A 54,181-nucleotide genomic window follows, 5' to 3' on the forward strand; every position below is an offset into this window, starting at 1 on the left:
AGGCGCTGTCGGCTATTGTCGACGCCAACGTGACCACCTTCATCACTGCCGTGATCCTGTTTGCCATGGGCAGCGGCCCGGTGCGCGGCTTTGCCATCACGCTGGGTCTGGGCATCCTGACCTCGGCCTTCACCGCGATCTTCGTGACGCGCCTGATGGTCGTCATGTGGTTCGAACGCCGCCGTCCGAAAACGATCGAGGTTTGACATGAGACTGAAACTCGTACCGCAAGAGACCTCGTTCGATTTCTTCAGCCGCTGGAAGCTGTGGCTGGGAATCTCGGCCCTGTTGATGTTGATCAGCTTCGGGTCCTTCCTGCTGCAGGGACTGAACTTCGGCATCGACTTCCGCGGCGGGACCACGATCCGCACGCAAAGCGTGCAAGAGATCGACGTAGGTGCCTATCGCGATGCCATCGCGCCGCTGGAGCTGGGTGATGTGACCATTACCGAAATTTTCGATCCGACTTTCGGGCCGGACGAGAACGTGGCAATGATCCGTATTCAGGCGCAGGACGATGCCGAGGCGGTGTCGGCCGCAACAGTCACCGCGGTGGAGCAAGCGCTGCAAACGGTGGTCCCGGAAATCCAGTTCGTCTCGGTCGAATCCGTGGGCCCTAAGGTCTCGGGCGAACTGATCCAGACCGCGGTTATCGCGGTCGCTTTGGCGATTGGCGCGGTGCTTGTGTACATCTGGCTGCGCTTTGAATGGCAATTCGCGTTGGGTGCCGTGGCGGCACTGGTGCATGACGTGATTCTGACCATCGGCATCTTCTCGGAACTGCAAATCCGCTTTGATCTGGCCATCATCGCGGCCCTGCTGACCATTGTCGGCTATTCGCTGAACGACACCGTGGTGGTCTTTGACCGGGTGCGCGAGAACCTGCGGAAGTACAAGAAGAAAGACCTCAAAGAAGTCCTGAACATCTCGATCAACGAAACGCTCAGCCGAACGGTCATGACCTCGGTCACCACCCTGCTGGCGCTGATCTCGCTCTATGTGCTGGGCGGAGACGTCATCCGAGGCTTCGTCTTCGCGATGATCTGGGGCGTGATCGTCGGGACCTATTCATCGGTCTTTGTGGCCTCGACCATTCTGTTGTGGCTGGGGGTCAAACGCGACTGGTCGAAGCCGTCGAATACGGCGGGCAACCAGTTTGCCAATATCGATGCCTGAATATTTCGGCCAGACCCCAACCGGTCTGGCCGTTATCCTTTCCGCCGCCCTGATCGGAGGGATCGTGCGCGGCTTTTCCGGGTTTGGCACCGCCCTGATCTTCCTGCCGCTCGCCAGTCCCTATCTGGGCCCATTCGGCGCGATTATCGCGCTGACCATCATGGATATCTTCGGGCCGCTGCCGAACCTGCGCCGCGCCTGGGGAGCAGTCGACAAGGCCGACCTGACACGCCTGGTACTGGGATGTGCAGTGATCCTGCCACTTGGCCTGTGGCTGCTCACCCGTTCCGAACCGGAACTGTTTCGTTACCTCGTCAGCCTGATCTCGCTGTCGATGCTGACTGTGCTCATCTTGGGCTTGCGATATCGCGGCCGGGTGGGGCGGGGCATGGTCGCAGGGATCGGGGGTGCTGCGGGGTTTCTCGGTGGTGTCGCGGGTCTTCCGGGCCCGGCAGTCATCCTGTTCTATATGTCGCGTCCGCTTCCAGTTGCCGTGATCCGCGCCACGATCCTGCTGTTCCTCTTCGCTTTCGATTTCCTGATCCTCGGCTATCTCACCGGAATGGCGCGGGTCACCTTTGCAACTGCGGGAATGGGATTGCTGCTCGCCCTTCCCAACATTGCAGGCAACTGGCTAGGCGGCTGGATGTTCCGGCCCGAGCGGGAAAAGCTCTATCGCATCACGGCCTATCTGGTGATCGCGTCCGCGGCCTTGTCCGGACTGCCGCTTTGGGGTTAAAACCCCGCCATGCGCCTGAATGAGATCACTTACACCAATGCCCTGCCTGTCGACGGCTACGGCCCCGGCTTTTTTCGCGTTGGCGGACAGGTGCATGAAGGCCCAATCCTGACTGGCCCCACAGGTACGGCGCCATGGGGCGGTTATGCGGACGAAGACACGCTTCTGGCCTTGTCCGACCAGATCGACGTCCTGTTCATCGGCACCGGCAAAGACCTGACCCACATACCTGCCAACCTGCGCAAGACGCTGGAAGAGGCCGGTATCGGCGTCGAAATCATGAATTCCCCAGCCGCCTGCCGCACCTATAACGTGCTTCTGTCCGAAGGCCGTCGTGTCGCGCTGGCGCTGATCCCGGTCTAGGGATCCGTTCTTCATCTGGCTGAAAATATCCCGGGGAGCGCGAGGGGCTGGCCCCTCGCTCCGAACTTGCCAGACAACATCCCCCATCCACTCTGCGGCAATTCCGACCTTTTGCCCGCGCCCGCAATCCGCTAAGCGGGCGACATGACACTGACAGTAACCGATCTGGCCATCGCCCGAGGCGGCGTTCCCGTGCTTGAAGGGCTCAGCTTTTCGCTCTCCGGGGGAAAGGCGCTGATCCTGCGAGGGCCAAATGGGATCGGCAAGACGACCCTGCTGCGCACACTTGCTGGCCTGCAACCGCCGCTGGCCGGTCACATCGAAGGGGCCGAGGATCAGATCGCCTATGCTTCGCATTCTGATGGCCTGAAACCAACGCTGACAGTGTTCGAAAACCTCAGCTTCTGGGCCTCGGTCTTCGGAACACGAGGGATCCAAAACGCACTCGACGCTTTCGCCCTGAACGATTTGGCGGACCGGCACGCCGGAAACCTGTCGGCAGGACAAAAACGCCGCCTCGGGCTGGCGCGGATGTTGGTCACCGGACGACCGATATGGATGCTGGACGAACCGACTGTGTCTTTGGATAAAAACGCGGTGCAGATGTTCGCCGATGCCGTTCGCGCGCATCTGGGGCAGGGAGGGTCCGCGCTGATCGCCACCCATATCGACCTCGGCCTGGACGGAGAGGTTCTGGATGTCGGCCCCAATAAGGCCAAGCCCAAACCCATCGACGATTTCGACGGAGGCTTCCTGTGATCGCTCTGCTGCTGCGCGACCTGAAACTGGCCTTCCGCGCGGGCGGAGGATTTGGCCTGGGTCTGGCTTTCTTCCTGATCGTGACCGTACTGGTGCCTTTCTCGGTCGGTCCGCAATCTTCGCTGCTGTCCACCATCGCGCCGGGGGTGCTGTGGCTTGGCGCTCTGCTTGCGTGCCTGCTGTCCCTCGACCGCTTGCTGGCATTGGATTGGGAGGACGGCTCGCTCGACCTGCTTGCCACCGCGCCGCTGCCATTGGAATCCGTGGTCACCATCAAGGCGCTGGCCCATTGGCTGACAACCGGCCTGCCGCTGGTTCTGGCGGCGCCGTTTCTGGGTGTGTTGCTGAACCTGCCTGTGCCCGGTTTCTTTTGGCTGGTCATCTCGCTGCTGATCGGCACTCCGGCCATGAGCGTCATCGGCACTTTCGGCGCGGCCCTGACCGTCGGCCTGAAGCGCGGAGGACTGCTGTTGTCGCTGCTCGTCCTGCCGCTTTACGTCCCAACGCTGATTTTCGGGGCCGAGGTCGCCCGACGCGGGGCCACCGGGATGGAGACACAAACCCCGCTGCTTATGCTGGCCGGGATCACCGCCGCCACGGTTGCACTGCTGCCCTTTGCCAGCGCCGCCGTCCTGCGTATCAATCTCAGATGACCGGAACGATGATTGACCGAGGTCAATTGAGAACCACACCGACTCGGACTAGATAGGGCACATGACAATCGCAGCCAAAGCCAACGCCCTGTGGGAATACGCCAATCCGCGCAAGTTTCTTGCCACCAGCGAGCGCGTCCTGCCATTCTTCTGGATCACCTCGGCTGTATGCCTGGTCGTCGGACTGGTCTGGGGCTTCTTCTTCACCCCTGATGATTACAAACAGGGCTCGACCGTCAAGATCATCTACCTGCATGTGCCCGCTGCGCTGATGGCGATCAATTGCTGGCTGATGATGTTGGCGACTTCGCTGGTCTGGCTGGTACGCCGCCACCATGTCAGTGCGCTGGCGGCGCGTGCCGCAGCGCCGATTGGTATCGTGATGACCCTGATCGCATTGGCCACAGGCGCAATCTGGGGACAACCCATGTGGGGGACCTGGTGGGCCTGGGATCCGCGCCTGACCTCGTTCCTGATCCTCTTCCTGTTTTATCTGGGCTATGTCGCCTTGTGGGAAGCGATCGAGGACCCCGATACGGCGGCGGATCTGACCTCGGTCCTGTGCCTTGTTGGATCGGTCTTTGCGCTGCTCAGCCGCTATGCGGTGAACTTCTGGAATCAGGGGCTGCATCAGGGGGCCTCGGTAATGCGGGCCGGGGCGATTACCGGAACGGATACCGAGGAGAAAGTCAGCAATATCTACTTCTATCCGCTGATGCTGTGTATCATCGGCTTTGTGCTGCTATTCATCGCGCTGGTCTTTTATCGCACGGGCACGGAAATCCGCGCCCGCCGGATCAAGGCTCTGCTGGCGCGGGAAAGGGTGAATGGATGATCCCTGATCTTGGAAAATATGCCGATACCGTGCTTTGGTCCTATGTGGTCTCCATCGGGCTTCTGGTCGCGCTGGTGGGTTTCAGCGTGATCCGGGGCCGCAAGGTGCGGGCCGAGATGGAGAAGGTTGAACAAAGGATGTCGCGCAATGGCTAAGATATCGCCGCTGATGATCGCGCCCCCGCTGATTTTCGGAGCCTTCGCCGTGCTGGCAGGTATCGGCATGTTCCGCGACGATCCCAACGCGCTGCCGTCCGCGCGCGAGGGCCAACCGGCGCCGCCCGTTGTTCTGACAGAATTCGCGGGCAAACCGGGCTTTGACGATGCGGCCCTGCGCGATGGTGAGGTCAAGCTGGTCAACTACTGGGCCAGCTGGTGCGCACCCTGCCGCGTCGAACACCCCAACCTGCAGGCGCTGTCGGACGAGGGTATTTCGGTCTATGGCATCAATTACAAAGACCAACTGGACAACGCCGAGGAGTTCCTGGCCGAATTGGGCGATCCCTATACCGGTATCGGGCGGGATGAACAGGGCCGCATGGGGCTGGACTGGGGTGTCTACGGTGTGCCCGAAACCTATGTGATCGACGGTGAGGGCACGATTATCCTGCGCTGGGCTGGGCCCATCACACAGCGGGTGATCGAAAACACAATCCGTCCCGCGCTGGAGAAGGCGGCAGGCGGTTAAAGTCTCTATTATAACAGGCTTCCGACCAAACGAGAACGGCGGCTCCTCGCTACTCGCGAATGAGAATCCAGATCATCGCCGCGATGAAGGCGAAGGTGACCAGATTCATCAGGGTATCAGTCAGATCACCGATCAGCATGATTTTGACCCTCCTCTCGCAATCCTCGGATCAGGCACACCATCAACAGCACCGATATGAACACAAAGGGTAACGCCCCCAGAGAGATCAGGATTTTCACCGAATCCACCGATCCTGACAGGATCATCGCGACGCTCAAAAGACCCAGCAGCGCCCCCCAGATCAGGCGCACGCGTGGGGGCGGGTTCTCATCCCCGCCTGTCGAGAATGTTCCCAACACAAACGCTGCGCTGACGACGCTTGTGACGATGAAAAGAAAGGCCGCAAGTACCGTGGCTAATGTGGTAATCAGGGATAGCGGCAGGCGGTCGAGCAGGGCAAAAGTCACACGCTCGATATTGGATTGTGTATAGGCCAGCAATTCGCCTGCGCCATTGAGCGCTTCAAACAGGCCAATGCCACCGAAAGCTCCGAACCAGAGAATCGAAAACAGCGTCGGCGCGAACAGTACGCCGATCACGAATTCCCGGATCGTCCTGCCGCGCGAGATGCGTGCAACAAATACACCCACGAACGGCCCCCACGCGATCCACCAGACCATATAGGTGAGGGTCCAGTCGCTGAACCATCGGGCTACGTCATCGCCAAAAAACGCAAAGGTTTGAAAGCCTCTTGGTATCACATTACGGACGTAGTCGCCGAAACCCTGAACCACGGTGTTCAAAAGGTATTCGGTGGGGCCAAGGACCACCGTGTAGGCCACCAGACTGATGGCAATCAACATCGCCGCATTTGACAGCCGCGCCATCCCTTGTCCCAGGTCGATCAGAAGTGCAGGTACATAGGCGGCCACCATTGCCACGAAAACCACGCCGATCAGGATCGCTCCGACCGTGTCGCTGTTTCCCATGACGGCGATGCCGTCCGCGACCTGAAACACACCCATCGCCATAGAGCCACCAACGCCGATCGCAATCGCGACGATGGCCATTAGGTCAGACAGCCAGCCAACGCACTCGGCCCAGCGTTGGCCCGGAAACAGGTTTTTGATCGGTGCGCTGACCATCATCCCGGTGCCGCGACGAAAGCTGAAATAGGCAATCGTAAGCGCGGTCGAGCCGTAAATGGCCCAGGCATGTAAACCCCAGTGAAAGTTCGTGGCCAACATGGCTTGCTGCGCTGCAATGAAGTCCGGCGCCATGCCCGAGATGAAACTAAAATGGGTCAACGGCTCTGCCACCGCCCAGAACAGCAACCCCACACCCATCCCTGCAGAAAAGAGCATGGAAATCCAGGTCGTGGTGGAAAACTCTGGCTTGTCATCATCCCGGCCAAGACGAATGTTGCCATAAGGGGAAAACGCCAGCACAAGGCAACCGATCAGCATTCCCGAGGCCGCCAGCATCACGAACCATCCGCGGCTGTGAAAGGTTTGCTGAACAATTGCATTCGCCCAACTCACCAAGCTTTCGATATCGATGACGCCCCATATCCCGATCACTGCTATGACGCTGAGCGAGCAGACCATCAGGGCATTGGGTTTTTTCATGGCTATTGGTTTCCGTGCGTCATCTTTTCCAAACAGTTTCAGATTTTGGAATAAATGACCAGAAAACAAAAAACCCCCGGCGATTGCCGGGGGTCTGAGTTTACGTTTCTACCTGCGCGTTACGATGCCTGGGCCAGGTTGCGCAGCACATAATGCAGCACACCACCGTTTTCGATGTATTCGATCTCGGGCGCGGTATCGATACGGCACTTCAATGTGATCGTCTTCTCGGTACCATCACCGTAAACGATGGTGCAGGGCACGTCCTGCAGCGGTTGGATCGTGTCCAGCCCATGGATCGAGACGGTCTCGTCCCCTGTCAGACCCAGCGTCTTGCGGTTGTCGCCGCCCGTGAATTCGAACGGGATCACACCCATGCCAACAAGGTTCGAACGGTGGATGCGTTCAAAGCTTTCGGCAATCACCGCCTTGACGCCCAGCAGCGCGGTGCCTTTGGCCGCCCAGTCGCGTGACGATCCCGCGCCGTATTGCTCGCCGCCGAACACCACCAGCGGCGTGCCCTGAGCCTGATAGGCCATCGATGCGTCATAGATCGAGGTCTGTTCGCCATCCGGCCCTTTGGTATAGCCGCCTTCGACACCCTCAAGCATCTCGTTTTTGATGCGGATATTGGCGAAAGTGCCGCGCATCATCACCTCGTGGTTGCCCCGGCGTGAGCCATACGAGTTGAACTCGCGCGGTTGCACCTGACGGTCGGTCAGATACTTGCCCGCAGGCGTCGTAGTGGCAAAAGACCCGGCGGGCGAGATATGGTCGGTGGTGACCATGTCGCCCAGAACAGCCAGCACCTTGGCCCCTTCGATGTTCGAAATGGTGCCCGGCTCGGGGCCCATGCCCTGGAAATAGGGTGGGTTCTGGATATAGGTCGAAGTGGGCGGCCAGTCATAGGTTTCCTGCTGCGGAACCTCGACCGCCTGCCACTTTTCGTCGCCCTTGAAGACATCGGCATATTTCGACTGGAACGCTTCGCGGGTCACTGTGGCCTCGACCAGATCGGCGATTTCCTTCTGCGACGGCCACAGGTCTTTCATGAAGACATCATTGCCGTCCTTATCCTGTCCAACAGGTTCCGAGGTCAGGTCGATATCCATCGTCCCGGCCAGCGCATAGACCACGACCAGCGGCGGTGACGCCAGATAGTTGGCGCGCACGTCGGGCGAGATCCGGCCCTCGAAGTTGCGGTTGCCCGACAGGACCGAGGTCGCGACCAGATCGCCCTCGGCAATGGCTTCGCTGATTTCCCTCTGGATCGGACCAGAGTTTCCGATACAGGTCGTGCAGCCATAGCCCACGAGGTTAAAACCGATGGCGTCCAGATCATCCTGCAGACCGGCGGCCTCAAGATAGGCCGAGACGACCTGTGAACCCGGTGCCAGCGAGGTTTTGACCCACGGTTTGCGGTTCAGGCCCAACGCGGCCGCCTTGCGCGCCACCAGACCCGCGCCGATCATCACATAGGGGTTCGAGGTGTTTGTGCAGGACGTGATCGAGGCAATTACAACCTTGCCCGATTCCATCGCGTAGTTTTCGCCTTTGACCAGAACCTCTTTGCCCATCGGGCGCTTGAAAGTTTCTTCCATTTCCTTGGTGAAGGCGGCCTTGGCGTCGGTCAGCGCAACATAGTCCTGCGGGCGTTTCGGACCCGAGATGGCGGGAACAATGGTGCCCATATCGAGGCTGAGCGTGTCAGTGTAGATCGGCGCATAATCCGCCCCCCGCCACAAGCCGTTTTCCTTGGCATAGGCCTCGACCAGCGCGATGCGGTCTTCGTCACGGCCCGTATTGCGCATATACCGCAGGGTTTCCCCGTCGATCGGGAAGAAGCCACAGGTCGCGCCGTATTCGGGGGCCATATTGGCAATGGTTGCGCGGTCGGCCAGCGGCAGGCGATCCAGACCTTCGCCGAAGAACTCGACGAATTTGCCCACAACGCCCTTTTCGCGCAGCATCTCGACGACTTTCAGAACCAGATCGGTGCCGGTGGTGCCTTCGACCATCGCACCGGTCAGTTCAAAGCCCACGACCTCAGGGATCAGCATCGAGATCGGCTGACCCAGCATCGCGGCCTCGGCCTCGATGCCGCCAACGCCCCAGCCCAGAACGGCCATGCCATTGACCATGGTGGTGTGGCTGTCAGTGCCGACCAGCGTGTCGGGATAGGCGACCTCATCGCCGTTCTGGTCGGTGTCGGTCCAGACGGTCTGGGCCAGATATTCCAGATTCACCTGATGGCAGATGCCGGTGCCGGGGGGCACGACGCGGAAGTTGTTGAAGGCGTTCTGACCCCATTTCAGGAACTGGTAGCGTTCCATGTTGCGTTCATATTCGCGATCGACATTCATCTGGAATGCGCGCGGGTTGCCGAATTCGTCGATCATGACTGAGTGGTCGATGACCAGATCGACCGGGTTCAGCGGGTTGATCTTCTGCGCGTCACCACCCAGCCCTTTGATCCCGTCGCGCATTGCGGCCAGGTCCACGACGGCGGGAACACCGGTGAAGTCCTGCATCAGCACGCGGGCCGGGCGATAAGCGATCTCGCGTGGGTTGTTGCCGCCATTTGCACCCCATTCGGCGAAGGCCTTTATGTCGTCAACCGAGACGGAAAAACCGGCGTCTTCGAACCGCAGCATGTTTTCCAGCACCACTTTCAGCGCGGCGGGCAGGTTCGAGAAATCACCCAGGCCGGCCTCTTGTGCGGCGGGGATCGAGTAATAGGAAATGGACTTGCCATTCACGCTCAGGCTGCGGCGTGTCTTGGCGGTATCCTGTCCGACTTTGATGGGCATCTACTGGCCTCCCTCTCAAATGCCTTGGAATATGGGATTCGCTAACGCTTATCTGTATCACGATTGTTGACGGTTCAAGGACCAACAAACCGTCTGCGGTGATTTTTGTATGCCATTGCACACATTTTGCGAAATTCTGCCGTCAAGCTCTCAAGAAACCTTGATTGGTGGTTTAAGGGAATTCGGTTTAGACATTTCCAAAGCCCAGCCATACCGAGAGAGTCATGATCAGATCAGCCGCCCTGACCGCGATAGCCTCATTCTTTCTGACCACCGCCGCCCACGCGGAAAGCGACCCGGTCGTGGTTGAGCTGTTCACGTCGCAGGGCTGCTCCTCTTGCCCGCCGGCGGATCGGATGATGGAAGAGCTTGCCAAGCGCGACGACGTGATCGGACTGGCGCTGCATGTGGATTATTGGGACTATATTGGCTGGAAAGATGAATATGCCCGCCCCGACCATACCGAGCGTCAACGTGCCTATGCGCGGGAAGGTGGGCGGACCATGATCTATACGCCGCAGATGGTCGTTAACGGGCAGCAGGATGTTGTAGGCGCCAAAGCGGGTGAGTTGAATCGTCTGATCAACGCCCACCTGACCGCCGCACCAGAGGCAGAGGTGCGCGCCACGCGCACGGGCAATGACGTGGTTGTGGATGTTGCCCCGGTCGAACTGCCCGCCGGTCAAACCTATGAGGTGCGCATCGTACAATACTCACCATTGCGCCACGCTTCGATCCGGCGCGGAGAGCTGGCGGGCCGTGAGCTGGACTATGCCAACGTGGTCGAAAACTGGCAGATCGCGGGGCACTGGGATGGGGTGGCGCCGCAGATCTTTACCGCATCATTGTCATCCGACCTGCCTGCCGTTGTGCTGGTACAGCGCACCGGGCACGGGCCGATTGTGGCGGCGACAAGGGTCAAGTAATCAGGGCATATCCTGTGGCTGAACGCCCAGTTTCTTCCAGGCTTTCCAACGGCGGTGAATCCAGAACCATTGCCCCATATGCTGCCGCACCATCGTCTCAAGGTCGTCATTGGTGAACTGGGTCATGGTCTTGGGATCGGTGTGGGGCACGGGTTCGTGCAGCACGATCTCAAAATCGATGCCATTGGGCTCGCGCACCGCATAGCATGGGATCAGCACAGCCTTGTATTTGATCGCCAGTTCGGCATTCAGCACCGAAGTGACGGCGGGCTTGCCGAAAAAGGTCAGCTCTTCGCCGCCATGGGCGTGCAGGTCTGACACAATCGCGATGATGCCCCCTTTCTTGAGCGAGCGAACCATCTCGACCATGCCGCGACGGCCTTGTTCGAACATGGGCGCGCCGGTCTGATAAAAGGCGTCCACATACATCTCGTTGAAATAGGGGTTGGCCATGCGGCGATAGAGGCAGCCGATGGGCTGGCCGCTGCGGGCCTGCAGCGCGACGCGAGCCGCCAGATAATGGCCGAAATGCGCAGTGATCATCATCACCGGCTTGCCTTCGGCAACAGCCTTGTCAAAGGCTTCAACGCCCGAGCCCGTCACCTTGGCTTTGCTTTGCCGGTCGATGAAACCATCGGCCGAGAAATGCTCCATAATCGCGCGCCCGGCATTGTCGGGCACCGCCCGGCAGATACGATTGACCTCATCCTCGGGCAGATCGGGACAGGTCAGTTTCAGGTTGCGCCGGACCCGCGTGCGGAATCCGACCACGGGCGCAAGCCAGCGGGTCAAAGCGCCCATCGCACCAATGCGCCGCTCGTATGGCAGCAGACGCATGCCGCCGATCACACCTTTCATAAACAGGTTGGTGACATAGTATTTTCCAAGCTCAAATCGGCTCAGTTCCGACTTTTCGACGGGCATGGGGAAGGACACCTGGGTGTTGTGATTTGCGCGAACAGACATACAGGCCCCGTTCTTTTATCACAAGTGGGGCTAGGCTTCGTCTTAATCAATATCGACTTGGGTGATCGTGCCTTCGTCCAGCAAGGCGCGGATGGCGGTGACGATCTGCGACATCGCGTCTTCGGCTTCGGATTGCTTGACTTTGCCGCGATCCGCCACCTCTTCGCGCAGGTTATCGGCCATACGTGACGAGATGTTCGACAGGATATACTCGACCGCCGCCGAGTCGTCTTCGCTGCTTGCCCCTGCGAGCGCGGTCACAAGGACCGGTTGATCCACGCCGCGCAGGATTGCCGGGATGTCGCGCGGTTGAATGCGGGCAGGGATATGAGAAAACAGAAATATCGATTGCCGGACGACACAGGCAAAATCGGCATCTTCCTCGTCCAGCGCGGTCAGCAGACCATCGCGCGTGGCCGCAGCGGACTGGTTGAGGATCGCGCCAACCCGCGCGCCGGGGCCATCGCGAAAGGCCGGGGTCGGGCGCTGGTCCAGTTGCGCGGCCAGAGACCACCCGATACGTTCGACCGCTTCGGGCGTCACGTTGGCGGTCTTGGATACCGCATACGTGATCCGTCGCGCCGTGGGGCCGGGCAGGTGGCCGAGGATCTGTGCCGCCGTCGCCGTTTCAAGCTTTGACAGCATCACCGCCGCAACCTCGGTGCTTTCTGCTTTGGCCATTTCAGCCAGCTCTTCCGGCGGAACCTCACGCAGGCGTTGCCAAGGGTCGCCAATCTGCCGCACGCCAGCCACCTTGCGCAGCCGTGCGGCGGTCGCCGGGGCGATCTTGCCATTCACGGCATCCAAGGCCCCGGCCAGACCGTGCGGAAAGGAAAGGCCCACACCGTCCAGTGCGTCAGCAAATTCCTGCGCCACAGACGCCAGCGTCACCCGGTCAACGAGGCCCATCTGACCCAGCTGATGGGTCAGCTTTTCCTGAAGTGAGTCGGGCAATTCCTCAAGCGGGATGTCGGCACCTTCGTTCAAGAGCAATCGCACCACGACGGCGGCCTTTTCCCGGCTGCTGAGTTGCCGGGGCACCACCCGTGGCGCTGCGTCATCCTGACCGGCAGCGGGGCGCTGAGCGCCCGGCGCCATTTCTACCAATGCATGTGTGTCCTGCATCTGCCTGCAATACCAAGTTCGCGTTGCAGGCAGAATAACGAGAGACGGGTAAAGAAACCCTGAACCCTAGTAGCTATAGGTCAGCCCGGTGCGGATGGCCTCGCGCAGGGACGCTTCGGCCCAAGTACCTTCACCACCGCGCGCCTTGATCTCGCGCCACTGGGCGATGGCCAGTTCGGTCTTGCCCTCGGCCACAAACCCCTGGCCCATGTAGCTGCGGGCCAGAATATTGTCTGGGTTGGTCGCGATGGCCTTCTGATAGAATGCGTTGGCCAATTCCAACTCACCCATCTTGCGATAGGTGAAACCCCAATAGGTCTGCACCCGGTCGTCGTCCTGATCCATGATGCGCAGAATGCCCTGAGCGTTCTCGTACTGCCCGTCATAGGCCAGTTCGCGCACGGCATCATAAAGCTGGTCCTCAGTGAAGTTTGTCTTGTTGGGCTTTACGCAACGCCCCGCCGCTTCGTCATAGACGCGGCCAAAGAGGCATTTCTTGGTGGTGTTGGTCGGCTTGGGCGGGTTGCTGTCACCGCCTGCGGCGTGAACCATGGTGGCAAAGGCAAATGCCTGAAATGCAATTGCGGATGCTAATACAAGGCGCATAATGATACTCCGTTCTCGGGGCTGCTTTGTGAGACAATAGTGCGATCTTCAAAAAAGCTAACACCGGACGCGGTAGTTTTATTCACAATCAGGAAAGAAGCTGCTCAGCTATTGACGATTTTTACGCAGCTCGACGTTTCCTGATCCCAGACCGAGCCTTCGGCGCAGGATTGGGTCTGTTTGGAATGTGAATTACAGGCCAGGCTTGTTGACGCCATACAGACAAGTGCAATTGTGCAAAGAATGGTGCGGATCATGATCTGTCCCTCTCGCAGAAACAACGGCTTTAGCTTAACCGATTTCCTTGCATTCGCAAAAAGGCCCGGCCTGCTAGTTGAGCGGACCGGGCCTTTGTTACAGGGTTTTGGGCGTTTATTCGCCGAATACACGCTCAAAAATCGTGTCGACATGCTTGGTGTGATAGCCGAGGTCGAACTTCTCTTCGATTTCCGCAGGGCTCAGCGCGGCGGTGACGTCCGCGTCTGCCAGCAGTTCTTCTTTGAAATCGGTACGGTGTTCCCAAACCTTCAACGCGTTGCGCTGAACCATGGCATAGGCGTCCTCGCGGCTGACCCCTGCCTGCGTCAGCGCCAGTAGAACCCGCTGACTCATCACCAGACCGGGGAACTTGTTCATGTTCTCCAGCATGTTCTCGGGGAAGATCAGCATCTTGTCGATCACGCCGGTCAGACGGGCCAGTGCAAAATCCAACGTGATCGTGGCGTCCGGCCCGATCATACGTTCGACCGAGGAATGCGAGATATCGCGTTCATGCCAGAGCGCCACGTTCTCCATCGCCGGGATCACGGCGGCGCGGACCATGCGCGCCAGACCGGTGAGGTTCTCGGTCAACACCGGGTTCTTCTTGTGCGGCATGGCCGACGAGCCTTTCTGACCCATCGAGAAGAACTCGGCCCCCTCCAGCACTTCGGTCCGCTGCATGTGGCGGATTTCGATGGCGATGTTTTCGACGCTGCTGGCGATGACACCGAGCGTTGCAAAGAAGGCCGCGTGGCGGTCGCGCGGGATGACCTGCGTGCTGATCGGTTCGGGCACCAGACCTAGCTGATCGCAGACATGTTCTTCGACGCGCGGGTCGATATTGGCGAAAGTACCGACCGCGCCGCTGATCGCGCCGGTTGCGATTTCCGCACGGGCATCGCGCATCCGGGACAGGTTGCGGTCCATCTCGGCGTAGAACCGGGCAAAAGTCAGACCCATGGTGGTGGGTTCGGCGTGGATGCCGTGGCTGCGACCGATGCGGATGGTGTGCTTGTGTTCGATTGCGCGGCGCTTCAGCGCGGCCAGCAGGCCTTCGAGATCGGCAATCAGAATATCGGCGGCGCGGGTCAGTTGCACGTTGAGGCAGGTGTCCAACACGTCCGAAGAGGTCATGCCCTGATGCACGAAGCGGGCTTCCTCGCTGCCCACATGCTCGGCCAGATGGGTCAGGAAGGCGATGACGTCGTGCTTGGTGACGGCCTCAATCTCATCAATGCGGGCAACGTCGAATTCGACGTCCTTGGCTTTCCAGACGGCCTCGGCGTTTTCACGCGGGATCACACCCAGATCGGCCATGGCGTCGCAAGCGTGCGCTTCGATCTCGTACCAGATGCGGAACTTGCTCTCGGGCGACCAGATGGCGACCATGTCAGGGCGGGAATAGCGGGGAATCATTGGCGGCAGCACCTTTTTGTGATTGGGATGAGGCGTTGGCGCGGGGTTTAGCCGCGCATGTCCTAGGGAACAAGACGCGAGTGCCGGGATGAGACGGTTTGCCCTGATTTTGTTGCTCTGGCCGGGTATTCTGGCCGCGCAAGAGTTTCGTGCGCTGACCGGTGACGAGATTCTGCAGGCCCTGACCGAGCGGAAGCTCGATTACGGCAAGGGTGTCTGGCAGGCTTTCGAGGATACGATGGTGACACAGTATTTCTCGGGCCGTCCCAGTGCCGGGCGTTGGGCAGTGCGTGGCGATCAGTATTGCTCGATCTGGCCGCCGTCCGAGCTGTGGGCCTGCTACGATGTTCTGCAAAAGGGCGATACGATCAGATTTGTCGATCAGGCCGGCGGGACAACAGACGGGACATATGCCGAGTGATGCTGCCCGAAACCCTGTCCGATTTCGAAGGAAGCTGGAGCCTTGAGCGCCTGATCCGGGACGACCGGGCGGGGCAACTGGTTCAAGCCGACGGCACCGCCGTGCTGCGGCGCGAGGCGAACGGTCTGATTTATGATGAAACCGTTACGCTGCGCATTCCGGAGCAGCCCGCGATGACCGGGACGCGGCGATACCTTTGGCGTGATGCAGGAGAGCGGATTGCGATCCATTTCGACGATGATCGCTATTTCCACGCGTTGACATTGGGCCAGGTGCGGGCCGAAGACCATCACGATTGCCCGCCCGACAGCTATGATGCATCATACGATTTCTCGGGATGGCCGCGCTGGGCAGTCCGCTGGACGGTGTCCGGACCGCGAAAATCCTATGAAATGGAGACCAAATACGCCCCGATAGCGTAATCATCTTGCAGCAACGGCCCGGAACGGGCATTGCTGCATGTGCAAAGAGATCCAGAAGTGGAGAAAACGAAATGAATGCGAACGTATTGGCCAATGCATTTGGCCCGCGCGAGGGGACGGCGCTGCGCGTAAAACAGATCGTACTGGTTGCTTTGGGCATCGTTGCGCTGGCTGTGGCCGCCAAGATCAAAGTGCCGATGTGGCCGGTTCCGATCACCATGGGCACCTTTGCCGTGCTGACCATCGGCACCGCATATGGCGCGCGCCTGGGTTTGGTGACCATGCTGGGTTACCTGCTGGTCGGCGCGCTGGGCTTTGACGTCTTCGCAGGCTCCTCGGCCGAGAAATTCGGTCTGACCTACATGATGGGCGGCACCGGCGGCTATCTGGTCGGTTATGTGCTGGCGACCCTGGCTCTGGGCGCTCTGGCGGCGCGCGGTTGGGATCGTTCGGTCGGTAAACTGGCGCTGGCACTGGTTCTGGCCAACGTGCTGATCTATGTGCCCGGCCTGCTGTGGCTGGGTCAGCTTTATGGCTGGGACAAGCCGATCCTGGAATGGGGTCTGACACCGTTCCTGGTGGGCGATGCGATCAAGCTGGCCCTGGCCGCGCTGCTGATCCCGGCGGTTTGGAAACTGGTCGGCAACGCCCGCACCTGATCCCGGACCCGTCGACGACAATCGAACCCGCATCCGATGGACTCGGATGCGGGATTTTTGTTGTCTCTCCAATGTGCTGCTGGACAACGAGGGCATTGGTGGTTCAACCTGAGACCTGAGAAACCATCAGGCTATTCAGATATGCGTATTCCATTTCTTTCAACGCCCGCCTTATGTGCCGCGTTGTTCTTTGCGGGCACTGCCGGGGCCGAAACGCCGGTCATCTACACCGACGAAGGACAGGGGTTGTTTCGCTTTGATGTGCCCGATTTCTGGACCATCCGAACCGGTGGCCCGCGTGAGATCGAGGACACCGAACTGGGCGATCCCCGCGCTGTCGCGCGGGTTATGGGGATCAGGCCGTTCACGGATGACAATGTGTGGATGGGTTTCGTCTCACCCGCCGGAGTGACCGACATTCAGGGCGGCATCCGGTATCTGGATGATATCGACAAGTTTCTGGTCAAGGACCCAACCGTCACCAGCACCAGCGACACAAGGGTCGGAGGGCTGCCTGCCCGGATCATCCGGGGCACCGGTACACGCGACGCGCGCGGGGTGAATTTCACCGCTACGATCGTCGATCTGCCGAAGAACCGCGTTGCCATTGTGGTTGCGATCCTGCGGGATGGGGCGGATCCGGCCTATGTAGACGATCTGAACGACGTGTTCGCGTCGTTCCGGTCTTTGCAGTGAAGGGGGGCGGATGATGCGTAAACTGATCAAACGATCCGCTCTGGTGCTGGGCCTCGGTGTGGCGACACTTTCCCTTTCAGCCTGCGATGGCGTCACGGTGGGGGTCGGGTACGGATATGATCCGTTCTATGACTCGATGCTGTGGAACGACTATTATCATGATCGCAATGTCAATGTGGATGTTGATATCAACCGTCCCGACCGGCCTGATCGCCCCAACGGACCTCCGACTTCCAAACCGCCGCAGCGACCCAAACCCCCGGTCGCCAAACCGCCCGCGCGCCCGCGTCCGCCGGTGGCGCGCCCTCCGGCGGCACGGCCACCGATCCACCGCCCATCTCCGCGGCGGCGTTAACAAAAAAGGAGCTGCAGGTGCAGCCCCTTTTTCATTTCTGGCACGATTGGGTTTCATCACGCCGACAGTGGCCCGGCCTGATGCTAGGCGAGCAGTTCGGTTGTGATTTGGGCGCTGCCCTCCAGAGTGCGATGCACGGGGCATTTGTCGGCGATCTCAAGCAATTTTGCCCTTTGCTCGGCGTCCAGCGGCCCCTCAAGCCGGATTTTGCGGCGGAACTGATCCACCTTGCCCTCGCTGGCAAGGCCTGCGTCCTGTGCGTGTACCTTGTTGTGGCACACATCCACAGTGATGGCTGTCAACGGCCAGCGCTTGCGGCGCGCATACATGCGGATGGTCATCGACGTGCAGGCCCCAAGCCCCGAGGATACGAAGCCATAGGGCGACATGCCGCGATCCGTGCCGCCATACGAGGCGGGCTCATCGGCGACGGCGTGATGCCGCGGACCGGATTGGATGTCCTGCAGAAAACCCGACGGGTCGGCCTCGGTCACGCGCACGACGCCCTCTGGCGCACCGGGTGGGGGTGCAGGCGGGCACAGCTTGACGTACCGGGACACCCAGGCCGCAATCACGTCGGCGGCATAATCCGCATCGGACGCGCGGGTGATCAGGTGGTCGGCATCGTCGAGGGTGACAAAGCTTTTGGGGTGCTTGGCGGCCAGGAAAATCGTACTGGCATTGTCGATGCTGACCGTTTCGTCCCGCGGGGCATGCAGGATCAACAGGGCCGCCTTCAACTCGGCGATGGCCGGGGACAGCGCGGTTTCCGAGATATCATCGACAAAGGCCTTGCCGATCCGGAACGGCCGCCCGCCCAGCGATACTTCGGCGCTGCCCTCAGCCTCAATCTCGGGCAGAGCGGCCTCGAAATGGTGCGAGACATGGCCGGGATCCGCAGGTGCGCCCAGCGTGACCACCGCCTTCACGGACGGAATATCGGCGCGGGCGCGCAACACGGCCGCTCCGCCAAGCGAATGGCCGATCAGCAGGGCCGGGGCCATGTTCCGCCCGGCCAGGTATTGCGCCGCCGCGATCAGGTCTTCGACATTCGAGGTAAAAGTGGTGTTCGCGAACTCGCCGCCCGAGTGGCCCAGCCCGGTAAAGTCAAACCGCAAAACCGCAATGCCCATGGCAGCCAGTCGCGTCGAAATACGTCGTGCTGCGGGAATGTCCTTTGAGCAGGTAAAGCAATGGGCAAACAGCGCAGTTGCCAGAACCGGCCCATCCGGCAGATCGAGGCGCGCGGCCAGTTGGCTGCCGTCGTGACCGGCAAAGGTAATGCGTTCGGTGGGCATGGGTATTCCTTGGTGTTGGGATCCCGCCAATACTGTGTTCTGGCGCCGCTTCTCTCAACCCTTATGTCAGAAGCGTCACGGTAAGGTGAGGATTTGATACCCAATTCCGCATATGGCTGGCGACCTGCTTGCCCATCTCAGAGTATCAGGAAATCAATTTTTGTGAAGTTATATACATTAAACATTCATTTTACTAATGAATGAATGGCCCCCAGGTTTCCTGCATCCCAGACAAAAGGAACGGAGGCCAACATGGCACATGCACCCAATGTCCCGCTGAAACCAACACTGCACCCCGGAGTCGTACTCGCGCTTATCCTGACCGGCGCAGTCAGCTTTGCGCTGGGGCAGAACTGGCCCCTTGTCGACGTTCAACAAAACGCCATTACCGCGCCAGAAGACTGGCACGGCAATGTCAAACGGTCAGATTGGAGAAAGGATCGCTAGCCTTTATCCCTGACCCATCAACTGCGCGTCGAACGGGTATTTGGTCAGGTTCTCATAGCCATCCTCGGTGATCAGAACCTGATCTTCCAGCTTGATCGAGAAATCTCCGCCAACCTCGCCCAGGGCGGCCTCGACGCACAGCACCATGCCGGGTTCGAGCGGATAGTCGTAGGACCCCGCAACCGCCTGATCCGGATAGGCGACCAAGGGCCATTCATCGCACAGACCGACGCCATGCATCATGCAGCCGTATTTCTGCGCCTGGAATTTGTCATCCAGTTTATGGCATCCGGCCGACAACTCGGGGATTGTGACGCCCGGTTTCAGCATCTCCATATTGGTCATGATGTGCTCATGCGCATGCTGCATCGCATAGATCATGTCGGGTCGCGGTTTTTGATCCCCAATCCACCACGTGCGCGAGATATCGATGCAGATCCCGTAAGAGCCGATCAGGTCGGTATCAAAGGCGATGATCTCATTCTGGCGTGTGATCCGGGGGCCGCATTCCTGAAACCATGGGTTGGTGCGCTGACCCGAGGCCAGAAGGCGGGTTTCGATCCATTCGCCGCCGCGCCGGATGTTCTCGGCATGCAGAACCGCCCAGATATCATCTTCTGACGTCTTTCCGTCACCCACATTGGCGCGGGCAAAACGCTCCATTTCCGCGACTGCGGTTTCGCAGGCATGGCTGGCGCAGCGCATGGCAAGGATCTCGTCCGGTCCTTTCACTGCGCGGGTCTTTTCGGTGAGCTCTTCACCTTCCATGATCTCGAACCCCTGCGCCTCAAGCGCGCGCAGGCCGTGCAGCATGATCTTGTCGACGCCCAGCCGTTTGTTACCGCCGCCATGTTCTTCGATCAGCGCTCGGACCTCGTTCGAGAACACATCGGCGGCAATGTCGATCTTGTCGCCCCGGTCGAAATAGAACAGGTCCGCACCCGAGCGTTGCTCGCGCACCAGCGGGTTGAATTCCGACAGGAAGGGTGAGTTCTTGTAGTCCCAGATCACCATATAGCCGTCTGCACAGACCAGCACTGCGCGGAACGGGTTATGGGTGTTCCACAGCTGCATGTTGGTGCTGTCGGTGGCATAGCGGATATTGAGCGGGTCGAACATCAGAACGCCGCCCCAATCGCGATCCACGATCCCTTTGGTCAGCCGTTTCCAGCGATATTCACGCATCCGTTCGAGATTGGGCAGGCTCAGCCCCGCGGCTTCCCATTCGTCGAAGGCAAGTTTCGTCGGCCCGATCTCAATCCGGTCGTTGTCGTTGGGAGTGCCATCGCCCAGGGTGGCGCCTTTGGTCGGATCGATCTTGCGGTTGTCGCGATAGGGAGTGTTCACTGGCGGACCTTTCTGCTTGCCCGCGCACCCTGCAAATTCAGCGCCGCCGCGTCTTGAAAATTTGCGACCGGATGCGGGTCGCTTTCCGACCGACAGCGCGAAAAAGACATGGTATGCCCCGGGCATGACGGTAATTTTACAACAAGAGATCCCATATGATCCTCTGACCCCGAATCCGTTGCCCGGTATGCGTCCGGCTGATCCGGATCGTTGGTTGCATCGCGATGACGCCTTTGCGGGTCAGATGCGACGACGCGGCGAACTTCTGTCGGATCACAGGTCCGAGGTTCTGGCGCAAAGCCCCGAGGCGCTGGCCCCGGCACAGGAGCTGCTGGAACTTGTCCTGTCCCAGACCTATCCGGGCGCGTCGGGGCAGGTATGCCGGCCTGACGGGACGTCAATCGAGATAGACAGATCGCGCCCGCTGGAAACACTCTGCCATCTGGTGCAGGAGGATTTTTGCATCCTTCAGAAACAAGGGGATGAGCATGTCCTGACTGGCGCCATCCTGTGCTTTCCGGCAAGCTGGTCCTTGTCCGAGAAATTCATGCGTCCGTTGACCGCGATCCACACGCCCGTCGCGGATTATGACACCAACATAGCGCGCCGTGTGCAGCGCCTGTTCAACGGCATCCGGCCCGGACGTCCCTTATGGCGTTTCAACACATTGTGGTATCACGATGCCGAGCTGTTTCAGCCGCGCAGCGTCAACGCACCTCGCCTTGCAGGTGATCGCAATAGCGCTCGGTATCTGCGCAGTGAGCGTCAGACCCTGCTGCGTTTGCCGCAGAGCCAGGCGGTGGTGTTCGCGATCCATACTTATGTTCTGTTGGCTGACCGGTTTGCAAAAACGGAAAACCCCGCCTGATGGCGGGGCTTCCAAGGAGGGTCTTCGGTAATTTGGTTACAGTCCCAGGACGGTGGCAACCCCGGCAAATGCATTGGTCGAATGCAGTCCAAAAATGGCCGTGGTAAAAGCCAGAACCTGCGTGTTCAGGCGAAAATCCTCGCCCCGGATCAGGTTGACCGCCGCCAGCGAAATCGCCAACGGGGCCGAGAGGCTGGCGACAGCACCCGTCATGCCCCAGCTTGTGAGCCTCAGGATATCACTCGGGCGTTCATCTTCCTCGGCGATCTCTAGCGGGGCGTCTGTGGTCTGCGGCGTATCGGGCTCGGTGCGGAAGGCGATCTTGAGCAGTTGCTCGTCGCTCAGCTGGATCGGGCGGGGGTTCGGCTTACGTGGCTCAAAAACGGGATCGTCATGATCCGGCAGATCGAGCCCGGCGAACCGTCCGCTCAGGCTTTCGAAAATCTGCTTTCTGTCCCGAGGTTTGCGCGGTGCTATTGAATCGAATGCGCCCATGAACTGCTCGATCGTCAATACCGTCTTTGGCGACAGCCACTCGACACGCCGGGTCGAGCTGATATCCACCATGCGATACAGGATAACGACTAGCATCAGCTCGGAAATGTCGCGATCGTCCAGCAGGGCGGAGACCGGACAGATTGTGATGGTCAGCCGGTTGTTCGGCGAAGTCACAACAGAACGGGCCATGGTTTTGAGCCCCGCAGCGCGGTCCATACGTTCGTGATGCGAATGCTCGGCCTTTACCGGCTTGGCGTCCAGAGACAGGCGCACGAGATACTGGCTGGTTACGATGCTGGCTTCCGAGGCGCTCAGCAGCGTCTGACGCTCGACCAGATGTCCGTAATCCTCAAGCGTGGTCGACACGACGTCACAGAAACGCTCAAGCGCGCCGTCTGATGATCCGTTGAATTGCAGACCACCATGATACATGTGCTTTGCGGTCACAGCATATTCCTTCGCTGTAATAATTCTCACGTCAGTATATCCGCGGATATGGGGCAAATTTTGACGAAATGGGAGAAAACTCAGGAATATCGGGCATTGGTTACGCTTTGGAAACCAAGAAATTAGGGTGTTACGTTAATGTCTGTGGCGGGAATGTGGCCGAAATCGGTTTTGGCCGAGTCGATCATCGGGCAGGCTCAGTTGTCGATTCGCCATGCCATGATCGCGATGGACTGCTGATAGACCGAGGCCGCATTCCACTGCTGGATCACAGCGAAATTCGGCTCGCCCGGCTGATATCCTTTGCCGGCTTTCCACCCTTTCTTACGAAGAAAATTCGCGGTCGAGGCCAACGCGTCTGTGAGGTTGTAGAAGTCAACCTGGCCGTCTCCGGTTGCATCGACGCCGTAAGTCAGGGCATTCCCCGGCAGAAACTGCGTATGCCCCAGCTCGCCATGTTTTGCCCCTTTTGTCGCCATCGTGATACTGCCCTGATCCACCAGTTTGAGCGCCCCGATGGCATGAGGAATAAAGAATTCGGAGCGGCGACAATCAAAGGCCAGGGTGGTGATTGATGACACAACCGGGCTATCCCCCATAAAGCCGCCAAACCCGGTTTCCATGCCATGGATTGCGATCAGAACGCCGGCGGGCACGCCGTATTGACGCTCGAGCGCCGCGTAGAATTGCGGGTTCCGGGCTTTGCGTTTGCGCCCTTGCGCGATGATCGTGTTTGCGCCACGTACCTGCATGAACTTGTCCAGCGAGTATTTGAAGCTCTTCTGGTTACGGTCAGCGGCAATCGTTCTGGTCTGGTATTGCGTCTGGGCCAGCGCCTGCAGGCCTTTCTTTTTCACGCCCGCGCGTTTGGCCTGCTTGGCAAAGTCTTGTTTCCAGGCATCAAAGCCAGCGCTGGTGTTGCCGCACGGGGCCGAGAGGGCGAGGCCCGGAATGATCAGGGCGAGTGTCAGAAGAAGAGGGCGAAGCATGGGGATTATCCGTTTGAAAGAATTGAAACTATAAAGCTGGTGTGAGGGTTAATACAAATCCAGTTCTCCGGCCTCTTTCAGGCATTCAAACCATTGATCCGGCGTTTTGTTGATCTTTGCATGTTTGACCATCATCGCGTTCATGTTGGGCAATTCCGAGGAATCCGGCCATTTCTCGGGCTGCCATAGATTCGCGCGGATGACGCATTTGGGGCAATGCGCGAAAACGGTCTCGACATGGATCAAAAGCGCAAGCTTGGGCACGCGGGCGTCCACGGCCATCGACTGCAACAGTTGGGGATCTGCACATATGCGCGCCGTGCCGCGCAGGCGCAGCGTCTCCATTTTGCCGGGAACAAAGAAAATCACACTGACGCGCGGGTCCTGCAACACGTTATGAAATGTATCGACCCGCTTGTTTCCGGGCCGGTCGGGGATTGCGATCAATGTGTCCGACAGCACCTGAACAAAACCGGACGGGTCGCCACGGGGGGAAATATCAAGATGCCCTTTGGGGTTGGCCGAGGCGATCAGGCAGAACGGCGAGGTTGCGATGAAATCGCGACACATCTGATCCAGTCCCGACAGCTCTTTGGCGATGATCTGGGGCAGGGGCTGTCCGCAGATGCGTTCAAGGTCCTCGGTCGAGGTCACAAAATCAGAGTAGTCAGCAAAAGGGGCGTCACTGGCGGGCATGTGCATTCTCCGCTGAGAGCAATGCAACAAGTGTGAAAGATCAACTGTGATCCGTCAAATCCTGCTTGACGAAAAAGGGGCGCCCGATGGACGCCCCTTTGGGAATTTTCGCCGAATGCTATCGATCAGCAGCTATAGTACATGCCGTATTCGACAGGGTGCGGCGTGTGCTCATAGGTTTCGACTTCTTCCATCTTCAGCGCGATGTAGCCGTCGATCTGGTCTTTGGTGAACACGTCGCCCTGCAGCAGGAAGTCGTGATCCGATGCCAGTGCTTCCAGCGCTTCGCGCAGGCTGCCGCAGACGGTCGGGATGTCGGCCAGTTCTTCGGCGGGCAGGTCGTACAGGTTCTTGTCCATGGCTTCGCCCGGATCGATCTTGTTCTTGATGCCGTCCAGACCGGCCATCAGCAGTGCGGCAAACGCCAGATAGGGGTTTGCGGCCGGATCGGGGAAGCGGGCCTCCACGCGCTTGGCTTTCGGGCTTTCGGTCCACGGAATACGCACACAGCCCGAACGGTTCCGGGCCGAATAGGCGCGCAGAACGGGGGCTTCGAAACCGGGGATCAGGCGCTTGTAGCTATTGGTCGCCGGGTTGGTGAAGGCGTTCAGCGTTTTGGCGTGCTTCAGGATACCACCGATGAAGTACAGCGCCTCGTCCGACAGGTCGGCATACTTGTCGCCGGCGAACAGCGGCTTGCCGTCCTTCCAGATCGACATGTTCACGTGCATACCGGTGCCGTTGTCACCTGCGATCGGTTTAGGCATGAAGGTGGCCGATTTGCCGTAGGCGTGCGCGACGTTGTGGATGATGTACTTGTATTTCTGCAGCTCGTCGGCCTGTTTGGTCAGGCTGTCGAAGATCAGACCCAGCTCGTGCTGGCACGAGGCGACCTCGTGGTGGTGCTTGTCGACCTTCATGCCCAGACGCTTCATGGTCGACAGCATTTCCGAACGCAGGTCCTGTGCTTCGTCGATGGGGTTGACCGGGAAATACCCGCCCTTGACGCCCGGACGATGGCCCATGTTGCCCATCTCGTATTCGGTGTCGGTGTTCCACGACGCGTCGGTCGCATCAACTTCGTAGGATACCTTGTTGATGCTGTTCGAGAAACGAACGTCATCGAACAGGAAGAACTCGGCCTCGGGGCCCATATAGGCAACGTCGCCGATACCCGATGCTTTCAAGTATGCCTCGGCTTTCTGCGCAGTGCCGCGCGGGTCACGCTCATAGGCTTCGCCGGTGTCGGGCTCGACCACCGAGCAGTGCACGCAGATGGTTTTTTCCGCGTAGAACGGATCGACATAGGCGCTTTCGGTGTCGACCATCAGCTTCATGTCCGAAGCTTCAATCGACTTCCAGCCCGCGATGGACGAACCGTCGAACATGAAGCCTTCTTCCAGAAAGTCTTCGTCAACCTGATCGGCCATCAGGGTAACGTGCTGCAGCTTGCCGCGCGGGTCGGTGAAACGGACGTCGACATACTCGGCGCCTTCGTCCTTGATCAGCTGAAGAACTGCGTCCTTGCTCATTCTCTTTTTCCTCTGATTTGAAGATGTGTCTGTTACAGCGCGTCCGAGCCGGTCTCGCCGGTACGGATGCGGATGGCTTGTTCCACGGGCGAGACAAAGATCTTGCCGTCGCCGATCTTGTCGGTTTTTGCGGCGCCCACGATGGCTTCGATGGCAGCGTCGACCTGATCATCGTCCAGTACGACCTCGACTTTCACCTTGGGCAGAAAGTCGACAACATATTCGGCACCGCGATACAGCTCGGTGTGGCCTTTCTGGCGACCGAAGCCTTTTACCTCGATCACGCTGAGGCCCTGAACGCCCACGTCCTGCAGCGCCTCTTTCACTTCGTCCAGTTTGAACGGCTTGATGATCGCTTCGATCTTTTTCATTCCGGTTCACCTTGCATGGTTGTCTGGACCGCACTGATCACGTCTAAGATTGTGCGGCAATCCGATTGCTGTATTGCCGGGGGCCAGATGCGTGGAAAGCAGGCTTTGGGTTAAATTTTGATCGACATGCACAAAAAGTAATCGAAAGTGAATCGCGTGAGAGGGATGAGATGACCGAGTTGCTGACCGCAGCACAGATGCACGCCATCGAGCAGGCCGCGATTGAGTCTGGGCAAGTGAGCGGCCTGGACCTGATGGAGCGGGCCGGGCAGGGCGTTGTCGAGGCGATTTTCGAAGAGTGGCCGGAGTTGGCAAAATCGCCCGGTCGGGCTGTGGTCCTGTGTGGGCCGGGGAACAATGGCGGTGATGGCTTTGTTGTAGCCCGGCTGTTGCGCGAGCAGGGTTGGGAGGTTGAAGTTTTTCTCAATGGCGACCCGGAAAAACTGCCTCCGGAAGCGCGGGTGAATTATGAGCGATGGGAGGGGCGGACTATCAAAGCGACTGAGCCGGGCTATGGCGAGATTCAGCACCCAGATCTTTCGATCGATGCGCTGTTTGGAACCGGATTGGCGCGGCCAATCGAAAATCCGGCGCTGTGGGAACTGCTTTGGGCGCATGATGATGCAGCCGATGCGTGGGACATGCGAAGGCAAGGTGCGGGGACGGAGGTCACTCCGCCACTGACAGTTGCGATTGATATGCCGTCTGGTCTTTGTTCGGATTCAGGCAGAGTGCTTGGCGGCGCGTTTCCTGAACATGGTCGCCGTTGTGCGCGGTCCGCTTTGACGGTTTCGTTCCACTCACGCAAGCTTGGGCACGTTCTGAGTGAGGGGCCGTCCATGTGTGGACGGCTGGTCGTCAAAGATATCGGACTGCGTCATGAATCTGACGGTTCTGAGATTGCAGATTTGGTGAAGCGGCCCTCTGGTCCACGTCTTCGCAAGAGTGAACCTCGCCATAAATACGCTCATGGCCATGCTCTTATTCTTTCCGGTGGCTTTGGCAAAACCGGTGCTGCGCGGTTGGCGGCGCGAGGCGCGCTCAGGATCGGGGCTGGGCTGGTGACGCTGGGGGTGCCTCCGTCCGCCCAAATGGAGGTGGCGGCACAGGTGACGGCCATCATGCTGCAGCGGGTGGAGGGGGCTGAGGGTTTGTCCCAAGTCCTGCGCGATGAGCGGTTGAATGCGCTGTGCCTTGGCCCCGGGTTGGGGGTAGAGCGGGCACGGAAGCTGGTGCCAGCTGCTCTGGCAACCAAGCGCGCGACGGTGCTGGACGCGGACGCTCTGTCAGCCTTTGCGGACGACCCGGGCGCGTTGATTGCGCAATTGCATGAGACCTGCGTGCTTACCCCGCATGGGGGTGAGTTTGCCCGGCTATTTCCGGACCTTGCTGAAAAGCTGAAAGCCGCGCCAACCAAAGGCCCGGCTTATTCCAAAGTGGACGCCACGCGCGAAGCGGCAGCGCGGGCCGGGTGCGTAGTTCTGTTCAAGGGTCCGGACACAGTGATTGCGGCACCGGACGGGAAGTGTTCGATCAATGCCTCGGTCTATGAACGGGCCGCCCCCTGGCTGGCGACCGCCGGGTCCGGCGACGTTCTTGCGGGTTACGTCACCGGGCTGTTGGCGCGGGGGCTGGGCCCGATGCAGGCCGCGGAAACGGCCGCCTGGTTACATACAGAATGCGCGCGGTATTTCGGCCCCGGTTTAATCGCAGAAGACCTGCCAGAGCAGTTACCTTCAATATTCAAACAACTTGATATCTAACTTCTATGGGTAAATAATGGCTGGGCAGTGGCATCGGCGGCAGAGATATCCCACCGGTTTGCATTGACTGCATCGCGGGTGTTCGCAAGGTGCATAGCGCGGCGTCTGAATTTGTTTGGAGGTGTTTCGGTTGCGCTTCTAAGTGCCAATTAAGGCATTGATATTAAGTTGCTTTAGCGGAATCTTTCGACGTCATCTGTAGTAAAAATGCAATGCTCAGCCCGCAATGGTCCGCGTATGTTTTAACTTTCGGATTTCAGGCGCATTTAAACAGCACATGAAACCGGAATTTCTGATGGTGATTGAAATGACCCACAACCTCAAACTGTCTTCGATTGCAGCGGTTCTGGCCGCAACAACGGCAATACCTGCTGCGGCTGAGCTGAAATATGAAAACAACTCCGGCGGTTATGTGCTGCTATACGGTCAATTCGACCCGGTCATCGTATCGGTTGATGATGGCGAGGAAACCGAGACCCGATTGCTGGACAACGATCTGTCCAACAGCCGCGTAGGTCTTCGGCTGATGCAGCCTTACGGAAATAATGAGTTCATGTTCCGCTTTGAGACCGGTCTGGGCTTGCCAAGCACCGCAACGGCCAATCAGGACGGAACCAACAACGATGGCTGGTCGCGTGAGAACATTCGGCACGTCGATTTCTCGCTGAAAGGGTCGTACGGTAAATTCTCGGCTGGTCAAGGCAGCATGGCCTCGGACGGCGCAGCGGAAACCGATCTGTCTTATGTGGGGACCGCGCTGTATTCCTTCACCAACGATGAAAACGGTGCATTTTTCTATCGCGGCACGGATGGCATTCTGAGCGACCTCACCGTGGGTGACTCAGCTGGAAACTTCGACGGCGCGCGCCGTGGACGCATTCGCTATGATACACCGGATTTCAACGGTTTTTCGGCGGCGATTGCCTATGGTCAGAACATCCTGTCCAGCAGCGATGATGACGATTACTACGATATCGCGCTTTCCTACGGGAACACTTTTGCCAATGGTATCGAGTTTGCCGCAAGCCTTGCTTATGCGGTACGCGACTTCGACGACGATTCGGGCGAACGGCGGGACACGATCGGGTCGGCTTCGGTTCTGCTGCCGAGCGGGTTCAGCTTTACCGCGGCGCTTGGTTCGCGCGATGACACGGCGAGCGGTGCCAGCGATCCGGATTACTGGTACACCAAGCTGGCCTACGAAGGCGACTGGGTGTCCTGGGGCAAAACCGGCGTCGGTATCGACTATTTCGACGGGTCAGATTTTGCGAACTCGGGCTCAAGCACCAAATCCTGGGGCATCGCGGTGGTTCAGCGGATCGACAGCATCAACACGGATGCTTATCTGAAATATCGCAGCCACGATTTCGACGACACGGTCGATTTCGAAAAGAACGAAGCTTGGGTTTTGGGTGCGCTCTGGAAGTTCTGAACCTGATGCTTTGATGTTCAGGCGCTCCGGCTGGGTTCGGGGCGCCTTTTTTGTTCAAATCGGTGGCAAAACAAGACCGATAAAGGCATTGCCCCCTTGCACGCGGTGGGCTGGGCAAATAGAAGGCGTCAAATTTGCCTGGCGCGCCCGTTTTGCGCGCCCCGAATCCTATGGGGACTACCATAATGCAGGTTACCGAGACGCTGAACGAAGGTCTGAAACGCGGCTACAACATCGTTGTGACCGCAGCCGAGCTGGACGACAAGGTCAACGAAAAACTGACCGAAGCGCAGCCCGAGGTTGAAATGAAGGGTTTCCGCAAAGGCAAAGTGCCGATGGCGCTGCTGAAGAAGCAGTTCGGTCAGCGCCTGCTGGGCGAAGCGATGCAGGAAACCATCGACGGTGCGATGAACAAGCACTTTGAAGACAGCGGTGACCGCCCGGCGCTGCAGCCCGAGGTCAAGATGACCAACGAGGACTGGAAAGAAGGCGACGACGTCCATGTCGAGATGTCCTATGAAGCGCTGCCCGCGATCCCCGAAGTTGACCTGAAATCGGTCGAACTGGAGAAGCTGGTTGTCAAAGCCGATGACGCAGCCGTTGAAGAAGCGCTGAACAACCTGGCCGAGACCGCTCAGAACTTCAAAGCACGCCGTAAGGGTTCGAAAGCCAAGGATGGCGACCAGATCGTGTTCGACTTCGTTGGCAAGGTCGACGGTGAAGAGTTCGAAGGCGGTTCGGCCGAAGACTATCCGCTGGTTCTGGGTTCCAACAGCTTCATCCCCGGCTTCGAAGAGCAGCTGGTTGGTGTGAAGGCCGAGGAAGAAAAAGACGTCAACGTCACCTTCCCCGAAGAATATGGCGCCGAACACCTGGCCGGCAAAGACGCCGTCTTCACCTGCACCGTCAAAGAGGTGAAGGAACCGGTTGCTGCCGAGGTTGACGATGAGCTGGCCAAGAAATTCGGTGCCGAGGATCTGGCCGCGCTGAAGACACAGATCGCCGAGCGTCTGGAAGCTGAATATGCCGGTGCCTCGCGCGCGGTGATGAAGCGTGCGCTGCTGGACGTGCTGGACGAGAAAGTCTCGTTCGACCTGCCGCCGTCTCTGGTTGAGGCCGAGGCCAAGCAGATCGCACACCAGCTGTGGCACGAAGAAAACCCCGAGGTTGAAGGCCACGATCACGATCCAATCGAGCCCACAGACGAGCACAACAAACTGGCCGAGCGCCGCGTGCGTCTGGGCCTGCTGCTGGCCGAGCTGGGCCAGAAGGCCGAGGTTGAAGTGACCGACGCCGAGATGACCCAGGCCATCATGAATCAGGCGCGTCAGTACCCGGGTCAGGAACGCCAGTTCTTCGAATTCGTTCAGCAGAATGCTCAGATGCAGCAGCAACTGCGCGCGCCGATCTTTGAAGACAAGGTTGTGGACTACATTGTTGAGCTGGCTCAGGTCACCGACAAGGACGTCAGCAAGGACGACCTGCAGAAAGCCGTTGAGGCACTGGAAGAGGAATAATCCTCTTCCTTCCCCCATCCATGGGGCCACAAAAAAGCGGAGCCGTCTGGTAACTGACGGCTCCGCGTGGGTGGCTTTGTACTATGAGGTGAGGGGGTCAGGCCTCATGAGCAAAAGCACGGGGGGTCTGTAACAGAGCGGTCTTTTGCTCTGGAGTGAAAGTGTCTGACAGGGATTCGATCAGTTTCAGAACTGCCTGCCGTTCCTCTTCCGTCTTGGCCGCACTCATCTGTTCGACAAAGTACTTCTCAAGATTTGTGAGCGGTTTGTGGTCGCGATTGGCCGGGCTGGACATTGGTGCGGCCTTGGCGCCTGCGAACAAGTCCAGTGCCTGTTCGTCTGTCAGAAAGACATCGTGGTCGATACTCGCATAGTCGCGAATTCCGGATATCCTCTCGTCCGAGCAATCCATCAAAGCGGCCATGGCGACAACTTTGCCCATGGGTTTAGCGCTGCCCAGATAGTCATATGGCGCATTGCCCGACCGCTGCAGGACACGGTTCATCACCGGGTCAATTACAGCAATCGAGTCCAGCACACCGGCCTTCTTGGCGTATTCGAAAGACCCGATCATGACCTCACTGGTGACGTAGGATACCGAGTTTTCGCCGCGGCCCGTGCCAAGCTTTTTGGTATCGACGCAAAAGCGTGTCGCTTCCCAGACCTGGGCGCTGCGGATCGGTGCATCACCGTCCAGGATCGAGTGGAAAACATCGGCCAGCATGTGCGGGCCTGTGGTCTGCAACAGTCGCATGCACCCAACGACGTCCCCCGAGTCGTTGATGCTTACTACATGTGCCGGATTCAGATCATCAAAGTGGTCACGCTCGCGCCCATCTTTGATGTTGACTTCCCATCCAAGGCGATCGCCAAACACGCGGGCGCGCAACTTGAACATTTCATCCAGTACATCGGTGAACATATGCTGGTTGATACCATCAATTACGATGATCATTTTCATCCCCCTACAGTCTACAATCTGGTTACCGTGAGATCACAGTTAACCAGTTTCTTGACTGAAACTATTGGGGGATTCCCGTAATTTTGACTTTTTTTTGGTTAACCTGGGGCAATTAGGCCAAGACCGATGGCCCGTCCAACGGCCTGCGGAGTGGTCAAAGCACCCAGTTTTTCGCGACCCGACCGCATATGCACTTCGACTGTCCGGTGCGAGATCGAAAGGATGTCACCGATATCCTGCTGTGATTTTCCTTCGGCCGCCCACTGAAGAATCTCTTTTTCACGCGTTGACAGGGAAGGTAGATAAAGCGCTTTGGCAAGCAACCCCGATTGCATCACGGTGTCGTGTGCCTGAACCGCAGCCATTTGTAAATCACCCATCACATGGACTTTGAGTTTTTCCCATTCGCTGTCCGAACAGTCGCGTGTAACGTTCAGCAGCCCGCATTCTCCATACGGGCCACGCACCGGAACGGTCAACCCACGGTGGCTGATACCGAAATCATGGGCGTCCTTGAAGACCGCATTGAACTTCTCGTCCTGGTTGAACCGCGCCCAGTCCACTGGAGCGATGCTGAGCAGGGATTTATACAGTGTGGGGTCGAAGTGATGAAAGCCCTGGCTTCCGTAATGGATTTTCCATTCGTCAGGATAGTTGGCATAGCCCTGAACATCACCTTTGACAGGATTAAGAGTGGCATAAGACGCATAGTCAAAGCCAAGCTCGGTACAGACTGAGTTTATTATGTCAGCGGCCGACTTTTCTTCGTGGTCGATCGCGGCCAAGTCTATCAGTTTCACCTATCCAACCTTTACGGTGACGTTTCTCTCCCCATAAGAACGCCGTATCTGTCCACATCAAGCATACGTTGCGTCAATCAGGGTATATAGCGCAAGCTATTTGTTCATGGCGCATATGCATAATGCGTGCAAATAGCAACAGATGCATATCCTTTTATCTTACCCTTCGCCAGTTCAACTACAATCAGAGGCCGAGTCGCCCATGTCACTCTGACACAAGCCCGGTTTCAACCAGCATCCCACGCGCTTTCGCCTCGGGGTAGTATCCTTTGGCATAGAGGAAGATTGCGCGTTTTTGATCGCCGTCCGACAGCAGCCAGGCTCCGCGCAGGTATTTCCCTGCAAATTCCAGATTTGTGTCAGCATCCAGAAGACCCTGAGCGTTGCCGGTATACCCCATCGAGCGCGCCGTGGCGGGCAGGATCTGCAACAGGCCGTAATAGGGGCGGTTCACAGCCCAGGGGCGGTGGGTGCTCTCGCGGATTGCCAGTTTGTGCACAAGCTCGCGTGGCAGTTCGTAGTGATCGGCCCATTTGTTGATCGATGCGCGCAGTTCCGGTGTTTCATTCGGGTATAGGGGCGGATCAAACGTATCCCCGCGGCTGGGCGTATTCGGGCCGCCACATGCAGCAAGCGGTGCTGCGACCAGCAAAGCCAATACGGCACGACGGGTAAAGGGGGGCATGGCGGTACTCCGTTATGAGTGACCGATGATATGGATCGCCGAACTGACCGCAAGGTCAAGAAATCGATCTGGCCAAAATTTGCCGCTGTTGCGTGGCGGTACGAAAAAGGGCCACGCGATTGCGTGGCCCCTGATCATGAAAAGCTGAGCCTGATCAGGCTTTGGCTTCGTCTTCTTCTGCCGGTGCTTCTTCGGCAACCAGATCGTCGTCATCGGACGCGGCCGAGCCGATATCGTCGAACAGTTCGGCGATCTCGAATTCAGCAGCGGCTTCTTCTTCAGCAGCCAGTTCCTGGATCGATTTGCCCGACGCCTGCAGTTCGGCTTCTTCTTCCGAACGGGCGACGTTCATCTTGATCTCGACTTCGACCTCGGGGTGCAGTTTGACTGCGACCGAGTGCAGACCCAGTTCCTTGATCGGTGCGATCAGGGCAATCTGTTTCTTGTCGACGGTGAAACCAGCCTCGGTTGCGGCGTCTGCGGCGTCACGCGGAGTGACCGAGCCGTACAGGGCGCCGGCATCCGATGCCGAGCGAATCACGATGAACTGCTGACCGTCCAGCTTTTCAGCCAGTGCTTCAGCTTCTTTCTTGGTTTCCAGGTTGCGGGCTTCCAGCTGCGCTTTCTGGGCTTCGAACGACGCGATGTTGGCGCTCGATGCGCTCAGGGCTTTGCCCTGGGGCAGCAGGAAGTTGCGGGCGTAGCCGGGCTTGACGTCAACGACGTCGCCCATCTGACCCAGTTTCGCAACGCGTTCCAGCAGGATAACTTGCATGTCAGTCTCTCCTTACTTCACGGCGTAGGGCAGCAGGGCGAGGAAGCGGGCGCGCTTGATAGCACGGGCCAGTTCACGCTGCTTTTTCGCCGAAACGGCGGTGATGCGCGAAGGTACGATCTTGCCACGCTCAGAGATGTAGCGCTGCAGCAGACGGGTGTCTTTATAGTCGATTTTCGGCGCGTTCTCACCCGAGAACGGGCAGACCTTGCGGCGGCGGAAAAATGGTTTTGCGGCCATGGTTTGGTGTCCTTTCGTCAGGCGTTGATCAGCGGCGCTCGCGGCGGCCTTCGCGCTCATCGCGCTTCTGCATCTGGACCGAAGGGCCCTCGGCATGCTCGTCGACCTTGATGGTCAGAACGCGCATGACGTCTTCGTGCAGGCGCATCAGGCGCTCCATTTCCTGAACGGCGCCAGCGGGGGCGTCGGTCTTCAGGAAGGCATAGTGGCCTTTGCGGTTCTTGTTGATCTTGTAAGCCATCGTCTTGACGCCCCAGTACTCGCTTTCGACGACGTTGCCGCCGTTGTCAGCCAGAACGGTGCCGAAATGTTCGACAAGGCTTTCTGCCTGCGCGTTGGACAGATCCTGACGCGCGATCATTACATGCTCATACAGTGGCATGTGCACTCCTGTTTATATCAAGGCGCATTTCAAAGGCGGGGCCAGATGGTCCTTCGCGACCCTGCCACGAGAGGCTGCGCGATTCATAACTCCTGCGAAGGATGGCCCCGTATACACGTTTGTGGCGGCGGGGCAAGCCCTGCCACAGATGCCCTTGTGAAGTCGTCCAATTTCCACCGGGACGCCCCATTCCTGACTCTTTTCGCCACGAGGTTGTTCTCGAAGCCGGAAACACCCGGACAGTCGGAAAAAACTTAGACAGGGCAAGACAATGGCCGTCATGAACACAAACACTTTTGAAAAAGCAGCGCCCGGCGCAGTATTTGAAAACTCGGTCCCGGTTCTGATCACTTTCGCTCCGAACTGGCGGGCCCGGATGGTGCTTTTGCGTGTTGTCGGGGCCTTCCTGATTATGTCCGCATTCTCGATGTGGCTGATGCCTGGATCGGTCATGAGTGCCGAGGTCTGGCCGCTGAAACTGGTCGCGTCGCTGATGATTATCGTTGTGGGGGTCAGCCTGCTGACGATCGAGGTGATGGATGCGCGGCCAGACGCATATTTCGACCCGATCCGTCGCGAAGTGCGCATCCTGCAGAAAAATGAAAATGGACGTCCTCAGACGGTTCTGCGCCGCAGCTACGAGTCGCTGGGTGGTGCGCGTTTTGCGGATGATCAGGTCGAATTGTTCGACGTGGACGGCAGCCTGTTGATGAAGCTGCCGCTGGAATCGGCGGATGTCAGCCGGGCGCTCAAGGGCCAACTCAGCCAAAACGTGACAATTTTTGCCTGAATTCAGTTCTGTTCAAATAGGAACAGAATCTGTGAATCAAAAAAACTTGTGTGCTGCCCCTGGGCGGCACATTTTTGTTTGTGAGCAACCCACCAGGTTTGCAACAACACCATTGCGGAGATTGTTATGAAATCCACCCTTCTTGCTGCTGCTCTGGCGGTACCTGCCACCGCTGCTTTCGCCAGTGCTGAAAAGTACGTTTTGGACCCCAGCCATAGTCAGGTTGTCTTCAGCTATAATCACCTTGGTTATTCAACCACGACGGGCATGTTCTCGGGCTTTGAGGGTGAGATCATGTTCGATCAGGAAAACCCTGCCGCTTCAAGCGTGACGGTTTCGATGCCGGTCGTCGAAATGATCACCGGTTGGAAGCCGCGTGAAGATCACTTCATGACCGAGGATTTCTTTGGCGCAGCCGAAGGCGATCTGGTCACCTTCACCTCGACCGGTATTGAAGTGACCGGTGAAAACACCGCCAACATCACCGGTGATCTGACCATGAACGGCGTCACCAAGTCGGTGGTTCTGGACGCAAAGCTGAATCAGGTTGGCGATCATCCGATGGCAAACAAGCCCTGGGCCGGTTTTGACGCCACCACCACGCTGGTGCGCAGCGATTTCGATCTGGGCCAGTTCGCTCCGTTTGTGGGCGACGAGGTCGAAATCAAGATTTCGGTAGAAGCTCAAAAGGCTGAATAAGCCAACTTGATCATCGAAACAGAAACCGCCGGGGTTGATCACCCCGGCGGTTTTTTTCATTCCTCGTCGCGTTCGGCGGTTAGCTCGACCGATACTGTGACGGTGAAGCCCAACGAGTCTTCGGTGGGCTGTGAGGTGCCGACGCCGAAATCCATGCGGTTCAGTTCCAGTTTGCCGGACATCGTTGCCTCGTCGTCCTGCAACTCCAGCGTAAAGGGCAGCACTACATCGATGGATTTGTCCCGGATTGTCAAAGGCCCGCGCGCTTCATAACCGGCGTCTGTTTTGAACAGGTCGGCTTTGAATTGGGCCGTGGGAAATTGCGTGCTGTCGAAGAAATCGGCACCCAGGGCTTGATCGGTTACCGTACCAAGGCTGAGCGAGCCGATGGCAATCGTAACATCGACCAAGCCAGCCAGACCCGGTTCGGCGGGATCTTCGAACGCAATTGCTGCGGTCCAGTCTTCAAAGCTGCCGGTTACAGGGCTGCCCAGTTGGGAAATGGTGATCGACAGCGTGCCGTCCTCGACCTCCCATTCCGATTGAACCTCTTCAAGCTCAGCGGTGTCCACTGAGGCGTCCGAGTGATCGTCAAATACACCGGTAGACCAGCCGCCAACAAGCACCAACGCCCACACGGCAAGCGCGGCAATGGCGGGCGTGGCCGAATGATGCTGTGCCGGCGGTTCCGGCGCGTCAGACTTGCCGGGCAACATGCGGCGCAGCGTGTTGTCCTTGTCCACGACATGGTGCTTCAGCGCGCCCATAATATGCAGGACCAGTGAACCGCCCAGTATACAGATGAACAGCCAGTGCAGGCTGGCGGTGATCTCGGCCAGAAAGGCCGACTTTGGAACAAAAGGCAGATTCTGACCAAACGGCCAAAGGATCGGGGCAAAGCCCTCGGCGGCGGCGTGGTGGATCCATCCGGTCAGAGGAACCAGGACCAATGAACCATAGAGTAGCCAGTGCACGGTTTCGGCGGCAAAGGCCTCGGGCTTGTTGTCAGCGTTCAGCAGGCCGGGTTTGGTCTGGGTCAGTGCCCAGAGGATTCGGGCCAGCGCCACGAAAAACACGGTGATCCCAACAGTTTTGTGCAATGAGAACAGCCGCGCCGCGCGGGCGATGTCGTCCTCAGTGGTGGCGATGTTCGGGTCGTAGATCGCCTGGGCCAATTCATTTGCGAACCATCCCAGCGGCAAGGCTGTCAGTATCAGCAGGGCGGTCAGCCAGTGAAACGCTTTGGTTACACCACCATAGCTGGACCGGGTGTTTGTCAGGGGCATTGCTGGTCTCTCCGCGTTGCTGAGTTGTGGGTAAGTTAAAGGGATGCCGTGCGGACACAAGGCAGAGAAATGCACAGTTAAAGTGTCCAAATGCAGAACGCAGGCAATGCTTGTGCCGCGCCGTCAGTCGGTTTACACCCCGCCGAAACCTGACGTTACGCAAGAGGCTCCTATGACACGCGCGTTTGTTTTCCCCGGGCAGGGCGCCCAGACCATCGGAATGGGCAAGGCTCTGGCCGAAGCATATCCCGCCGCCCGCGCCGTATTCGATGAAGTTGACGAGGCCCTGGGCGAAAAACTGAGCGATCTCATCTGGGAAGGCGATATCGCGGATTTGACCCTGACCCAGAATGCGCAACCGGCGCTGATGGCAACCTCGATGGCAGCGATGCGCGCGCTCGAGGCCGAGGGGGCGTCGATCTCGATGGCGTCATATGTGGCCGGGCATTCGCTGGGTGAATATTCGGCTTTGGCCGCTGCCGGAGCGCTGTCGGTTGCCGATACGGCGCGCCTGTTGCGGACGCGCGGGCAGGCGATGCAAAGCGCCGTGCCGGTGGGTGAAGGGGCCATGGCCGCCATTCTGGGGCTCGACCTGGATGCCGTGCGGGCGGTGGCCGAAGAGGCCGCGCAGGGCGAGGTCTGTCAGGCCGCCAATGACAATGATCCGACGCAGGTCGTGGTGTCGGGCGCGAAGGCTGCGGTCGAACGCGCCGCTGAGATTGCCAAGGAAAAGGGTGCTAAACGCGCGGTGATGCTGCCGGTAAGTGCTCCGTTTCATTGCGCGCTGATGCAACCTGCCGCAGACGTCATGGCCGAGGCTCTGGCCGCTGTCGCAATCAACGCGCCTGCCGTACCACTGGTCGCCAATGTGCGCGCCGAGGCCGTGAGTGATCCGGACGTGATCCGTCAGCTGCTGATCGAACAGGTGACCGGTTCGGTGCGCTGGCGCGAGAGCGTGCAATACATGGTTGCGCAGGGCGTGACCGAGGCGTGGGAGATCGGCGCAGGCAAGGCGCTGTCGGGCATGATCCGCAAGATCGACCGGGCCCTGGCCTGTACTGCGGTCGGGTCGCCCGATGATGTGAAAAAGGCCGTTGGCACAGAAGAATAAGCGAGAATGCCGCCGGTAACGGTGGCCAGAGAGGGACTATTGATGTTTGATTTGACAGGTAAGAATGCGCTGATCACCGGTGCTTCGGGTGGCATCGGCGGCGATATCGCGCGCGCGCTTTATGAAGCGGGTGCCAGCGTCGGATTGTCCGGAACGCGGGTCGAGCCCCTGCAGGTGCTGGCCGACAGCCTGGGTGAGCGCGCCCATGTCCTGCCCTGTAACCTGAGCGACCCCGAAGCCGTCGAGGCACTGCCGAAACAGGCAGCCGAAGCGATGGGATCGGTCGATATTCTGGTCAATAATGCGGGCATTACACGCGACAACCTGTTCATGCGCATGTCGGATGAAGACTGGCAGAGCGTGATCGACGTGAACATGACCGCCACCATGAAACTGTGCAAAGGCGTGATCCGCGGCATGATGAAGGCGCGTTGGGGCCGGATCGTGAACATCTCGTCCGTGGTCGGCGCGACCGGTAACCCCGGACAGACCAACTATGCCGCGTCGAAAGCTGGCATGATCGGGTTTTCCAAATCGCTGGCATATGAGGTCGCAACGCGGGGCATTACCGTAAACGCCGTGGCGCCGGGCTTTATCACCACTGCCATGACCGAAAAGCTGACTGACCAGCAGAAAGAAGGCATTCTGGTCAAGGTTCCGGCCGGTCGGATGGGTGATCCGCAGGAAATTGCGGCGGCTGTTCTGTATCTGGCAAGCCCCGAAGCGGGTTATGTCACCGGAAGCACCTTGCATGTGAACGGCGGTATGGCCATGTTGTAATCGCAAATCAGGGCAGACGCGAAAGCGTTTGCCTTGTGCGTTGTCTGTGTTATAGGCGGCGCGTATGCGCGGGAACCGGCTCAACGGCCGGTTCTCTGATTTCCCGGGGACCCGGGACCTAAACCGCCCGGAAAAGGGCACAACAAGTCCATCCCGAACGGGCAAGGGCAGAACCGGGCAAACCGCCCTGAAATGAAATGAGGAATAGACATGAGCGACGTCGCAGATCGCGTTAAGAAGATCGTTGTTGAGCACCTGGGTGTTGAAGAGGACAAGGTTGCCGAAAACGCCTCGTTCATCGACGATCTGGGCGCAGACAGCCTGGACACTGTTGAGCTGGTAATGGCCTTCGAAGAAGAGTTCGGCATCGAGATCCCTGATGACGCAGCCGAAACCATCCAGACCTTTGGCGACGCGGTCAAATTCATCAGCGAAGCTTCCTAAGCCTGCCTGACTGATAGAAAAGCGGCGCTTCCGGGCAACGGAGGCGCCGTTTTTTTATGCATTGCCACAATTCGCCCTTGCTTTGAGTGGTTTGCGCTCGTCACTCTGAAGTCCGAGGCAAAATTCCGAGCGGGCAAGGGCATGATAAGATCCACCCCGATGATCAATACGGCGCGTCTGACCCTGTGTGCGATGCGTCCCGAAGACTTCAACCGGTTCGCCGAAATCTGGCGTGATCCGGAGGTCGTGCGCCATATCGGCGGCATTCCTAAAACGCGTGGCGAGGCTTGGGATTCGTTCCTGCGCAATGCTGGCCACTGGCAGATGACCGGCTTCGGGCAATGGGGCGTGATGCTGCAGTCGAATCGCAGATTGATAGGTCAGGCCGGGTTTTTCTATGGAAACCGCTCATTGGGCGAGGATTTTGACGGCTTCCCCGAGGCCGGATGGGTTCTGGCCACCGAGATGCAGGGGCAGGGCTATGGGCAAGAGGCCGCGCAGGCCGCTCATGACTGGTTTGATCGCGTCATTCCCGGCCCGCTGGTCGCGTTGATTGACGCCGATCATATTGCCTCGTGCAGGTTGGCCGAAAAGCTCGGGTACAAGCTGCTGCGCGCGGCTGAATATCGCGACACGTCGGTGCATCTGTTTCGCCGCGATGGCCCCCCGGCACGGTTGTGAAACGCATTCTCTGCTGCCGTGCCGCAAAATAGCTGAACAGTGCCGATCTTGTGAAATGAGACGGCAAATTGAGACTTTATGCTATCGTGGAATTCACGAGTGATTCAGCGGAGGATATGAATCATGATGATTTACCCCACGATGGAACTGCAAAACAGTAAATGCGTTACGCTGGACAAGGGACGTCTTGAGGACGCGATGCTTTGGCATGTGGACCCGGTTGAAACAGCACGCGGCTGGTCGGCGGCGGGTGCCGAATGGATGCAACTGACCGATTTCGACGCGATCGAAGGTCGTAACACCAATTCGGAACTGGTCGAAGAGATCATCCGCTCGAGCGAAATGTCGGTACAGTTGGCCGGTGGCATGCGGACCCGCGAGCAGGTCGAGCACTGGATCGACAAGGGTGCGGGTCGAATCGTCATTGGCACGCTTGCGGCCTGGGATCCTCAGTTGGTTAAGGAACTGGCCAAGCTTTACCCTGACCAGATCGTATTGGCCGTGGATGTCTGGCAGGGTCAGGTGATGACCGAAGGCTGGCGCAGTCAAAGCGCCTTTACGCCAGACGCCTTTATCGAGGCGTTTGCCGACACGCCTTTCGCGGCCATTCTGGTCACCGATATCGACAGCGATATGGAAGATGTCGAGGCGCAGCTGGGCCTGATCTCGGGTCTGGCCAGCAAATCGCGGACGCCTGTCATCGCCAGCGGCGTTGTGCGTACAACCGACGATATCTCGCGTCTGGCTTATATTTCGAACATTTCGGGTGCCATCGTCGGGCGCGCACTGTTCCGCAAGACCGTCGATCTTGGCGAAGCGCTGGCGGTTGCGCAGTCGGCCCATGAGCCGGTCGCCGAGTTTCAGTAAAGCGTCATAGGACAAGAGAATCCGCCCGGCTGCCGGACAGCGGGGCGGATTTTTCGTTCGATCACGAGATTTCATCCGCCGGATGGCTGGCCCATGATCTCAAGGCAATCAGATGCTATGCCAGAATCCGCCGTTGCTCTTGCCCCCGCACCCCGGGCCGGGGTATGAGCGGTTCTCATAACAGGAAGCAGGCAAGAGGCACTTCATGCGCAGAGTCGTTGTAACCGGTCTGGGATTGGTCACTCCTTTGGCCAGCGGGGTCGAGGAAACATGGTCGCGTCTGCTGGACGGTGAGTCCGGCGCAGGCCCCATCACGCTGTTTGATGCCGAAGCAAGCGGGGTCACCACGACCTATGCCTGCGAAGTGCCGCGCGGGGACGGAACCAATGGGACCTTCAACCCCGACGATTGGATGCCGCCGAAAGAGCAGCGCAAGATCGAGGATTTCATCCTCTATTCCATCGCTGCGGCCGAGATGGCCTGCAAGGACGCAAACTGGCTGCCCGAAGATGAAGAAGACCGCCTGCGCACGGGCGTTCTGATCGGTTCCGGGATCGGCGGGCTTGGCTCGATCGCCAATACGGCGAACCTGATCCGCGACAAGGGTCCGCGCCGCGTGTCGCCATTCTTTATCCCGGGCGCTCTGATCAACCTGGCCTCGGGGCAGGTTTCGATCCGTCACGGGTTCAAGGGGCCAAACCATTCGGTCGTGACCGCCTGTTCGACGGGTGCCCATGCCATCGGCGATGCCAGCCGCATCATTCGTGCGGGTGACGCCGACGTCATGATCGCAGGCGGCGGAGAGGGCTGCATTTGCGAGATCGGTATCGCCGGGTTCAACGCCTGCAAGGCGCTGTCGACCAAATACGCCGATGATCCGAAAAAGGCGAGCCGCCCATATGATATCGACCGGGACGGGTTCGTCATGGGCGAGGGCTCGGGCATCGTTGTGCTTGAGGATTACGAACACGCCAAAGCGCGTGGCGCCAAGATCTATGCCGAGGTGCTGGGCTATGGCATGTCCGGCGACGCCTATCACATCACCGCGCCATCCGAGGATGGCGACGGGGCGGAGCGCTCGATGAGAGCCGCGCTGCGCAGCGCCGGGCTGGAGCCGAAGGATCTGGATTATATCAACGCACATGGCACCTCGACCATGGCCGATACGATCGAGCTGGGCGCGGTGGAACGCCTGCTGGGCGATCATGCTAGCAAGGCAACCATGACCTCGACCAAATCGGCCACCGGTCACCTGTTGGGGGCTGCCGGCGCGATTGAGGCGATCTTTTCGATCCTGGCGATCCGCGATCAGGTCGCGCCGCCGACCATCAATCTGGACAATCCGGCAATTGAAACGCCCATTGATCTGGCGCCGAACGCCAAGCGAGAGCGTGAGATCAATGTGGCCTTGTCGAACTCGTTCGGTTTTGGCGGCACCAATGCAAGTGTGATCTTCGGAAAGGTCAGTTAAATGTGGCGGGCTTTGGCGTCGAACGCGCTGACCGTTCTGGTCGTCGGCATGTTTCTGCTGGGCGGTGTCGTCCTGTGGGGGCAGTCAAAATACACGTCCGAAGGCCCGCTTGAAACTGCGATCTGCCTGCAGGTCAAACCGGGCTCAAACATGACCCGTGTCAGTCGCGATCTGGAAGACCAGGGCGCGATCAGCAGCGGTTTGATTTTTCGCTTAGCGTCTGATTATGCTGATAAATCTCAGCAACTGAAAGCCGGCAGTTTTCTGGTGCGTGAAGGTTCGTCGATGGAGCAGATCGTCGACGAGATCACCCGCAGCGGTGCCAGCACCTGCGGCACCGAGATCGAATACCGCATCGGCGTGACCCGTTTGCAAACCCGTGTGCGTGAGCTGAACCCTGCGACCCTGAACTTTGATGAGGTTGCATCATTTGTGGTGGGTGAAGAGGAAGCGCCTGAAATTTATGGTGAAAAACGGGGCGAGTCTGATACACGCTACCGTATTTCGCTGGCCGAAGGTGTCACCAGTTGGCAGGTTGTCGAGTCGCTGAAGGCGATGGATTTGCTGACCGGTGAAGTGGCTGAGCTGCCTGCCGAAGGTATGCTTGCCCCCGACAGCTATGAGGTTGCGCCCGGTGAGGATCGGAATGTTATCCTGTCAGATATGCAGGAAAAACAACAGCTTAGGATAAATGCAGCGTGGGAGAATCGTCAGGACGGATTGCCTTTGAACAGTCCTGAGGAAATGTTGGTTCTGGCTTCGATCATCGAAAAGGAAACCGGCCAGCCGGAAGAGCGCGGGCAGGTGGCGAGCGTTTTCGTTAACCGGTTGAATCAGGGCATGCGACTGCAGACAGACCCCACCGTGATTTATGGTGTCACCAAGGGGCAAGGGACGCTTGGCCGGGGTCTGCGCAGAAGTGAGTTGCGCGGTGTAACGCCTTGGAATACTTATGTGATCGAAGGTTTGCCGCCGACGCCGATTGCCAATCCGGGTCTGGCCAGCCTTGAGGCTGCAGCCGCTCCGGACAACACGAATTATATCTTCTTTGTTGCGGATGGAACCGGGGGCCATGCCTTCGCCGTGACGCTGGATGAGCACAATCGCAACGTCGCCAAGTGGCGCGAGATCGAGGCGGAGCGGAATTCGGGGAACTGAGCCGCGCGTCCCGGTTTGTCCGAGTTGTACATCGCAAAAGATGCAGATCTACCGGGTTGTACAAACCGGATTTCCGCATCATTTCGCAACTCAGCAGTGCGCCGATAACGGTTTGGAAAGATCTGCCATGATAAAAATAGCCCTGACAGCTTTCACTCTGGCCGCGATGGCGACGGTGGCGATGGCGCATTCGCCGGTGCAGCGAACCGCGCCGGCGGACGGTGCGGTTATCGATCAGGTGCCGTCTGAGATTTCGCTGGTCTTCGGGCGCAACATTCGTCTGACCCGCGTGGACTGGCAATTGAATGGGGATCAGGCGGGCATGGTTGATCTGGGTGCGGCTGATGACTTCACGACGGAAATTGTGCTGCCCTTCGACGCGGCAGGGCCGGGCGTGTATCAGATCGAATGGCGTGGCTTGTCGGATGACGGGCATACACAAAAGGGCAGCTTTGGCTTTACGGTCGAATGACGGGTGGATGACCCGCTTGGCATAGCCTCGATCCTCGTCAAATGGGGGCTTTATTTCGGGGTGCTGCTCGCGGCCGGATCGGTGTTCTGTACCGCTCTGTTTCGGGTGGAAATCCGGCGGGGCCGGATTGCCGGGTTTGCGGTGATCGGCGGATTTTGTGCGGTTCTGTCCTTTGCGTTGAAGGGCAGCGCGTTGACCGGAGATCTATCGGGGCTGACAGACCCAGAAATGCTGGGCCTGCTCTGGCAAACACAGAGCGGCACGGCCCTTCGGTGGCAGATGATCGGGCTGGCGTTGATGCTTGTTGGCCTCATCCCGACGCGTCTGAGTATGATCATGCAGGTCGTGGGCGGTGTGCTTGCCCTGTACGGGCTGGCTGCTGTTGGCCATGTGCAGGACCGGGACGCGCCTATCCTGCTCTACAGCCTTGTACTGCATCTGGTCTGCGCGGCGACTTGGATCGGGATATTGCTGCCATTGCATCGTTTGGCCTCAGCCCCCGATCAGCTAGAGGCTGCCGCGTGGCTTGGAGAACGATTTGGGCAGGTCGCGATGGTGTTCGTGCCGCTGCTTCTGATTGCCGGGGGCTATATGGCCTATGGCCTGACCAGATCGGTCGCGGCGCTGTTGACCTCGGGCTATGGGCAGGTGTTGCTGATCAAGGTGGCACTGGTTGCCGCGCTACTGTTGCTGGCGGCGCTGAACAAGCTGCGCTTTGTGCCCGGTTTGCGCGCCGGGGACGCTTTGGCGGCGCGGGGTCTGGTCCGCACGATCAGAGCCGAAGCGGGGGTGATGGCGGTCATCCTGCTGGCGACCGCATTCCTGACAACCAGCGTGACACCGCCAAGCCTGCATTGATCAGAGGGGCGCAGACCCCTCTGACCCTTTCGATCACGCCGCTTTGGGGCGTCGTGGGCGGCGGCGTTTTTGGCCTGCGGGTTTCGGCCCGTTATTGCTCTGCGGTTTTGGGCCTCGGTGGCGGTTGCCCTGACGACGCGCAGGTTTTGTCGGGGTGATCGCCTCGGGCATCTCACCGCTGGCCACCGGAATTTCGATCTTCATCAGCTTTTGGATCTGACGCAGCAGATCAACTTCTTCGGCAGAGCAGAATGCGATGGCCTCGCCCTCGCGCCCGGCGCGGGCGGTGCGGCCGATGCGGTGGACATAGTTGTCGGGCACTTCGGGCAGGTCGTAGTTGATCACATAAGCCACGCCGGGGATGTCGATGCCGCGCGCGGCGACATCTGTGGCGACGAGGATGTTGATCTCACCCGCGCGGAAGGCCTTGATGGCGCGGTCGCGCTGGCCCTGGCTTTTGTTGCCGTGGATGGAGGCCGCGTTGTAGCCATCGGCGACGAGGCCTTTCATCAACTTTTCAGCCCCGTGTTTGGTACGGGAAAAGACCAGTGTCAGGGCATCGGTGTCCTGAGACAGAATCTGGCGCAGCTTGGCGGGTTTTGTAGGCTTCTCAACGAAGTGAATCGACTGGGTGATCTTGTCAGCCGCTTTGCCCGGGGGCGAGACCTGTACCCGCTGCGGGTTGGTCAGATAAGCGCGGCTGAGTTCCTCCATCTGCTTCGGCATGGTGGCCGAGAACAGCATGGTCTGGCGCGGCGTGCCCAGTTCCGGCGCGATGCGACGCAGGGCGTGGATGAAGCCCATGTCGAGCATCTGATCAGCCTCGTCCAGCACCAGATGGCGGACCGAGCTGAGGTCGACGGCGCGGCGCTCCATCAGGTCGATCAGGCGACCGGGGGTCGCGACAAGGATATCGGTGCCGCGCGACAGGAACATGATCTGCTTGTTGATCGACTGGCCACCGACGACGGTGGCGACGCGCAGTTTGGTCTTGTTGGTGAGGGTGCGCAGGCTGTCGGCGATCTGGTTGACCAGTTCGCGGGTCGGAGCAAGGATCAGGGCCTTGGCGGTTTTGGGATCGGGCTTTCCGGGTTGGGCCAGCAGGTGATCGATCAACGGCAGGCCGAAGGCCAGAGTCTTGCCGGTGCCGGTTTGCGCCAGGCCAAGGATATCGTGGCCATTCAAGGCCAGCGGGATCGCCTGGTTCTGGATCGGTGTGGGTTGGGTGAAATTGGCGCGTTGCAGCGCGTCGTTCAGGGCGGGCGCGAGGCCCAGCATGTCGAAGTCGAACAAATAACTATCCTTTGTCGCCCGAGGGGTTGGACCACGGGCAAGTCGCAATGGGCCGCATCCGCGACCGGCAGGGGTTGTGCGAGACCTCGGGACAGGCAGGCGGTTCCTGCGGTGTCCGGTCTTCGCGTCAAGAACCCTGCGTGATGGGGAACTATGGGTGGATCGGGCGCTGTGGGGGCTTTGGATGGCCCGGATGCTCACGCGGCAGCGCTGTTTGAGGGGCACATGCGGGTTGGGCGGGGGAATGTCAAGCTTTAGGCTGGGGTTTGTTACGTTCTGATTGAGGGTGTTGCTGCGCCTACTGGCCCAGTCCAACCGCCTGATGGATCGCAAATCCGGTGTTGACCGCGCGGTAAGTCGGGAAGGGCATCCGCCCCGAGGTTTCGATATCGCGTCTTATCCAGTCGTGATCTTCGAGCTGATGCAGCGAGGAGGACAAGGCGCGGTCGGTGATGGGGGGCAGGTCCGATTTGATGGCCGAAAAGCGATGCGGGGTGCCGGTCAGGGCCAGGATCGGAACGGTCCATGATTTACGGAGAAGCTTGCGGGTGCTGTCTTCGGGGGTGATCTTGAGGATTTCGTGGGCGGTCAGGGCGGCTTGAGCCCCGGCCTGGGTCAGGCGGAATTCGGGGCGCAGGGGATGGCCATGGCCGGGGTTCCGTTCGATCAGGTTGAGTTGGACAAGGTGTTCGAGACTGGCCGCGAAGGCTGTTCGGCTGGCGCTGGAGGCGGTGAGCAGAGGGGCCTGACGTCCGGGCACGCCTGTGTGCATCAGCGCCAGAATGTTCAGCGACCACGCGCGCGAGGTGAGCTTGACAAGTAGTTTAATGTCCATAAAGTATAGTTACTATACTTACAGACATAAGGGAAGCTCGATGCCGCTTGTTTCATTGAAGAACACCATCACGTTTGCGATTTCAGTTAGGGATCGCCACGCCAGCGCGGATTGGTATCGCGACATGCTTGGCTTCGAGCTGGTCCACCACATCGACGAAGCGGGGTGGAGCGAAATGCGTACCAATGTCGACGGTGTGACCTTGGGGCTGGGGGAACAGGCAGAGCCGTCGCCGGGCAATTGCGTGCCGGTCTATGAGGTTGCCGATATTGCTGTGGCGCGCGGCGCGTTGGAGGCGGCCGGGGGGGCGTTTGACGGCCCGACAGAGACGATCGAAGGCATGGTCAGCACGGCCACATTCTATGATCCGGACCAGAACGCCATGATGCTGGCGCAGGATCTGACGGGCGGCTGATCTTAACGCTGCGTACGGTGCGTGTTGCGTCGATGTTGCGTAACGCATTGACTTTGCGAACATAATTCCGTACTACTTATGTCATGCTAGAAGAGGTGGGCAACGGCCCCGGGGTGACCCGGTGGCCGTTTTTCGTTTCTCTCGTGCGGAAAAACTCACGCATGAGGTCACAGGCAAACATGACTTTGATTACCCCGGAAGAGCGGATTTCCCAAACGGCCGACTTGTTGCAGTCGCTTGAGAGATCCATTCGCGATCTGCGCCAGGCAGCGGAAGAACTGCGAAAACAGATCGGCGCCGGGGAGGATGCAGACCTTGCCGGAACAGGCAAGCAACTGGGTCAGCTAGAGGGGCTGATCCGCAGTTGCCAGAAAGTGGAGACAAGCTTTGTCGAACAACATCACAGACAAGCCGGAATTGCCCAAGGGGGCTATGCGCTCGACCTTGATCGGGCACGATCTGAGATCGGGTGCAGGCTGGCTCGCCTCCGCGCCTGCTGCGGTGCAGGATAGATTTCTGAGTGAGATCGGGGAGGGAGGGCTGTGCGCCCTCCCTTTCCTGTTCGAGTTCTGGGCGCTGCCGCATCAGTTGCCGCCCGAAGGCGACTGGCGGTCATGGGTGATCATGGGCGGACGCGGGGCCGGTAAGACGCGGGCCGGGGCCGAATGGGTGCGCTCGATGGTTGAGGGGTCTTTGCCGTTGGACAAGGGAGAGGCCAGTCGCGTCGCCTTGGTCGGTGAGGCTTTTGATCAGGTGCGCGACGTGATGATTTTCGGCGATAGCGGTATTTTGCAATGTTCGCCGCCGGATCGGAGGCCTACGTGGAAGGCATCAGAGCGCAAGCTGGTCTGGCCCAACGGGGCCGAGGCACAGGCGTTTTCGGCGCATGATCCCGAGGGGCTGCGCGGCCCTCAGTTCGATGCGGCCTGGGTGGATGAGCTGGCCAAGTGGAAGAAGGCCGGGGAGACTTGGGATATGCTGCAATTCGCGTTGAGGCTGGGGGAACGGCCTCGGGTCTGTGTGACCACGACGCCGCGTAATGTGAAGGTTTTGAAGGAATTGCTGGCATCGCCCTCGACCGTGCAGACCCATGCGCCGACCGAGGCGAACCGGGCCAATCTGGCAGACTCGTTTCTGGACGAGGTGCGCGCACGCTATGCAGGTACGCGGCTAGGGCGGCAGGAGTTGGACGGGGTGCTGCTGTCGGATGCGGAAGGGGCGCTGTGGACGGGCTCGATGCTGGAGGCGGCGCGCTGTGCGCGGGTGCCCGAGTTGGATCGGGTGGTGGTGGCGCTTGACCCGGCGGTGACGGCGGGCTCGGATGCGGATGCATGCGGGATCGTCGTCGTGGGCGCTCAGCTACAGGGGCCGCCCGAGGAGTGGCGCGCCTTTGTGTTGGCCGACCGGACGGTGCAGGGCGTCGGCCCCGCGGGCTGGGCGCAGGCGGCGATTGACGCGATGGACGAATTCGGGGCCGAGCGGCTTGTGGCCGAGGTCAATCAGGGCGGGCAACTGGTGGAAGAGGTGGTGCGGCAGGTGGACCCTCTGGTCCCGTTCCGCGCGGTGCGGGCGTCACGTGGCAAGGTCGCGCGAGCCGAACCCGTGGCGGCCCTGTACGAGCAGGGGCGGGTGAGCCATATGGCCGAGTTGGACGCGCTGGAGGAGCAGATGTGCCAGATGACCGCGCGCGGGTTCGATGGGCAGGGCTCGCCCGATCGCGTAGACGCGCTGGTCTGGGCGCTGCATGAGCTGGTTGTTGGGCCTGCGGGAGCGTATCGGCGGCCGAGGGTAAGGACGTTGTGAGCACTTTGAGGGGTGCTCTACAAACAATCATATTTCGCCTAAAGGGCTGATCTTTCGCTGGGCGCATTCAGGTTCAGGACGTTGGGTAGTCTTGATTCCAATTGTCCTCGTATTCACCGAGCAACCGCGACAACGTCAGCAGCGAAGAAAACAGCCTTGCATGGACATCCGGCGACATCATTGTTTTGTAGTCATCAAGCAGCTGCACAAGAACGACTACGTTGGAGGCAAACACCTCGTAGACGTGTTTGTCGGCAGCAGTAGGTTCCTTGGTCCAGTTATTGTTCGTATCGGAGTGTCCGGACGGCACAGGTTCGTTTTCATTCATCGGGTGGCCTCTTTAATCTGAAGCACACGTGGGGGCATGTGAAACGCAAACAATTGCCGTGGCACGAAATCACAAGAACTTGGCGGCGATTGCAAAGGAATTGGGTTAAATGTCCAGCGAGCTGCTAAACCTTGCAATCGGCCAAGCTGGGGTCAGGAGCAGGGCTCGCGCGACCGGGTCAACGAACTGGTCTGGGCGTTGCATGAGTTGGTGGTAGGGCCTGCGGGGGCGTATCGGCGATCTAGGGTGCGGAATTTGTAAAGCCATTCATGCTAGGAATAGCGAGAAGGTCGCACATCTCGTTTCGAATCGAGAGAGGGTGTAGGGTCTTTTGTGTCGGGGTTCTTATGACTGAGCCGGAGAGACACTATGGAACCTACTGTTTCACAAGAAGAACTGGACGCTGGGCGTGGCTATGAGGAGCTGTTTGTGCCCGCGTTGTTTGCGCCGTGGCCCCCACATTTGGTGAAATCCGCCGGAGTCCGAACTGGCCAGCAGGTTTTGGACATTGCATGCGGCAGCGGTGTTCTGGCGCGGCACTTGCTGTCAGTGGTGGGCGATGGAGGCCGCGTGAGCGGACTCGATCCGGCGCCGGGAATGATCGCGGCTGCGCGCGAGGTTGAGCCACGCATCGATTGGGTTTTGGCGGGTGCGGAGGATACCGGGTTAGAGAGCGAGACATTCGATGCCGTGCTGTCCCAGTTCGGGATGATGTTCTTTCGAGACCGAGACGCGGCAGCCCGGGAGATGTACCGCGTCCTCAGGCAGGGCGGCGCGCTGGCCTTAGCGGTCTGGAACGATCTGGATCACAATCCGGCCTATCACGCCATTATCAAGCTCTTGGAGTCCGAGATCAGCACTGCGGCGGGGGATGCTTTGAGATTGCCATATTCACTTGGGAATGCTGCAGAGGTTGTTTCAGTCTACGAAAAGGCTGGATTCCTGGACATCGAGGTGGTGAGCGACACTGAACCGGCGCGCTTTCCAAGTGCCCGGACAATGGTTGAGGCTGATTTGCGCGGCTGGCTTCCGCTTTTTGACATTCATCTGAGCGAAGAGAAAATCGCGAATGTCTTAGCCTGTGCTGATGACGCGCTGGCAGCGTTCCGCACTGCTGACGGTGAGGTCGTATTTCAGGCATCAGCTTATATTGTGAGCGGCAGGAAGTCCTGATTGGTTGGTGACGCGCTCGCGTTGCGCACACTCTGGAACATCCAATTCGCAATGCTAGACCTGCATCCGGAAAATCGCCTTTCAACCAGGCGAGTAGAGCGGCGGAAAGACGGGACTTTGGCTTAAACGGTTGGTGCGTTGAATTGGTTTCGATAGATCAGGCCGGGCTGACCGCGTGTAGGCGCCAGGTGTTTGGGACGCCTTTCAACTCGTGCTCGCCACAGTCCTGAAACTGGAACGGTGCGCCCAGCATAAGTTGCCGGGTGAGGTCGGAGGCCAGAACCTGACCGTCCTTGGCCTGGCCCATCACCCGCGCGGCCACGACCACGCCTAGGCCACTGATGTCGTCGCCGCGAATTTCAATCTCACCCGTATGTGCGCCGAAGCGCGCATTCAGGTCGATGGCAGACAAGGCGTCGCGTACGGAACCGGCGCAGGCCAGCGCGCTGGTCGGAGAGCTGAACGTCGCCAGCACGCCGTCACCGGTAAATTTCACCAGATGACCGCCATGCCGGGAGATCTGGCTTGTGCAGATATCGTCATGGCGGTTCATCAGATCGCGCCAGCGGTCATCCCCGATCCGGGCCTGTTGCGAGGTGGACTCGACCAGGTCCGAGAACAAAACGGTGGCAAGCGTGCGCGTGGGCTGCAGCGTCACCGGGGTCGCGCCGGTGATGAACTGGACGATTGCGGCGGCATAGCTTTCCACGTCGCCTTCCCATGGCACATGCTCATGTCCGGGTACGGTTTTGTATTCGGTCGAGGGCATCAGGCGCAGAAAATCCCGGGCGCATTCGGCGCCATTTGGTTCTTCGGTTTCGCGATGAATGACCAATGTGGATTGAGAAATGGAAGGCAGCAATTCCCGGATATCGATCCAGGCCGCGAGTTCGAACAGGTTGGCGACTGTGATCGGGGTTGCGCTCATCCTTTGGAAATGCGCCCAGGCGTCCTGCGCCTCGGCATCGTCCAGGCTTGGGCCGAAATCCGAGAAAGGGTGGCGTTTATAAGGCTTCCCCCAATTCTCGCGGAACTGGGTCAAGGCGGTTTCAAGGCTTTCAGGGGTCAGGTAACCGCGGGTCAGGCGACCTTGCGCGTACCCGCCGCAGAGCGCCAGACGTTCGACCCGTTCGGGGCGCATTGCCGCGTAGACACAGGCTAGAGAAGCCCCTTCGGAGAAAGCGATAATCGTGGCCGAGGTCATGTCGGCGGCATCCATCACCGCATCGATATCCATCACGCGTTCTTCGAGGGTAGGGGTGCCTTGAATGCGGTCGGACATGCCGTTGCCGCGTTTGTCGAAAGTGGCCAGCCTGCCCACCGAGCTGAGCGCTGCCATCCACTGCAGATAGCCCGGATTTTCCATTGACGCTTCGAGATGTGAGATCATGCCGGGCACCAGCACCAGATTACGCGGCCCATCGCCCCAGACCTGATAGGCGATGGAGAGCCCGTCGCTTTCGGTGAAAAGGGTCTCCACGCTGGCAGTCATGCACCCCCCGGTCGTTTTGCGGCCATTCCGCCGCCTGAGATCTCAGGCGGAGCTGGCGCAGGACCATATTGATGTCCGAATGGCCTGTCGGTCAACGGTCGGGTTGGTTGACGGGGCGGCGGCCCGCTGGAGGGGCAGGTGCGCTAGATGACGGCGGGCGGGTTCGAAGGGCAGGGTTCGCCCGACCGGGTCGACGCACTGGTCTGGGCGCTGCATGAGTTGGTTGTGGGTCCTGCGGGGGCGTATCGGTGGCCTAGGGTGCGGAGTTTGTAAACTTAGCGATGGCGAAGGAATGACGGCAATAGAGCTTCAAACAAGTTTGCTATAGACTGTTAACGACTGGTTTCGAGAGAATTGACAGTGTAATGGCTTCGCTATGCAAAAGGTCACGGTAACCAGCTCTAACACATTTGATTTAAAAGACATTCTTGACCCCTACGAAAAGTTGCTCTGGTCAGGGGAGCCCGGTTATGGGCGCAAGTTCTTTCAGGCAGTAGGTGATGAGCGGAAGGTTCATATATTCCTGTTGATCGCTTCGCTGGTCATGTGGGCAACGCTTCCATTCATCGATGCCAATGCCGATTTTGGCCGCTTTGAAGCTTATTGGATATACGGCGCAATGACGTTCGTTTTCATTGCCTTTTCGTATAGCATCGCAAGTCAACGTCACTACGTCCTGTTTAACTTGGCATATTTTGTTACGAACAGGCGCGTAATAATCTGCCGGCGCGGTCGAAACTGGCGGTTTGGTGTCCGACTCTACATCGTTTCGTGTGAGCATTCAGCGACCTTTCCGTATTCTATAGTTGAAAGCCGCCCCTATCCGTCGCTGGAAGTTGGCATTCTTCTTTCTGAACAGCAGGTGCAACCATTCGGGCTTGGACTCTCTCATCCTGGACATCCGATGCTCTTTGGCAGGACATACTATCCAATACTGTTAGACTATGTTCCGGATGCTGAGCACTTAGTTGCGACTATTCGATCGTGTTGTCATGACAAGTAGGGCTATGAATTTCATCGGAAAGGTGCTGAGAATACCATCTCGAGATGAGCTCCCTCTTCTTAAAAAAGGTCTGTTTGTTCGATTGATCTTTGTCGCAATTCTGTTGATTGCGTCTATGTCCGAACAAAGATCAGTCCATTACTACGTAATTGCATTGCCCTGGATATATATCATTCTCATGTTCGGGGTGATCGAAGGCAGATTTGAGAACCGAAACAATTCGCAGGATTGAACTGTTGCCCAACCCCCGCACGCCCCATTCCCAAGGCTTAAACCTTTTCCCGTCATAACTCCTTTCAACAAGCCGGGCAGAGCGGCGGCAGAAAGGAGCACAGATGGTATTCGATTTCTTGCGTCGTGGATCGGCTGGGGAAGCGCCCGAGGCAAAGGCGAGCGCGGCGGGGCCGGTGGTGGCGTGGCAGACGGGTGGGCGCGTGGCGTGGAGCCCTCGGGATGAGGTGTCGCTGACGCGGACGGGGTTTTCGGGGAACCCGGTGGGGTTTCGATCCGTCAAGTTGATCGCCGAGGCGGCGGCGGCGTTGCCTCTGGTGTTGCAGGATCAGGCGCAGCGGTTTGATGTGCATCCGATCCTATCGCTGATGTGCCGTCCGAATGCGGCGCAGGGGCGGGCGGAGTTGATGGAGGCCTTGTTCGGGCAGTTGTTGCTGTCG

General features: G+C 59.0%; 60 protein-coding genes (2 of these 60 cut by a window edge). 36 read left to right on the top strand and 24 right to left on the bottom strand.

Annotation, left to right across the window (positions count from 1 at the left end; genetic code table 11):
* The 9 genes from secD to ACR0K9_RS02230 all read left to right on the top strand — a co-directional run.
* Positions 1-206, top strand: partial view of a protein translocase subunit SecD gene (secD, locus tag ACR0K9_RS02190; protein WP_480820398.1) — the final stretch only. It extends 1,456 nt beyond the left edge of the window; only the last 206 of its 1,662 coding nucleotides appear in the window; its start codon lies off the left edge, out of view; the stop codon is at positions 204-206.
* 1 nt (position 207) lies between these two features.
* Positions 208-1,176 (top strand): protein translocase subunit SecF, encoded by a 969-nt coding sequence (gene secF / locus ACR0K9_RS02195; RefSeq protein ID WP_480820400.1) that lies wholly within the window; start codon positions 208-210, stop codon positions 1,174-1,176.
* Positions 1,169-1,915, top strand: coding sequence for a sulfite exporter TauE/SafE family protein (locus ACR0K9_RS02200; protein WP_480820402.1), 747 nt, complete (start codon positions 1,169-1,171; stop codon positions 1,913-1,915). Before secF ends, ACR0K9_RS02200 begins: the two co-directional genes overlap by 8 nt.
* A gap of 9 nt (positions 1,916-1,924) precedes the next feature.
* Entirely contained in the window at positions 1,925-2,278 is a 354-nt protein-coding gene (locus tag ACR0K9_RS02205) for an Mth938-like domain-containing protein (RefSeq protein WP_480531665.1), read from the top strand.
* 144 nt (positions 2,279-2,422) lie between these two features.
* Complete coding sequence (gene ccmA, locus ACR0K9_RS02210; protein WP_480820404.1) at positions 2,423-3,037, top strand: heme ABC exporter ATP-binding protein CcmA; 615 nt, start codon at positions 2,423-2,425, stop codon at positions 3,035-3,037.
* Positions 3,034-3,690: a heme exporter protein CcmB gene (gene ccmB / locus ACR0K9_RS02215; protein ID WP_480531669.1), complete on the top strand. Its 657-nt coding sequence runs from the start codon at positions 3,034-3,036 to the stop codon at positions 3,688-3,690. The genes ccmA and ccmB overlap by 4 nt, the downstream gene beginning before the upstream one ends.
* Positions 3,691-3,751: 61 nt before the next feature.
* The gene (locus tag ACR0K9_RS02220) at positions 3,752-4,525 is read left to right on the top strand and encodes a heme ABC transporter permease (protein WP_480531671.1); all 774 of its coding nucleotides are present in this window, start codon (positions 3,752-3,754) and stop codon (positions 4,523-4,525) included.
* Positions 4,522-4,680: a heme exporter protein CcmD gene (gene ccmD / locus ACR0K9_RS02225; RefSeq protein WP_480531673.1), complete on the top strand. Its 159-nt coding sequence runs from the start codon at positions 4,522-4,524 to the stop codon at positions 4,678-4,680. Before ACR0K9_RS02220 ends, ccmD begins: the two co-directional genes overlap by 4 nt.
* The gene (locus tag ACR0K9_RS02230) at positions 4,673-5,212 is read left to right on the top strand and encodes a DsbE family thiol:disulfide interchange protein (protein WP_480820406.1); all 540 of its coding nucleotides are present in this window, start codon (positions 4,673-4,675) and stop codon (positions 5,210-5,212) included. The genes ccmD and ACR0K9_RS02230 overlap by 8 nt, the downstream gene beginning before the upstream one ends.
* A 125-nt stretch (positions 5,213-5,337) precedes the next feature.
* On the opposite strand, the gene ACR0K9_RS02235 is transcribed toward ACR0K9_RS02230, so the two are convergent.
* Positions 5,338-6,840 (bottom strand): BCCT family transporter, encoded by a 1,503-nt coding sequence (locus tag ACR0K9_RS02235; protein ID WP_480820408.1) that lies wholly within the window; start codon positions 6,838-6,840, stop codon positions 5,338-5,340.
* Between the two features lie 119 nt (positions 6,841-6,959).
* A complete protein-coding gene (acnA, locus tag ACR0K9_RS02240; RefSeq protein ID WP_480820410.1) occupies positions 6,960-9,650 on the bottom strand; it encodes an aconitate hydratase AcnA in 2,691 nt (896 codons plus the stop codon).
* A 224-nt stretch (positions 9,651-9,874) separates the two neighbouring features.
* On the opposite strand from acnA, the gene ACR0K9_RS02245 reads away from it, so the two are divergent.
* Entirely contained in the window at positions 9,875-10,576 is a 702-nt protein-coding gene (locus tag ACR0K9_RS02245; RefSeq protein WP_480820412.1) for a DUF1223 domain-containing protein, read from the top strand.
* Here the strand turns inward: ACR0K9_RS02245 and ACR0K9_RS02250 are convergent, their stop codons facing one another.
* The 4 genes from ACR0K9_RS02250 to purB all read right to left on the bottom strand — a co-directional run bounded on the left by ACR0K9_RS02250 (position 10,577) and on the right by purB (position 14,950).
* Positions 10,577-11,500 (bottom strand): lysophospholipid acyltransferase family protein, encoded by a 924-nt coding sequence (locus ACR0K9_RS02250; RefSeq protein ID WP_480531683.1) that lies wholly within the window; start codon positions 11,498-11,500, stop codon positions 10,577-10,579.
* Between the two features lie 84 nt (positions 11,501-11,584).
* Positions 11,585-12,667 carry a flagellar motor switch protein FliG gene (locus ACR0K9_RS02255; protein ID WP_480820414.1) on the bottom strand — a complete coding sequence of 361 codons (1,083 nt, stop codon included), beginning with the start codon at positions 12,665-12,667 and terminating at the stop codon, positions 11,585-11,587.
* Between the two features lie 66 nt (positions 12,668-12,733).
* Positions 12,734-13,273 carry a tetratricopeptide repeat protein gene (locus ACR0K9_RS02260; RefSeq protein ID WP_480531688.1) on the bottom strand — a complete coding sequence of 180 codons (540 nt, stop codon included), beginning with the start codon at positions 13,271-13,273 and terminating at the stop codon, positions 12,734-12,736.
* 372 nt (positions 13,274-13,645) lie between these two features.
* Positions 13,646-14,950 carry an adenylosuccinate lyase gene (purB, locus tag ACR0K9_RS02265; protein WP_480531690.1) on the bottom strand — a complete coding sequence of 435 codons (1,305 nt, stop codon included), beginning with the start codon at positions 14,948-14,950 and terminating at the stop codon, positions 13,646-13,648.
* 88 nt (positions 14,951-15,038) lie between these two features.
* On the opposite strand from purB, the gene ACR0K9_RS02270 reads away from it, so the two are divergent.
* The 5 genes from ACR0K9_RS02270 (at position 15,039) to ACR0K9_RS02290 (ending at position 17,503) form a co-directional block, all read left to right on the top strand.
* Positions 15,039-15,371, top strand: a complete 333-nt coding sequence (locus ACR0K9_RS02270; RefSeq protein ID WP_480820416.1) for a hypothetical protein — start codon at positions 15,039-15,041, stop codon at positions 15,369-15,371.
* Positions 15,371-15,793: a DUF6314 family protein gene (locus tag ACR0K9_RS02275; protein WP_480820418.1), complete on the top strand. Its 423-nt coding sequence runs from the start codon at positions 15,371-15,373 to the stop codon at positions 15,791-15,793. The genes ACR0K9_RS02270 and ACR0K9_RS02275 overlap by 1 nt, the downstream gene beginning before the upstream one ends.
* 71 nt (positions 15,794-15,864) lie before the next feature.
* Positions 15,865-16,452, top strand: coding sequence for a biotin transporter BioY (locus ACR0K9_RS02280; RefSeq protein WP_480820420.1), 588 nt, complete (start codon positions 15,865-15,867; stop codon positions 16,450-16,452).
* A gap of 141 nt (positions 16,453-16,593) precedes the next feature.
* Positions 16,594-17,148, top strand: coding sequence for a hypothetical protein (locus ACR0K9_RS02285; protein WP_480820422.1), 555 nt, complete (start codon positions 16,594-16,596; stop codon positions 17,146-17,148).
* Between the two features lie 10 nt (positions 17,149-17,158).
* Positions 17,159-17,503: a hypothetical protein gene (locus tag ACR0K9_RS02290; protein WP_480820424.1), complete on the top strand. Its 345-nt coding sequence runs from the start codon at positions 17,159-17,161 to the stop codon at positions 17,501-17,503.
* Positions 17,504-17,586: 83 nt separating this feature from the next.
* On the opposite strand, the gene ACR0K9_RS02295 is transcribed toward ACR0K9_RS02290, so the two are convergent.
* Entirely contained in the window at positions 17,587-18,801 is a 1,215-nt protein-coding gene (locus ACR0K9_RS02295) for a bifunctional alpha/beta hydrolase/OsmC family protein (RefSeq protein ID WP_480820426.1), read from the bottom strand.
* 252 nt (positions 18,802-19,053) lie between these two features.
* On the opposite strand from ACR0K9_RS02295, the gene ACR0K9_RS02300 reads away from it, so the two are divergent.
* Positions 19,054-19,248: a hypothetical protein gene (locus ACR0K9_RS02300; RefSeq protein ID WP_480531704.1), complete on the top strand. Its 195-nt coding sequence runs from the start codon at positions 19,054-19,056 to the stop codon at positions 19,246-19,248.
* A 3-nt stretch (positions 19,249-19,251) separates the two neighbouring features.
* Here the strand turns inward: ACR0K9_RS02300 and dddP are convergent, their stop codons facing one another.
* On the bottom strand, positions 19,252-20,595 hold the full coding sequence (gene dddP / locus ACR0K9_RS02305; RefSeq protein ID WP_480820428.1) for a dimethylsulfonioproprionate lyase DddP: 1,344 nt from the start codon (positions 20,593-20,595) through the stop codon (positions 19,252-19,254).
* 124 nt (positions 20,596-20,719) lie between these two features.
* Between dddP and ACR0K9_RS02310 the strand changes: the two genes are divergently transcribed.
* Positions 20,720-21,463 carry a heme-dependent oxidative N-demethylase family protein gene (locus tag ACR0K9_RS02310; RefSeq protein WP_480820430.1) on the top strand — a complete coding sequence of 248 codons (744 nt, stop codon included), beginning with the start codon at positions 20,720-20,722 and terminating at the stop codon, positions 21,461-21,463.
* A 36-nt stretch (positions 21,464-21,499) separates the two neighbouring features.
* Here ACR0K9_RS02310 and ACR0K9_RS02315 read toward each other — a convergent pair whose 3' ends face one another.
* The 5 genes from ACR0K9_RS02315 to ACR0K9_RS02335 all read right to left on the bottom strand — a co-directional run bounded on the left by ACR0K9_RS02315 (position 21,500) and on the right by ACR0K9_RS02335 (position 25,996).
* Positions 21,500-22,408: a hypothetical protein gene (locus tag ACR0K9_RS02315; RefSeq protein WP_480820432.1), complete on the bottom strand. Its 909-nt coding sequence runs from the start codon at positions 22,406-22,408 to the stop codon at positions 21,500-21,502.
* Between the two features lie 197 nt (positions 22,409-22,605).
* Positions 22,606-23,397 carry a lytic murein transglycosylase gene (locus tag ACR0K9_RS02320; RefSeq protein ID WP_480820434.1) on the bottom strand — a complete coding sequence of 264 codons (792 nt, stop codon included), beginning with the start codon at positions 23,395-23,397 and terminating at the stop codon, positions 22,606-22,608.
* Between the two features lie 48 nt (positions 23,398-23,445).
* Positions 23,446-24,093, bottom strand: a complete 648-nt coding sequence (locus ACR0K9_RS02325) for an MSMEG_1061 family FMN-dependent PPOX-type flavoprotein (RefSeq protein WP_480820436.1) — start codon at positions 24,091-24,093, stop codon at positions 23,446-23,448.
* 125 nt (positions 24,094-24,218) lie between these two features.
* On the bottom strand, positions 24,219-25,625 hold the full coding sequence (gene glnA / locus ACR0K9_RS02330) for a type I glutamate--ammonia ligase (RefSeq protein ID WP_058280622.1): 1,407 nt from the start codon (positions 25,623-25,625) through the stop codon (positions 24,219-24,221).
* A gap of 32 nt (positions 25,626-25,657) precedes the next feature.
* Positions 25,658-25,996, bottom strand: coding sequence for a P-II family nitrogen regulator (locus ACR0K9_RS02335; RefSeq protein ID WP_074734010.1), 339 nt, complete (start codon positions 25,994-25,996; stop codon positions 25,658-25,660).
* Between the two features lie 170 nt (positions 25,997-26,166).
* Here ACR0K9_RS02335 and ACR0K9_RS02340 point away from each other — a divergent pair, with 170 nt between their 5' ends.
* The 3 genes from ACR0K9_RS02340 (at position 26,167) to tig (ending at position 30,708) form a co-directional block, all read left to right on the top strand.
* Positions 26,167-27,759: an NAD(P)H-hydrate dehydratase gene (locus tag ACR0K9_RS02340; protein ID WP_480820438.1), complete on the top strand. Its 1,593-nt coding sequence runs from the start codon at positions 26,167-26,169 to the stop codon at positions 27,757-27,759.
* A 277-nt stretch (positions 27,760-28,036) separates the two neighbouring features.
* Positions 28,037-29,191, top strand: a complete 1,155-nt coding sequence (locus tag ACR0K9_RS02345; RefSeq protein ID WP_480531719.1) for a porin — start codon at positions 28,037-28,039, stop codon at positions 29,189-29,191.
* A 185-nt stretch (positions 29,192-29,376) separates the two neighbouring features.
* Positions 29,377-30,708, top strand: a complete 1,332-nt coding sequence (gene tig / locus ACR0K9_RS02350; RefSeq protein WP_480531721.1) for a trigger factor — start codon at positions 29,377-29,379, stop codon at positions 30,706-30,708.
* Between the two features lie 97 nt (positions 30,709-30,805).
* Here tig and ACR0K9_RS02355 read toward each other — a convergent pair whose 3' ends face one another.
* The 6 genes from ACR0K9_RS02355 to rpsF all read right to left on the bottom strand — a co-directional run bounded on the left by ACR0K9_RS02355 (position 30,806) and on the right by rpsF (position 34,551).
* Positions 30,806-31,663 (bottom strand): acyl-homoserine-lactone synthase, encoded by an 858-nt coding sequence (locus ACR0K9_RS02355; RefSeq protein ID WP_480531723.1) that lies wholly within the window; start codon positions 31,661-31,663, stop codon positions 30,806-30,808.
* A 104-nt stretch (positions 31,664-31,767) separates the two neighbouring features.
* Entirely contained in the window at positions 31,768-32,469 is a 702-nt protein-coding gene (locus ACR0K9_RS02360) for a LuxR family transcriptional regulator (RefSeq protein ID WP_480531725.1), read from the bottom strand.
* A 205-nt stretch (positions 32,470-32,674) separates the two neighbouring features.
* Positions 32,675-33,154 (bottom strand): transglycosylase SLT domain-containing protein, encoded by a 480-nt coding sequence (locus ACR0K9_RS02365; protein WP_480820440.1) that lies wholly within the window; start codon positions 33,152-33,154, stop codon positions 32,675-32,677.
* 154 nt (positions 33,155-33,308) lie between these two features.
* Entirely contained in the window at positions 33,309-33,929 is a 621-nt protein-coding gene (gene rplI / locus ACR0K9_RS02370) for a 50S ribosomal protein L9 (RefSeq protein WP_480820442.1), read from the bottom strand.
* Positions 33,930-33,941: 12 nt separating this feature from the next.
* Positions 33,942-34,169, bottom strand: coding sequence for a 30S ribosomal protein S18 (gene rpsR, locus ACR0K9_RS02375; protein WP_005608650.1), 228 nt, complete (start codon positions 34,167-34,169; stop codon positions 33,942-33,944).
* A gap of 28 nt (positions 34,170-34,197) precedes the next feature.
* Positions 34,198-34,551: a 30S ribosomal protein S6 gene (gene rpsF / locus ACR0K9_RS02380; RefSeq protein WP_170325294.1), complete on the bottom strand. Its 354-nt coding sequence runs from the start codon at positions 34,549-34,551 to the stop codon at positions 34,198-34,200.
* Between the two features lie 280 nt (positions 34,552-34,831).
* Here rpsF and ACR0K9_RS02385 point away from each other — a divergent pair, with 280 nt between their 5' ends.
* The gene (locus ACR0K9_RS02385; protein WP_480531731.1) at positions 34,832-35,341 is read left to right on the top strand and encodes a hypothetical protein; all 510 of its coding nucleotides are present in this window, start codon (positions 34,832-34,834) and stop codon (positions 35,339-35,341) included.
* A 126-nt stretch (positions 35,342-35,467) separates the two neighbouring features.
* Positions 35,468-36,040: a YceI family protein gene (locus ACR0K9_RS02390; RefSeq protein ID WP_480820444.1), complete on the top strand. Its 573-nt coding sequence runs from the start codon at positions 35,468-35,470 to the stop codon at positions 36,038-36,040.
* Between the two features lie 56 nt (positions 36,041-36,096).
* Here ACR0K9_RS02390 and ACR0K9_RS02395 read toward each other — a convergent pair whose 3' ends face one another.
* Positions 36,097-37,326, bottom strand: coding sequence for a cytochrome b/b6 domain-containing protein (locus tag ACR0K9_RS02395; protein ID WP_480820446.1), 1,230 nt, complete (start codon positions 37,324-37,326; stop codon positions 36,097-36,099).
* 172 nt (positions 37,327-37,498) lie between these two features.
* Between ACR0K9_RS02395 and fabD the strand changes: the two genes are divergently transcribed.
* The 9 genes from fabD to ACR0K9_RS02440 all read left to right on the top strand — a co-directional run bounded on the left by fabD (position 37,499) and on the right by ACR0K9_RS02440 (position 45,168).
* Positions 37,499-38,437: an ACP S-malonyltransferase gene (gene fabD / locus ACR0K9_RS02400; RefSeq protein ID WP_480820448.1), complete on the top strand. Its 939-nt coding sequence runs from the start codon at positions 37,499-37,501 to the stop codon at positions 38,435-38,437.
* A gap of 42 nt (positions 38,438-38,479) precedes the next feature.
* Complete coding sequence (gene fabG / locus ACR0K9_RS02405; RefSeq protein WP_480820449.1) at positions 38,480-39,217, top strand: 3-oxoacyl-[acyl-carrier-protein] reductase; 738 nt, start codon at positions 38,480-38,482, stop codon at positions 39,215-39,217.
* A 210-nt stretch (positions 39,218-39,427) separates the two neighbouring features.
* Positions 39,428-39,661: an acyl carrier protein gene (locus tag ACR0K9_RS02410; RefSeq protein WP_008756330.1), complete on the top strand. Its 234-nt coding sequence runs from the start codon at positions 39,428-39,430 to the stop codon at positions 39,659-39,661.
* 141 nt (positions 39,662-39,802) lie between these two features.
* A complete protein-coding gene (locus ACR0K9_RS02415) occupies positions 39,803-40,342 on the top strand; it encodes a GNAT family N-acetyltransferase (protein WP_480820451.1) in 540 nt (179 codons plus the stop codon).
* Positions 40,343-40,465: 123 nt separating this feature from the next.
* Positions 40,466-41,209 (top strand): 1-(5-phosphoribosyl)-5-[(5-phosphoribosylamino)methylideneamino]imidazole-4-carboxamide isomerase, encoded by a 744-nt coding sequence (locus tag ACR0K9_RS02420; RefSeq protein ID WP_480820453.1) that lies wholly within the window; start codon positions 40,466-40,468, stop codon positions 41,207-41,209.
* 205 nt (positions 41,210-41,414) lie between these two features.
* Positions 41,415-42,680, top strand: coding sequence for a beta-ketoacyl-ACP synthase II (gene fabF, locus ACR0K9_RS02425; RefSeq protein WP_480820455.1), 1,266 nt, complete (start codon positions 41,415-41,417; stop codon positions 42,678-42,680).
* On the top strand, positions 42,681-43,838 hold the full coding sequence (mltG, locus tag ACR0K9_RS02430) for an endolytic transglycosylase MltG (RefSeq protein WP_480820457.1): 1,158 nt from the start codon (positions 42,681-42,683) through the stop codon (positions 43,836-43,838). It begins immediately after the preceding gene.
* Positions 43,839-43,965: 127 nt separating this feature from the next.
* A complete protein-coding gene (locus ACR0K9_RS02435) occupies positions 43,966-44,310 on the top strand; it encodes a copper resistance CopC family protein (protein ID WP_480820459.1) in 345 nt (114 codons plus the stop codon).
* A gap of 3 nt (positions 44,311-44,313) precedes the next feature.
* Entirely contained in the window at positions 44,314-45,168 is an 855-nt protein-coding gene (locus ACR0K9_RS02440; RefSeq protein WP_480820461.1) for a copper resistance D family protein, read from the top strand.
* Between the two features lie 33 nt (positions 45,169-45,201).
* Here ACR0K9_RS02440 and ACR0K9_RS02445 read toward each other — a convergent pair whose 3' ends face one another.
* Entirely contained in the window at positions 45,202-46,461 is a 1,260-nt protein-coding gene (locus ACR0K9_RS02445; protein WP_480820463.1) for a DEAD/DEAH box helicase, read from the bottom strand.
* A gap of 298 nt (positions 46,462-46,759) precedes the next feature.
* The gene (locus ACR0K9_RS02450) at positions 46,760-47,296 is read right to left on the bottom strand and encodes a winged helix-turn-helix transcriptional regulator (protein ID WP_480820465.1); all 537 of its coding nucleotides are present in this window, start codon (positions 47,294-47,296) and stop codon (positions 46,760-46,762) included.
* Positions 47,297-47,336: 40 nt separating this feature from the next.
* Between ACR0K9_RS02450 and ACR0K9_RS02455 the strand changes: the two genes are divergently transcribed.
* Both ACR0K9_RS02455 and ACR0K9_RS02460 read left to right on the top strand, forming a co-directional pair.
* A complete protein-coding gene (locus ACR0K9_RS02455; RefSeq protein WP_480820467.1) occupies positions 47,337-47,711 on the top strand; it encodes a VOC family protein in 375 nt (124 codons plus the stop codon).
* Positions 47,712-48,143: 432 nt separating this feature from the next.
* Positions 48,144-49,514: a DNA-packaging protein gene (locus tag ACR0K9_RS02460; RefSeq protein ID WP_480820627.1), complete on the top strand. Its 1,371-nt coding sequence runs from the start codon at positions 48,144-48,146 to the stop codon at positions 49,512-49,514.
* 73 nt (positions 49,515-49,587) lie between these two features.
* Here ACR0K9_RS02460 and ACR0K9_RS02465 read toward each other — a convergent pair whose 3' ends face one another.
* Positions 49,588-49,842, bottom strand: a complete 255-nt coding sequence (locus ACR0K9_RS02465) for a hypothetical protein (protein ID WP_480531759.1) — start codon at positions 49,840-49,842, stop codon at positions 49,588-49,590.
* Between the two features lie 369 nt (positions 49,843-50,211).
* Here ACR0K9_RS02465 and ACR0K9_RS02470 point away from each other — a divergent pair, with 369 nt between their 5' ends.
* Positions 50,212-51,015 carry a class I SAM-dependent methyltransferase gene (locus tag ACR0K9_RS02470; RefSeq protein ID WP_480820469.1) on the top strand — a complete coding sequence of 268 codons (804 nt, stop codon included), beginning with the start codon at positions 50,212-50,214 and terminating at the stop codon, positions 51,013-51,015.
* A 157-nt stretch (positions 51,016-51,172) separates the two neighbouring features.
* Here the strand turns inward: ACR0K9_RS02470 and ACR0K9_RS02475 are convergent, their stop codons facing one another.
* Complete coding sequence (locus ACR0K9_RS02475; RefSeq protein ID WP_480531763.1) at positions 51,173-52,507, bottom strand: adenylate/guanylate cyclase domain-containing protein; 1,335 nt, start codon at positions 52,505-52,507, stop codon at positions 51,173-51,175.
* A gap of 376 nt (positions 52,508-52,883) precedes the next feature.
* On the opposite strand from ACR0K9_RS02475, the gene ACR0K9_RS02480 reads away from it, so the two are divergent.
* Both ACR0K9_RS02480 and ACR0K9_RS02485 read left to right on the top strand, forming a co-directional pair.
* Positions 52,884-53,510 carry a hypothetical protein gene (locus ACR0K9_RS02480; RefSeq protein ID WP_480820471.1) on the top strand — a complete coding sequence of 209 codons (627 nt, stop codon included), beginning with the start codon at positions 52,884-52,886 and terminating at the stop codon, positions 53,508-53,510.
* Between the two features lie 335 nt (positions 53,511-53,845).
* A protein-coding gene (locus tag ACR0K9_RS02485) for a phage portal protein (protein ID WP_480820473.1) crosses the window boundary here: on the top strand, positions 53,846-54,181 show its 5' portion. Its footprint extends 825 nt past the window's final position; the window shows 336 of its 1,161 coding nt (coding positions 1-336); its start codon is at positions 53,846-53,848; its stop codon lies beyond the right edge, outside the window.

The organism is Ruegeria sp. L12, from assembly GCF_056531745.1.

What these genes read in the sequence shown, in the direction of transcription:
- ACR0K9_RS02325 (WP_480820436.1), bottom strand. Translation starts at nt 24,093, where the DNA reads ATGCCCGCCAGTGACGCCCCTTTTGCTGACTACTCTGATTTTGTGACC.
- ACR0K9_RS02340 (WP_480820438.1), top strand. Translation starts at nt 26,167, where the DNA reads ATGACCGAGTTGCTGACCGCAGCACAGATGCACGCCATCGAGCAGGCC.
- ACR0K9_RS02475 (WP_480531763.1), bottom strand. Translation starts at nt 52,507, where the DNA reads ATGACTGCCAGCGTGGAGACCCTTTTCACCGAAAGCGACGGGCTCTCC.
- ACR0K9_RS02385 (WP_480531731.1), top strand. Translation starts at nt 34,832, where the DNA reads ATGAACACAAACACTTTTGAAAAAGCAGCGCCCGGCGCAGTATTTGAA.
- ACR0K9_RS02270 (WP_480820416.1), top strand. Translation starts at nt 15,039, where the DNA reads ATGAGACGGTTTGCCCTGATTTTGTTGCTCTGGCCGGGTATTCTGGCC.
- ACR0K9_RS02260 (WP_480531688.1), bottom strand. Translation starts at nt 13,273, where the DNA reads ATGCGCCTTGTATTAGCATCCGCAATTGCATTTCAGGCATTTGCCTTT.
- ACR0K9_RS02280 (WP_480820420.1), top strand. Translation starts at nt 15,865, where the DNA reads ATGAATGCGAACGTATTGGCCAATGCATTTGGCCCGCGCGAGGGGACG.
- ACR0K9_RS02460 (WP_480820627.1), top strand. Translation starts at nt 48,144, where the DNA reads ATGCGCTCGACCTTGATCGGGCACGATCTGAGATCGGGTGCAGGCTGG.
- mltG (WP_480820457.1), top strand. Translation starts at nt 42,681, where the DNA reads ATGTGGCGGGCTTTGGCGTCGAACGCGCTGACCGTTCTGGTCGTCGGC.
- secF (WP_480820400.1), top strand. Translation starts at nt 208, where the DNA reads ATGAGACTGAAACTCGTACCGCAAGAGACCTCGTTCGATTTCTTCAGC.
- tig (WP_480531721.1), top strand. Translation starts at nt 29,377, where the DNA reads ATGCAGGTTACCGAGACGCTGAACGAAGGTCTGAAACGCGGCTACAAC.
- ACR0K9_RS02200 (WP_480820402.1), top strand. Translation starts at nt 1,169, where the DNA reads ATGCCTGAATATTTCGGCCAGACCCCAACCGGTCTGGCCGTTATCCTT.
- ACR0K9_RS02230 (WP_480820406.1), top strand. Translation starts at nt 4,673, where the DNA reads ATGGCTAAGATATCGCCGCTGATGATCGCGCCCCCGCTGATTTTCGGA.
- ACR0K9_RS02410 (WP_008756330.1), top strand. Translation starts at nt 39,428, where the DNA reads ATGAGCGACGTCGCAGATCGCGTTAAGAAGATCGTTGTTGAGCACCTG.
- ACR0K9_RS02275 (WP_480820418.1), top strand. Translation starts at nt 15,371, where the DNA reads ATGCTGCCCGAAACCCTGTCCGATTTCGAAGGAAGCTGGAGCCTTGAG.
- fabG (WP_480820449.1), top strand. Translation starts at nt 38,480, where the DNA reads ATGTTTGATTTGACAGGTAAGAATGCGCTGATCACCGGTGCTTCGGGT.
- ACR0K9_RS02435 (WP_480820459.1), top strand. Translation starts at nt 43,966, where the DNA reads ATGATAAAAATAGCCCTGACAGCTTTCACTCTGGCCGCGATGGCGACG.
- ACR0K9_RS02295 (WP_480820426.1), bottom strand. Translation starts at nt 18,801, where the DNA reads ATGCCCACCGAACGCATTACCTTTGCCGGTCACGACGGCAGCCAACTG.
- ccmD (WP_480531673.1), top strand. Translation starts at nt 4,522, where the DNA reads ATGATCCCTGATCTTGGAAAATATGCCGATACCGTGCTTTGGTCCTAT.
- ACR0K9_RS02320 (WP_480820434.1), bottom strand. Translation starts at nt 23,397, where the DNA reads ATGCTTCGCCCTCTTCTTCTGACACTCGCCCTGATCATTCCGGGCCTC.
- ACR0K9_RS02415 (WP_480820451.1), top strand. Translation starts at nt 39,803, where the DNA reads ATGATAAGATCCACCCCGATGATCAATACGGCGCGTCTGACCCTGTGT.
- ACR0K9_RS02365 (WP_480820440.1), bottom strand. Translation starts at nt 33,154, where the DNA reads ATGCCCCCCTTTACCCGTCGTGCCGTATTGGCTTTGCTGGTCGCAGCA.
- ACR0K9_RS02420 (WP_480820453.1), top strand. Translation starts at nt 40,466, where the DNA reads ATGATGATTTACCCCACGATGGAACTGCAAAACAGTAAATGCGTTACG.
- ACR0K9_RS02390 (WP_480820444.1), top strand. Translation starts at nt 35,468, where the DNA reads ATGAAATCCACCCTTCTTGCTGCTGCTCTGGCGGTACCTGCCACCGCT.
- glnA (WP_058280622.1), bottom strand. Translation starts at nt 25,625, where the DNA reads ATGAGCAAGGACGCAGTTCTTCAGCTGATCAAGGACGAAGGCGCCGAG.
- rpsF (WP_170325294.1), bottom strand. Translation starts at nt 34,551, where the DNA reads ATGCCACTGTATGAGCATGTAATGATCGCGCGTCAGGATCTGTCCAAC.
- purB (WP_480531690.1), bottom strand. Translation starts at nt 14,950, where the DNA reads ATGATTCCCCGCTATTCCCGCCCTGACATGGTCGCCATCTGGTCGCCC.
- ccmA (WP_480820404.1), top strand. Translation starts at nt 2,423, where the DNA reads ATGACACTGACAGTAACCGATCTGGCCATCGCCCGAGGCGGCGTTCCC.
- ACR0K9_RS02395 (WP_480820446.1), bottom strand. Translation starts at nt 37,326, where the DNA reads ATGCCCCTGACAAACACCCGGTCCAGCTATGGTGGTGTAACCAAAGCG.
- ACR0K9_RS02335 (WP_074734010.1), bottom strand. Translation starts at nt 25,996, where the DNA reads ATGAAAAAGATCGAAGCGATCATCAAGCCGTTCAAACTGGACGAAGTG.
- ACR0K9_RS02355 (WP_480531723.1), bottom strand. Translation starts at nt 31,663, where the DNA reads ATGATCATCGTAATTGATGGTATCAACCAGCATATGTTCACCGATGTA.
- ACR0K9_RS02345 (WP_480531719.1), top strand. Translation starts at nt 28,037, where the DNA reads ATGAAACCGGAATTTCTGATGGTGATTGAAATGACCCACAACCTCAAA.
- ACR0K9_RS02300 (WP_480531704.1), top strand. Translation starts at nt 19,054, where the DNA reads ATGGCACATGCACCCAATGTCCCGCTGAAACCAACACTGCACCCCGGA.
- fabF (WP_480820455.1), top strand. Translation starts at nt 41,415, where the DNA reads ATGCGCAGAGTCGTTGTAACCGGTCTGGGATTGGTCACTCCTTTGGCC.
- ACR0K9_RS02470 (WP_480820469.1), top strand. Translation starts at nt 50,212, where the DNA reads ATGGAACCTACTGTTTCACAAGAAGAACTGGACGCTGGGCGTGGCTAT.
- rpsR (WP_005608650.1), bottom strand. Translation starts at nt 34,169, where the DNA reads ATGGCCGCAAAACCATTTTTCCGCCGCCGCAAGGTCTGCCCGTTCTCG.
- ACR0K9_RS02480 (WP_480820471.1), top strand. Translation starts at nt 52,884, where the DNA reads ATGCAAAAGGTCACGGTAACCAGCTCTAACACATTTGATTTAAAAGAC.
- ACR0K9_RS02245 (WP_480820412.1), top strand. Translation starts at nt 9,875, where the DNA reads ATGATCAGATCAGCCGCCCTGACCGCGATAGCCTCATTCTTTCTGACC.
- ACR0K9_RS02455 (WP_480820467.1), top strand. Translation starts at nt 47,337, where the DNA reads ATGCCGCTTGTTTCATTGAAGAACACCATCACGTTTGCGATTTCAGTT.
- ACR0K9_RS02255 (WP_480820414.1), bottom strand. Translation starts at nt 12,667, where the DNA reads ATGCAGGACACACATGCATTGGTAGAAATGGCGCCGGGCGCTCAGCGC.
- ACR0K9_RS02250 (WP_480531683.1), bottom strand. Translation starts at nt 11,500, where the DNA reads ATGCCCGTCGAAAAGTCGGAACTGAGCCGATTTGAGCTTGGAAAATAC.
- ACR0K9_RS02310 (WP_480820430.1), top strand. Translation starts at nt 20,720, where the DNA reads ATGACGGTAATTTTACAACAAGAGATCCCATATGATCCTCTGACCCCG.
- ACR0K9_RS02235 (WP_480820408.1), bottom strand. Translation starts at nt 6,840, where the DNA reads ATGAAAAAACCCAATGCCCTGATGGTCTGCTCGCTCAGCGTCATAGCA.
- fabD (WP_480820448.1), top strand. Translation starts at nt 37,499, where the DNA reads ATGACACGCGCGTTTGTTTTCCCCGGGCAGGGCGCCCAGACCATCGGA.
- ACR0K9_RS02450 (WP_480820465.1), bottom strand. Translation starts at nt 47,296, where the DNA reads ATGGACATTAAACTACTTGTCAAGCTCACCTCGCGCGCGTGGTCGCTG.
- ACR0K9_RS02220 (WP_480531671.1), top strand. Translation starts at nt 3,752, where the DNA reads ATGACAATCGCAGCCAAAGCCAACGCCCTGTGGGAATACGCCAATCCG.
- acnA (WP_480820410.1), bottom strand. Translation starts at nt 9,650, where the DNA reads ATGCCCATCAAAGTCGGACAGGATACCGCCAAGACACGCCGCAGCCTG.
- ACR0K9_RS02205 (WP_480531665.1), top strand. Translation starts at nt 1,925, where the DNA reads ATGCGCCTGAATGAGATCACTTACACCAATGCCCTGCCTGTCGACGGC.
- ACR0K9_RS02290 (WP_480820424.1), top strand. Translation starts at nt 17,159, where the DNA reads ATGATGCGTAAACTGATCAAACGATCCGCTCTGGTGCTGGGCCTCGGT.
- ACR0K9_RS02285 (WP_480820422.1), top strand. Translation starts at nt 16,594, where the DNA reads ATGCGTATTCCATTTCTTTCAACGCCCGCCTTATGTGCCGCGTTGTTC.
- rplI (WP_480820442.1), bottom strand. Translation starts at nt 33,929, where the DNA reads ATGCAAGTTATCCTGCTGGAACGCGTTGCGAAACTGGGTCAGATGGGC.
- ACR0K9_RS02465 (WP_480531759.1), bottom strand. Translation starts at nt 49,842, where the DNA reads ATGAATGAAAACGAACCTGTGCCGTCCGGACACTCCGATACGAACAAT.